Source organism: Novosphingobium sp. fls2-241-R2A-195 (genome assembly GCF_030209485.1).
Classification (GTDB): domain Bacteria; phylum Pseudomonadota; class Alphaproteobacteria; order Sphingomonadales; family Sphingomonadaceae; genus Novosphingobium; species Novosphingobium resinovorum.
This window is the reverse complement of the sequence record NZ_JARVRY010000024.1, coordinates 57,672-113,697: the sequence shown is the minus strand read 5'-3', so window position 1 is coordinate 113,697 and position 56,026 is coordinate 57,672. Positions and strand designations below refer to the sequence as shown.

At 65.5% G+C, this 56,026-nt stretch carries 56 protein-coding genes and 1 pseudogene (1 of these 57 running past the window's edge); 36 read left to right on the top strand and 21 right to left on the bottom strand.

All coding sequences use genetic code 11. From position 1 onward, the window contains the following. Positions 1–521, bottom strand: partial view of a 2Fe-2S iron-sulfur cluster-binding protein gene (locus QRN25_RS18370; RefSeq protein ID WP_285020660.1) — the start only. It extends 535 nt beyond the left edge of the window; only the first 521 of its 1,056 coding nucleotides appear in the window; the start codon lies at positions 519–521; the stop codon falls past the left edge of the window. Positions 522–691: 170 nt separating this feature from the next. On the opposite strand from QRN25_RS18370, the gene QRN25_RS18365 reads away from it, so the two are divergent. From QRN25_RS18365 to QRN25_RS18335, 8 genes and pseudogenes are all read left to right on the top strand, one after another. Beyond that, positions 692–3,292, top strand: a complete 2,601-nt coding sequence (locus tag QRN25_RS18365) for a TonB-dependent receptor (RefSeq protein ID WP_285020659.1) — start codon at positions 692–694, stop codon at positions 3,290–3,292. Positions 3,293–3,367: 75 nt separating this feature from the next. Next, a complete protein-coding gene (locus QRN25_RS18360) occupies positions 3,368–4,075 on the top strand; it encodes a hypothetical protein (protein ID WP_285020658.1) in 708 nt (235 codons plus the stop codon). A gap of 2 nt (positions 4,076–4,077) precedes the next feature. After that, positions 4,078–4,677: a cytochrome c oxidase subunit 3 gene (locus tag QRN25_RS18355; RefSeq protein WP_285020656.1), complete on the top strand. Its 600-nt coding sequence runs from the start codon at positions 4,078–4,080 to the stop codon at positions 4,675–4,677. Then, positions 4,674–5,000, top strand: a complete 327-nt coding sequence (locus QRN25_RS18350; protein WP_285020655.1) for a cytochrome C oxidase subunit IV family protein — start codon at positions 4,674–4,676, stop codon at positions 4,998–5,000. The genes QRN25_RS18355 and QRN25_RS18350 overlap by 4 nt, the downstream gene beginning before the upstream one ends. Positions 5,001–5,147: 147 nt before the next feature. Beyond that, complete coding sequence (locus QRN25_RS18345; protein ID WP_285020653.1) at positions 5,148–5,936, top strand: enoyl-CoA hydratase/isomerase family protein; 789 nt, start codon at positions 5,148–5,150, stop codon at positions 5,934–5,936. Positions 5,937–5,940: 4 nt separating this feature from the next. Then, positions 5,941–7,053, top strand: a pseudogene (locus tag QRN25_RS18340) (AMP-binding protein); the annotation flags it as partial. A 123-nt stretch (positions 7,054–7,176) separates the two neighbouring features. After that, on the top strand, positions 7,177–7,500 hold the full coding sequence (locus tag QRN25_RS26455; protein WP_502910478.1) for a class I adenylate-forming enzyme family protein: 324 nt from the start codon (positions 7,177–7,179) through the stop codon (positions 7,498–7,500). Then, complete coding sequence (locus tag QRN25_RS18335; RefSeq protein ID WP_285020651.1) at positions 7,497–8,612, top strand: alkene reductase; 1,116 nt, start codon at positions 7,497–7,499, stop codon at positions 8,610–8,612. Before QRN25_RS26455 ends, QRN25_RS18335 begins: the two co-directional genes overlap by 4 nt. A 20-nt stretch (positions 8,613–8,632) precedes the next feature. Here QRN25_RS18335 and QRN25_RS18330 read toward each other — a convergent pair whose 3' ends face one another. Then, positions 8,633–9,904, bottom strand: a complete 1,272-nt coding sequence (locus QRN25_RS18330) for a TetR family transcriptional regulator (protein ID WP_285020650.1) — start codon at positions 9,902–9,904, stop codon at positions 8,633–8,635. 108 nt (positions 9,905–10,012) lie between these two features. Next, positions 10,013–10,219: a hypothetical protein gene (locus tag QRN25_RS18325; RefSeq protein ID WP_156799935.1), complete on the bottom strand. Its 207-nt coding sequence runs from the start codon at positions 10,217–10,219 to the stop codon at positions 10,013–10,015. Positions 10,220–10,278: 59 nt separating this feature from the next. Between QRN25_RS18325 and QRN25_RS18320 the strand changes: the two genes are divergently transcribed. From QRN25_RS18320 to QRN25_RS18305, 4 genes are all read left to right on the top strand, one after another. Continuing rightward, on the top strand, positions 10,279–11,202 hold the full coding sequence (locus QRN25_RS18320) for a DUF7064 domain-containing protein (protein WP_285020649.1): 924 nt from the start codon (positions 10,279–10,281) through the stop codon (positions 11,200–11,202). A gap of 44 nt (positions 11,203–11,246) precedes the next feature. After that, positions 11,247–12,428, top strand: a complete 1,182-nt coding sequence (locus QRN25_RS18315; protein ID WP_285020648.1) for a phosphotransferase family protein — start codon at positions 11,247–11,249, stop codon at positions 12,426–12,428. Then, entirely contained in the window at positions 12,425–12,934 is a 510-nt protein-coding gene (locus tag QRN25_RS18310; RefSeq protein ID WP_285020646.1) for a hypothetical protein, read from the top strand. The genes QRN25_RS18315 and QRN25_RS18310 overlap by 4 nt, the downstream gene beginning before the upstream one ends. Positions 12,935–13,093: 159 nt before the next feature. Continuing rightward, a complete protein-coding gene (locus tag QRN25_RS18305) occupies positions 13,094–13,411 on the top strand; it encodes a putative quinol monooxygenase (RefSeq protein WP_285020644.1) in 318 nt (105 codons plus the stop codon). Positions 13,412–13,454: 43 nt separating this feature from the next. Here the strand turns inward: QRN25_RS18305 and QRN25_RS18300 are convergent, their stop codons facing one another. From QRN25_RS18300 to QRN25_RS18260, 9 genes are read right to left on the bottom strand one after another with little or no spacing between them, the layout of a single operon-like run. Then, on the bottom strand, positions 13,455–14,396 hold the full coding sequence (locus QRN25_RS18300) for an NAD(P)H-dependent flavin oxidoreductase (protein ID WP_285020642.1): 942 nt from the start codon (positions 14,394–14,396) through the stop codon (positions 13,455–13,457). Between the two features lie 4 nt (positions 14,397–14,400). Beyond that, the gene (locus tag QRN25_RS18295; protein WP_285020628.1) at positions 14,401–15,249 is read right to left on the bottom strand and encodes a MaoC/PaaZ C-terminal domain-containing protein; all 849 of its coding nucleotides are present in this window, start codon (positions 15,247–15,249) and stop codon (positions 14,401–14,403) included. Between the two features lie 2 nt (positions 15,250–15,251). Then, on the bottom strand, positions 15,252–16,166 hold the full coding sequence (locus QRN25_RS18290; RefSeq protein WP_285020626.1) for an SDR family NAD(P)-dependent oxidoreductase: 915 nt from the start codon (positions 16,164–16,166) through the stop codon (positions 15,252–15,254). Between the two features lie 10 nt (positions 16,167–16,176). Next, a complete protein-coding gene (locus tag QRN25_RS18285; RefSeq protein WP_271181489.1) occupies positions 16,177–17,355 on the bottom strand; it encodes an acyl-CoA dehydrogenase family protein in 1,179 nt (392 codons plus the stop codon). Continuing rightward, on the bottom strand, positions 17,352–17,681 hold the full coding sequence (locus QRN25_RS18280) for a hypothetical protein (RefSeq protein WP_036525272.1): 330 nt from the start codon (positions 17,679–17,681) through the stop codon (positions 17,352–17,354). Before QRN25_RS18280 ends, QRN25_RS18285 begins: the two co-directional genes overlap by 4 nt. Next, positions 17,678–18,553: an HpcH/HpaI aldolase/citrate lyase family protein gene (locus tag QRN25_RS18275; protein WP_285020625.1), complete on the bottom strand. Its 876-nt coding sequence runs from the start codon at positions 18,551–18,553 to the stop codon at positions 17,678–17,680. Before QRN25_RS18275 ends, QRN25_RS18280 begins: the two co-directional genes overlap by 4 nt. After that, positions 18,550–19,002, bottom strand: a complete 453-nt coding sequence (locus QRN25_RS18270; protein ID WP_036525275.1) for a MaoC family dehydratase — start codon at positions 19,000–19,002, stop codon at positions 18,550–18,552. Before QRN25_RS18270 ends, QRN25_RS18275 begins: the two co-directional genes overlap by 4 nt. Positions 19,003–19,025: 23 nt before the next feature. Next, complete coding sequence (locus QRN25_RS18265; RefSeq protein WP_285020624.1) at positions 19,026–20,225, bottom strand: acetyl-CoA acetyltransferase; 1,200 nt, start codon at positions 20,223–20,225, stop codon at positions 19,026–19,028. Further along, the gene (locus tag QRN25_RS18260) at positions 20,225–21,649 is read right to left on the bottom strand and encodes an OB-fold domain-containing protein (RefSeq protein WP_285020622.1); all 1,425 of its coding nucleotides are present in this window, start codon (positions 21,647–21,649) and stop codon (positions 20,225–20,227) included. Before QRN25_RS18260 ends, QRN25_RS18265 begins: the two co-directional genes overlap by 1 nt. A gap of 163 nt (positions 21,650–21,812) precedes the next feature. Between QRN25_RS18260 and QRN25_RS18255 the strand changes: the two genes are divergently transcribed. The 9 genes from QRN25_RS18255 to QRN25_RS18215 all read left to right on the top strand — a co-directional run bounded on the left by QRN25_RS18255 (position 21,813) and on the right by QRN25_RS18215 (position 29,981). Further along, positions 21,813–22,703 (top strand): SDR family oxidoreductase, encoded by an 891-nt coding sequence (locus tag QRN25_RS18255; protein WP_285020621.1) that lies wholly within the window; start codon positions 21,813–21,815, stop codon positions 22,701–22,703. Positions 22,704–22,706: 3 nt separating this feature from the next. After that, the gene (locus tag QRN25_RS18250) at positions 22,707–23,870 is read left to right on the top strand and encodes an acyl-CoA dehydrogenase family protein (RefSeq protein ID WP_285020620.1); all 1,164 of its coding nucleotides are present in this window, start codon (positions 22,707–22,709) and stop codon (positions 23,868–23,870) included. A 74-nt stretch (positions 23,871–23,944) separates the two neighbouring features. Next, positions 23,945–24,421 (top strand): MarR family winged helix-turn-helix transcriptional regulator, encoded by a 477-nt coding sequence (locus QRN25_RS18245; RefSeq protein ID WP_271181495.1) that lies wholly within the window; start codon positions 23,945–23,947, stop codon positions 24,419–24,421. A gap of 26 nt (positions 24,422–24,447) precedes the next feature. After that, complete coding sequence (locus QRN25_RS18240; protein WP_285020619.1) at positions 24,448–25,206, top strand: SDR family NAD(P)-dependent oxidoreductase; 759 nt, start codon at positions 24,448–24,450, stop codon at positions 25,204–25,206. Positions 25,207–25,213: 7 nt separating this feature from the next. Next, the gene (locus QRN25_RS18235) at positions 25,214–25,645 is read left to right on the top strand and encodes a PaaI family thioesterase (RefSeq protein WP_271181497.1); all 432 of its coding nucleotides are present in this window, start codon (positions 25,214–25,216) and stop codon (positions 25,643–25,645) included. Continuing rightward, positions 25,642–26,436 (top strand): enoyl-CoA hydratase-related protein, encoded by a 795-nt coding sequence (locus QRN25_RS18230; RefSeq protein ID WP_271181498.1) that lies wholly within the window; start codon positions 25,642–25,644, stop codon positions 26,434–26,436. The genes QRN25_RS18235 and QRN25_RS18230 overlap by 4 nt, the downstream gene beginning before the upstream one ends. 35 nt (positions 26,437–26,471) lie before the next feature. Next, positions 26,472–27,716, top strand: a complete 1,245-nt coding sequence (locus QRN25_RS18225; RefSeq protein WP_285020618.1) for an acetyl-CoA hydrolase/transferase family protein — start codon at positions 26,472–26,474, stop codon at positions 27,714–27,716. A 19-nt stretch (positions 27,717–27,735) separates the two neighbouring features. Then, a complete protein-coding gene (kce, locus tag QRN25_RS18220; RefSeq protein ID WP_285020617.1) occupies positions 27,736–28,659 on the top strand; it encodes a 3,5-dioxohexanoate:acetyl-CoA acetone transferase in 924 nt (307 codons plus the stop codon). Positions 28,660–28,700: 41 nt separating this feature from the next. Beyond that, positions 28,701–29,981: an enoyl-CoA hydratase-related protein gene (locus tag QRN25_RS18215; RefSeq protein WP_285020616.1), complete on the top strand. Its 1,281-nt coding sequence runs from the start codon at positions 28,701–28,703 to the stop codon at positions 29,979–29,981. Between the two features lie 46 nt (positions 29,982–30,027). Here the strand turns inward: QRN25_RS18215 and QRN25_RS18210 are convergent, their stop codons facing one another. Then, positions 30,028–31,212, bottom strand: coding sequence for a dihydrolipoamide acetyltransferase family protein (locus QRN25_RS18210; RefSeq protein ID WP_285020615.1), 1,185 nt, complete (start codon positions 31,210–31,212; stop codon positions 30,028–30,030). A gap of 160 nt (positions 31,213–31,372) precedes the next feature. Continuing rightward, positions 31,373–32,302: a 3,5-dioxohexanoate:acetyl-CoA acetone transferase gene (kce, locus tag QRN25_RS18205; protein ID WP_285020614.1), complete on the bottom strand. Its 930-nt coding sequence runs from the start codon at positions 32,300–32,302 to the stop codon at positions 31,373–31,375. A 478-nt stretch (positions 32,303–32,780) separates the two neighbouring features. On the opposite strand from kce (QRN25_RS18205), the gene QRN25_RS18200 reads away from it, so the two are divergent. Then, positions 32,781–35,309: a TonB-dependent receptor gene (locus QRN25_RS18200; protein ID WP_285020613.1), complete on the top strand. Its 2,529-nt coding sequence runs from the start codon at positions 32,781–32,783 to the stop codon at positions 35,307–35,309. An 80-nt stretch (positions 35,310–35,389) separates the two neighbouring features. Here the strand turns inward: QRN25_RS18200 and QRN25_RS18195 are convergent, their stop codons facing one another. Then, positions 35,390–36,145 carry an SDR family NAD(P)-dependent oxidoreductase gene (locus tag QRN25_RS18195; protein ID WP_285020612.1) on the bottom strand — a complete coding sequence of 252 codons (756 nt, stop codon included), beginning with the start codon at positions 36,143–36,145 and terminating at the stop codon, positions 35,390–35,392. Between the two features lie 117 nt (positions 36,146–36,262). Here QRN25_RS18195 and QRN25_RS18190 point away from each other — a divergent pair, with 117 nt between their 5' ends. From QRN25_RS18190 to QRN25_RS18155, 8 genes are all read left to right on the top strand, one after another. Beyond that, entirely contained in the window at positions 36,263–38,623 is a 2,361-nt protein-coding gene (locus QRN25_RS18190; protein ID WP_285020611.1) for a membrane-bound PQQ-dependent dehydrogenase, glucose/quinate/shikimate family, read from the top strand. Then, the gene (locus QRN25_RS18185; RefSeq protein WP_285020610.1) at positions 38,620–39,384 is read left to right on the top strand and encodes an SDR family NAD(P)-dependent oxidoreductase; all 765 of its coding nucleotides are present in this window, start codon (positions 38,620–38,622) and stop codon (positions 39,382–39,384) included. The genes QRN25_RS18190 and QRN25_RS18185 overlap by 4 nt, the downstream gene beginning before the upstream one ends. Before the next feature lie 5 nt (positions 39,385–39,389). Then, positions 39,390–39,797 carry a nuclear transport factor 2 family protein gene (locus QRN25_RS18180; protein ID WP_271181508.1) on the top strand — a complete coding sequence of 136 codons (408 nt, stop codon included), beginning with the start codon at positions 39,390–39,392 and terminating at the stop codon, positions 39,795–39,797. 14 nt (positions 39,798–39,811) lie between these two features. Beyond that, positions 39,812–40,222, top strand: coding sequence for a nuclear transport factor 2 family protein (locus QRN25_RS18175; RefSeq protein ID WP_036529623.1), 411 nt, complete (start codon positions 39,812–39,814; stop codon positions 40,220–40,222). A 96-nt stretch (positions 40,223–40,318) separates the two neighbouring features. Further along, entirely contained in the window at positions 40,319–42,112 is a 1,794-nt protein-coding gene (locus QRN25_RS18170; protein ID WP_285020608.1) for an FAD-dependent monooxygenase, read from the top strand. Continuing rightward, complete coding sequence (locus QRN25_RS18165) at positions 42,109–42,456, top strand: hypothetical protein (RefSeq protein ID WP_271181511.1); 348 nt, start codon at positions 42,109–42,111, stop codon at positions 42,454–42,456. The genes QRN25_RS18170 and QRN25_RS18165 overlap by 4 nt, the downstream gene beginning before the upstream one ends. 40 nt (positions 42,457–42,496) lie before the next feature. Continuing rightward, a complete protein-coding gene (locus QRN25_RS18160; RefSeq protein ID WP_285020607.1) occupies positions 42,497–43,759 on the top strand; it encodes an aromatic ring-hydroxylating oxygenase subunit alpha in 1,263 nt (420 codons plus the stop codon). A 16-nt stretch (positions 43,760–43,775) separates the two neighbouring features. Then, positions 43,776–44,198, top strand: a complete 423-nt coding sequence (locus QRN25_RS18155; protein WP_285020606.1) for a nuclear transport factor 2 family protein — start codon at positions 43,776–43,778, stop codon at positions 44,196–44,198. Between the two features lie 97 nt (positions 44,199–44,295). Here the strand turns inward: QRN25_RS18155 and QRN25_RS18150 are convergent, their stop codons facing one another. From QRN25_RS18150 to QRN25_RS18140, 3 genes are all read right to left on the bottom strand, one after another. After that, complete coding sequence (locus QRN25_RS18150; RefSeq protein ID WP_285020604.1) at positions 44,296–45,243, bottom strand: DUF7064 domain-containing protein; 948 nt, start codon at positions 45,241–45,243, stop codon at positions 44,296–44,298. Continuing rightward, entirely contained in the window at positions 45,243–46,169 is a 927-nt protein-coding gene (locus QRN25_RS18145) for a DUF7064 domain-containing protein (RefSeq protein ID WP_285020603.1), read from the bottom strand. Before QRN25_RS18145 ends, QRN25_RS18150 begins: the two co-directional genes overlap by 1 nt. 131 nt (positions 46,170–46,300) lie before the next feature. Further along, positions 46,301–47,920, bottom strand: a complete 1,620-nt coding sequence (locus QRN25_RS18140; RefSeq protein ID WP_285020602.1) for an FAD-dependent monooxygenase — start codon at positions 47,918–47,920, stop codon at positions 46,301–46,303. 239 nt (positions 47,921–48,159) lie between these two features. Between QRN25_RS18140 and QRN25_RS18135 the strand changes: the two genes are divergently transcribed. Genes QRN25_RS18135 through QRN25_RS18110 form a run of 6 tightly spaced genes read left to right on the top strand, consistent with a single transcriptional unit; the run spans position 48,160 to position 52,904 of the window. After that, positions 48,160–48,912 (top strand): SDR family NAD(P)-dependent oxidoreductase, encoded by a 753-nt coding sequence (locus tag QRN25_RS18135; RefSeq protein ID WP_285020601.1) that lies wholly within the window; start codon positions 48,160–48,162, stop codon positions 48,910–48,912. Positions 48,913–48,964: 52 nt separating this feature from the next. Further along, complete coding sequence (locus QRN25_RS18130; protein ID WP_036529635.1) at positions 48,965–49,723, top strand: SDR family NAD(P)-dependent oxidoreductase; 759 nt, start codon at positions 48,965–48,967, stop codon at positions 49,721–49,723. 11 nt (positions 49,724–49,734) lie between these two features. Then, complete coding sequence (locus QRN25_RS18125) at positions 49,735–50,115, top strand: EthD domain-containing protein (RefSeq protein ID WP_051587159.1); 381 nt, start codon at positions 49,735–49,737, stop codon at positions 50,113–50,115. 14 nt (positions 50,116–50,129) lie between these two features. Beyond that, the gene (locus QRN25_RS18120; protein ID WP_285020600.1) at positions 50,130–51,146 is read left to right on the top strand and encodes a zinc-dependent alcohol dehydrogenase family protein; all 1,017 of its coding nucleotides are present in this window, start codon (positions 50,130–50,132) and stop codon (positions 51,144–51,146) included. Between the two features lie 46 nt (positions 51,147–51,192). Then, complete coding sequence (locus QRN25_RS18115) at positions 51,193–52,404, top strand: phosphotransferase family protein (protein WP_285020599.1); 1,212 nt, start codon at positions 51,193–51,195, stop codon at positions 52,402–52,404. After that, on the top strand, positions 52,404–52,904 hold the full coding sequence (locus tag QRN25_RS18110) for a hypothetical protein (protein ID WP_271181522.1): 501 nt from the start codon (positions 52,404–52,406) through the stop codon (positions 52,902–52,904). Before QRN25_RS18115 ends, QRN25_RS18110 begins: the two co-directional genes overlap by 1 nt. A gap of 128 nt (positions 52,905–53,032) precedes the next feature. Here QRN25_RS18110 and QRN25_RS18105 read toward each other — a convergent pair whose 3' ends face one another. From QRN25_RS18105 to QRN25_RS18095, 3 genes are read right to left on the bottom strand one after another with little or no spacing between them, the layout of a single operon-like run. Continuing rightward, positions 53,033–53,788: an SDR family NAD(P)-dependent oxidoreductase gene (locus tag QRN25_RS18105; RefSeq protein WP_285020598.1), complete on the bottom strand. Its 756-nt coding sequence runs from the start codon at positions 53,786–53,788 to the stop codon at positions 53,033–53,035. Next, complete coding sequence (locus QRN25_RS18100; protein ID WP_285020597.1) at positions 53,781–55,481, bottom strand: FAD-dependent oxidoreductase; 1,701 nt, start codon at positions 55,479–55,481, stop codon at positions 53,781–53,783. The genes QRN25_RS18105 and QRN25_RS18100 overlap by 8 nt, the downstream gene beginning before the upstream one ends. Before the next feature lie 11 nt (positions 55,482–55,492). Then, positions 55,493–55,900, bottom strand: a complete 408-nt coding sequence (locus QRN25_RS18095) for a nuclear transport factor 2 family protein (protein WP_271181525.1) — start codon at positions 55,898–55,900, stop codon at positions 55,493–55,495. Positions 55,901–56,026 lie beyond the last annotated feature (126 nt).

Here is a 56,026-nt window from a genome sequence, read left to right as displayed (position 1 = left end):
ACGAATGCGGACACCGTCCGGCTACCTTCCGGCGCAGGGGCATGGCAGAACGAATAGGACCTGTGCCCCGGCCCCGAAGGCCACCGCACGTTCATGTACTGCCCGGCCTTGAAGCGCAGCGGCGCATCGACCTGCCAGGTCACCTTGCGGATGTCATGCGTCAGATCCTGCACCGAAACGATGCGGCCGCCGACCGTCACCGGCGCCTCCTCCGCATCCGGCAGATCGACCTCGATGCGCAGATCCGATTCGGGGATCGCCTGACAGGCCAGGATATAGCCGGCTTGCAGTTCCTCGCGGCTCAGCGTGTAGCCGAACGGCGTTATCGCATCGACCTTCCCCGACAGCAGCCGCGACCGGCAACTGCCGCAAGTGCCAACCGTGCAGTCGTGCGGATAGGCCAGCCCGTTTTCGAGCGCCTGCTCCAGCACCGTCTTGTTCCGACCGACCGAGAAGGTCGCCCCCGAAGGGACAAGCTCCACCTGCGGCTCGGGCTTCTTGCCGAATAGCTTCTTGAACATGGTCCTATCCCAAATCGGCCGATTCTCGGTGGTCCGGCTTACGATCCAACTATCAGCGGATGCTGCAAAGCACAAACTCGTAAATCTGTTGACATTCGATTCGAGCTACATAATTTACGTATCAAGGTCACGCAAAAAACGTAAAAGTGATCTGGGAATGGGAGAACAGCATGAAAGCGATTCGCTGCGTGAGCATCTGCGCGCTCGCCGTCGGACTCACCTCGCCTGCCTTCGCACAGGAAAGCCAGGATACTGCCAGCCAGGGCGGCTTGCACGAGATCATCGTCACCGCCACCAAACGCTCCGAAAACCTGCAGGATGTGCCGGTCGCGGTTTCGGCGATCTCGTCTGAAACGCTGCAGTCCAAGGGCGTGTTCGAGACCTCCGACCTCAATGCCTCGATGCCGAACCTGCAGGTGTCCTCGCCCTATGGTTCGCAGCAGCCGAACTTCTCGCTGCGCGGCGTCGGCGTCGGCACCGAATTCAACGCGAACGCCGCCTCGCCCGTCGGCGTGTATGTCGACGAGGTCTATCAGGCGTTCCGTTCCAGCCACGGCCAGCAGCTCTACGATCTCGAGCAGATCGAGGTGGTGCGCGGCCCGCAGGGCACGCTTTACGGCCGCAACACCACTGGCGGCGCGATCAATTTCATAACCCGCAAGCCCAAGCTCTCCGGCACCAACGGCTATGCCACCATCGGCTACGGCAACTACAACCGGATCAACGGCGAGGCCGCGATCGAAGTCACGCCGGTGGAGGACAAGGTCGGCATCCGCATCGCGGGAACTTACGTCGATTCCGACCCCTACTTGCGCAACCGTCTGGCGCCCGGCCTGAACACTTCGGCAGCGGGCGGTGCATCGGGGCTGAACCAGGTGAATGACCGCTCGCCGGGCGGCACCAAGAGCTACGGCATTCGCGGCACGCTGCGGGTGAAGCCGACCGATACGCTCGATATCACGCTCAAGGGTTACTACGCCAAGGCCGTCGGCGGCACCGAGCCGCCACTGCCGACCGGGCAATCGAAGACCAGCGACGTCATCGATTATACTTCGCCCAATTTCCTGCTCGGCGGCCTGTTCGGATCGCTCGCCCCGGCGGGCCTGCTGCCGGCTTCGTACAGCCAGTCGGGCGAAGGACTCGGCCTCAAGGAGATCCAGGCCGACACCATCGGCAAGGCGCTGACCCGCTCGGAAGGTGTCGTTCTGACGGTCAAGGCTGAATTGGGCGACTCGCTCGATCTGGTTTCGGTCAGCGGCTACGATTCCGGGCGTTATCTGCAGTCGATCACCGACTGCGACGGCACGCCGCTGCGCATGTGTGCGATCGGCTACCAGTCCAACTTCAACGCCTTCAACCAGGACCTGCGCTTCGTGCTCGACCGGCAGGCGTTCAAGCTGATCCTGGGCGGTGGATATGGCCGCGACTCGATCACGGCGGACAACCGGCCGGACTTCTTTAATTTCCTGAGCGACGTGCGCGCGGCGGTCGGCCTGCCAGACACGTATTTCAACCCGGGCGGCGCCTTCAACGGCACCGCGCTTTCGGCCAGTTCCCTACCCACCGGCATCCGCGCGACGAACCATTCCAAGCAGAAGCGCACCAGTTGGGCCCTCTACGGCGAGGGCAGCTACGAGATCACGCCGACCCTGAAGCTGACGGCGGGCCTGCGTTACACGATCGACAAGACGCGCTTCCTGGACGGTATCACGACCTATTACGACGATGCCGGCAATGCGCGGATGATCACCGTGTCGGACTTCAACGATCCGACGCTGGGCAACACCTACTTCATCGAGCCGGTGCGCGACGAAGCCGGCAACATCGTCATCCCGTCCTACCGCGACCTCGGCGTGCCGATGCCCGGCGGGCTTGAGCGCAGCGGCAAATCCAAGAAGTTCACCGGCCGCGCGATCCTCGACTGGAAGCCGATCGACGATGTGATGCTCTATGCCAGCTTCAGCCGCGGCTACCGGGCCGGCACCTTCAACGGCCTCGCCTACGGCAGCGCCAATCAGGTCTACTTCGTACGGCCAGAGCAGGTGAATGCCTACGAGATCGGCTTCAAGTCTCGCTTCCTCAACAACCGGGTGCAGGTCAACGGCGCGTTCTTCTATTACGACTACAAGGGGCAGCAGGGTCAGGTGGTGGACAATACCGCCACTGCCAACCTTATCGCGCTCGACGGCACGCTCAAGGGCTTCGAGGCGGACATCCAGTTCGCCGCCACCGACCGCCTGACGCTGACCGCGTCCGTCGGCATCCTCGACAGCAAGTACAAGGGGTACGATCAAGCCGCCTGCGCTGCCAAGGACTTGTCCGGACAGTTCCCCGCGCAGGACGGCTCCTGCGTCCAGACCTCGGGCGGCAACGTCAGCGTCGGGGGCAATCCCTTCCCTTATGCCGCCAAGTCCTCGCTCAACTTCGGGTTCGACTGGGACGCGGTGGAACTGGGCGGCGGCACCATCAAGCTGCACGGCGATGCCTCGTACACCGGCCGGTATTACTTTGACTCGTTCAAGGACTATAGCCGCGGCCCGCTCCCCAGCGTCGCCAGCGGCAAGTTCGGCGAGGGCAACGGCGACTACTGGCTGATGAACGGGCGCATCTCCTACGATACGCCGCGCTACACAATCTCGGTCTGGGGCAAGAACCTGACCAACAAGGTCTATTACCCTTACGGCATCTCGCTCGAAAACCTGTTCGGCAACGGCTACCGCGTGCGCGGCCTGCCACGCACGTACGGCATCGAGGCGACGATGCGCTTCTGACGGTGACTGGGGCGGGGCCGATGGTCCTGCCCCTTTTTCATGACCTTACGACAACGAGAAAAATGGGAGAGTGCCGTGGAGAACCCCTACAAGTACGTCCGGATATGCGCATGGGGAGGCCCGATCCTCCTGATCGTCACCATCATCTTCTGGGGCATTCTGGGGCGCAACATCCCGCCCTACTCCGCCGGGCTTTCCGCCGCCGAGTTCAAGGCGCAGTTCGCCCCGGTGGCGGACCAGATCCGCGTCGGCATGACCGTGACGATCGCCTGCTCCGTCCTCTACTTCGTGTGGGGACTGGCGATCACCAAGGTCATGGAGAAAGTCGAGCGGCACAACAACGTGCTCTCCACCCTGCAGTTGTGGGGCGCCGGGTTCACGACCCTGATCTTCGTCATTCCCTGCGGCATCTGGCTGACCGCCACCTTCCGCGCCGACACGCTGGAGCCCGGCACGCTGCAGATCCTGTTCGATCTGGGCTGGATGATCTTCGACCTCGCCTACTCGCTCACCACCCTGCAGATGGTGGCGCTGGGCGTGTGCTTCCTTTCGGACCGGCGCCAGGTGCCGCTGTTCCCGGCCTGGGTCAGCTGGTTCAGCATCTGGGTGGGCGTGATGTTCGTGATCGAGGCGCTCAACCCGTTCTTCAAGACCGGCCCGTTCTCGCGCAGCGGCACCGTCAATTACTGGCTCGAGTTCTCGATCTTCTTCCTCTTCATGGCGATCATATCGGTCTATCTGTTCAAGGCGATCGACCGGCTGGTCCGGGAAAAGGCGCCCTGATCGTGCATGGCCAGCCAGGCGCGGGCAACCTGCGCGAACGCGACCGGACGCTGCCCGGCGATCCGGGCGTGTTCTTCTTCATCACGGCGGACATGGCGATGTTCGCGGTGTTCTTCCTGCTGTTCATGGTCGGGCAGTTCCAGGACCCGGAAGGCTATCGCGCCTCACGCGCGGCGCTCGACCCGGTGCTGGGGCTGACGAACACGCTGATCCTCGTCTTCAGCGGATGGTGGATGGTCCGCGCCGTCGAAGCCGGGCGCGAGGGCGACTGGCGGCGCGCCCGCACGCGGGTGCTGGCGGCGATGCTGTTCGGCTCCGCTTTCGCCCTGACCAAGGGCTACGAATACTACGCCAAGGTCTCTGCCGGCATCACACTCACCTCCAGCGAGTTCTTCGGCTACTACTTCGCCTTCACCGGCATCCACTTCCTGCACTTCGTGCTCGGGATCGGCGTGCTGGCAGTCACCGCAGGCAAGCTTGCCAAGCCTGAAGGCGCGAAAACGCTGGTCTGGCTGGAGAGCGCGGCAGCCTACTGGCACATGGTCGATCTGCTGTGGATGGTGCTGTTCCCCATGCTCTATCTTGCGGGAGGCACGGCATGAGCGCCCGCTTCGGCAGTACCGCCACCCTGCTCGCTCTCGCCGCACTGTCGGTAGGCAGCTTTCTGCTCGTCGAAACGGAAGCGGCGTCCCTTGTCGTAGGCCTTGCCGCCGTCGCGATCGCGCTGGTCAAGGCGTCGCTGATCCTGAACCGCTTCATGCATCTGGAATGGCACCACCGGCCTTTCGCGCCGCTGCTGCTCGCCTGGCTCGGTATCGTCGGCGTCATCCTCGGCGGAGGACTATGCGCTTTGCCTTGGAAGGCTCCGACGCACATTCCTGTCGCCGTGAATGACAGGACACTTCCCTTCAAGATAATAAAGTGATTAACTGGTTTCGAGGCGGTTCCTGGAATCGCTCGACCGTATCGCCATCCGCGCCGTCCTCCGGCGCAGCACAGCGGTAGCGGACGCAGACAATGGCGCCGGCAACAAGGCGGCGCCGATATGAGAATGACGGAGAGTTTGTCCTCGATGACCGATCATACCATGCGCATAGAGCGCGACGGCGCCCTCGCCCGTCTCGTCTTTTCCCAGGCAGAGCGTGGAAACCCCATCAACGCCGAATTCTGCGGGGCATTCCTCGACGCCGCGAACACGATCTCGGAAGACCCGTCGATCCGGGCCGTGCTGATCGTTGCCGAGGGCAAGAACTTCAGCTTCGGCGGCGATATCGCCACGTTCACCGGTGAGCTCGACCGCCTGCCGATGATGATAAAGCGGTGGACCGCCGCCCTGCATGTCGGCATCGCCCGCTTCGCACGCATGGACGCGCCGGTCGTCGTCGCCGTGCAGGGCATGTCGGCGGGGGGCATGAACGGGCTTGTCGCGGGGGCGGATTACGTCGTCGGCTCGGCCACTTCCCGCTATCTCGCCGCTTATGCGGGGATCGCCTTCTGCGCGGATGCCGGAACCTCGATCATGCTGTCGCGTCGCATGGGCATCGCCCGCGCCAAGCGCTTCCTGCTGATGAACGAACTGCTCGATGCCGATGCAGCATTCAGCGCCGGGCTGGTGGACGAAGTCGCGGCGCCTGAGGATTACCTCGCCCGCGCAGAGGCCGTCGCGCGCCAATTGGCCGAGGGTCCGACCCGCGCCTTCGGGGAAATCCGCCGCCTGTTCCTGAGCGTGGAGGACCAGCCCCTCGAAACCCAGCTCGAACTGGAGGCGCTGGCCCTCGCCCGCTGCGCCGGGACCGCCGACGCCCACGAAGGCATCACCGCCTTCGCCGAAAAACGCAAACCCGTCTTCAAGGGGGAGTGACGCCATGTGGCTATATCCCGAAGTCCGCACGATGGGCGAATTCATCGAGTATCACGCCCGCCACACGCCCGATCGCCGCGCGCTGGTCTATGGGCAGCGCAACATCTCCTTCGCCGAATACGATCGGGCCGCGAACCGTATCGCCAATGCCCTCGTCGCCCACGGGATCGGTCCGGGTGACCGAGTCGGTTTCCTCGGCCTCAATTCGCCCGACTTCTATTTCTCGCTGATCGCGAGCGCCAAGACGCGCGGCGCTTTCACCGTGTTCAACTGGCGCCTTGCCGCAGGCGAACTGGCGCAGTTGATTGCGGACAGCCGCGCCAGCGTGGTGCTGGTCGAGCGCTCGATGGAAACCCTGTGGAACGAGGCCATAGCCATCGCCGGGCATGCTCCGGCGGCGATATGGTTCAACGAGGCGGACAGCATCGAGGCCCAGTTCGCCCACTACCCCGACACCCGCCCCGACCTGTTCATCAGCGAGGAGGACATCGCCGTCCAGCTCTACACCTCCGGAACGACGGGAGTACCCAAGGGCGTGATGCTCAGCCACGGCGGCTTCAACCGCATGCGCCTGTGCGAGCATCTCGAACCCGCCTATGAGTGGGTGGACGGCGACATCTTCATCAATCCTCTGCCGAATTTCCACCTGCTTTCGATCGGCATCGCTTTCCAGTGCCTCTACAACGGCGTCGCCATTTCGGTGGTGCGGCAGTTCGATCCCGGGCTCGTCTGCGAAGCCATCCAGCGCGATCGGCCCACGTTGGTCACACTGACGCCGACGATGCTGCAGATGCTGCTCGATCATCCGCGCGCCGCCGACACCGATTTCACCTCGATCCGGCTGACACTCTACGCCGGATCGCCGATCTCGCTCGGCCTCATCAAGCGCGCGATCGTGCGGATGCCGGGCAAGTTCATGCAATTCTACGGCGCCACCGAGGCGGGCGGTGCCTTCTCCATCCTCCGCCCGGACGAGCATGACCTTGACAACGAGGCCAAGCTGCAGAGCTGCGGACGGCCGTTGCCACTGATCGAATTCCGCATCGTCGACGCGCAAGGGAACGAACTCGGCATCGACGAGCCCGGCGAGCTACTGATCCGTACACCGTCGATCACAACCGGCTACTGGAACCAGCCCGAGGCGACCGCCAAGGCGCTCAGGCACGGCTGGTATCACACCGGCGACGTCGCGCGCCGGGATGCGGAAGGCCTCTACTACATCGTCGATCGCCTCAAGGACATGATCGTGTCGGGTGGCGAGAACATCTACTGCGCCGAAGTCGAGAACGTGCTCTCCACCCATCCGGAAATCGCGACCGTCGCGGTGATCGGCGTGCCCGATGCGCGCTGGGGGGAAGCGGTCATGGCCTGCATCATTCGCCATCCCGGCAGCACCGTCACCGAACCCGAAGTCATCGCCCATGCCCGCACGGCGCTTGCCGGGTACAAGGTGCCCAAGCGCGTCGTCTTCATGGAAAGCTTCCCGCTGATCCCCAGCGGCAAGATCTCGAAGAAGGACCTGCGCGCGCCCTATTGGGAAGCGCACGGAAGGAGCGTGGCATGACCGGCATGCACCCGCACCTATTCGCGCCGGTTCGGATCGGGACGCTCGACCTGCCCAACCGTGTCATCATGGCCCCGCTAACCCGCGCCCGCTCGGGCCCGGACCAGGTGCCCACCGCGCTGATGGCGCAGTACTACGCCCAGCGCGCCGACTGCGGGCTGATCGTGTCGGAGGCTACAGCCGTCGATCCGCTCGGAATGGGCTGGTATGGCGCGCCGGGCCTCTACAACCCGGAGATGGTCGCGGGATGGCGTGTGGTCACCGACGCCGTCCATGCCGCCGGTGGGCGGATGTTCGCCCAACTGTGGCATATGGGCCGTCTCGTCCTGCCTGACTATCTCGGCGGAGACTTGCCGATCGGTCCTTCGGCAATCGCCGGAGAAGGCGAAACGATGGCTCCGCCGCCGCCCGGCTACACCGGCGGCTTCCTGCCGATGAAGCCCTACGTCGTCCCGCGCGAAATGGACCAGGCCGATATCGACCGCGTCGTCGCGAGTTACGGAGCGGCGGCGCGCAATGCGGTTACCGCAGGGTTCGACGGCGTCGAGATTCACGGCGCCAACGGCTACATCATCGACCAGTTCCTCCAGTCGAAGACCAACTTGCGCAGCGACGGCTATGGCGGCGAAGTCTCCAACCGGGCGCGCCTGCTGCGGGAGATCATCGAGGTCGTGGCGGCACAGGTCGATCCGGGCCGTATCGGCCTGCGGATCAGCCCCACCAGCGAACGCAAGGGCATGGGTGATGAAGACCCAGGCGCCCTCGCCGAAACGATCGGGCGGATCGCCGGTGAGTTCGGCATCGCCTATGTCCATCTGATCGAGCCGATCGCGTCGGGATTCATGGAAAAGCCCCGGCATCCGGTCATGGACCGGCTGCGCGCGTCCTATGCCGGAGCGGTGATCCAGAACGGCAGCTTCGACGCGGCGACCGCCGATGCGTTCATCGCCGCAGGGCAGGCCGATGCGGTATCGTTCGGACGCCCCTACATCGCCAACCCCGATCTGGTGGAGCGCATGCGCGAAGACCGGCCATTGGCCGCAGCGAACTTCGACTACGCCTATGTCGGCGGAGAATGCGGCTATACAGACTATCCCCGGTATGCCGGGTAATGATCGCGACCCTGCCGGAATTATCCGGCGGGTCGGATCAGCCGCGTAACCGCCTCGATCAGCGCCTTGCGTGTCGAGGCGCGGTCATACCCGAAGGCCGTGTTGAGCACCGCGCGGCCTTTCATCCACATCGCGAAGGCCGACGCCTGCTGGCGCCGCAGCGAGACGAGTCCGGCCCAGATTCCGCGCCCGGCCTGATAGCTGGCGGTGCCGTCCAGTATCCGCAAGTGCTCGACGAGGGGAAGCAGTTCCGGCTCCCGCCCTGACAGCAGCGCGACTTCGCCAATCGTTCTCGCGAAGGACACGTAGAACCCGTTGTCGCCGCTCCCGTCGGCCGGCGAGATCGCGTTCGCCATGCCTTCGGCCCAGTCCTCCAGCGTAAGCGGCTTGTCCTTCGCACTGTACGGATTCAGCGGATCGGCCACCTTGTGGATCATGGCGCGCCACGTCGCCTGATTGCGAAAATTCGACATGCCTCCAAAATGATAGGCGATGATCGAGGGAGACACGCCGAGGTTACCGGCGATCCGCCGCTGGTTCACCTTTTCGATCCCGTGTTCGAACAGGTCACGCGCCGCCTCTGTCAGCAGCCGTTCGCGCAGGTCGTCCGGATTGGGCGGCGTGCGCAGGGCGAAACTTTCGAGCCTGGGCTCCAGCAAAGCGCTTATGCTGTGCTCTTCATCCCACGATAGATCGAACATTGCCGCCAGGAGTGCACGCAAGGTCTCGCGCTGCAGGATGGGATATTCGGCGAAGGAATCCAGGCCTTGCGCCCAGACTTCCTCCATGCACAGGTAAGTGACCAGCGCTTCGGCAAAGCTGCGGTCCCGCCCCTGCCCCTCCAGAATATCGCCCCACGCCCGGACTCGCATATCGTGCCAGGCTTCGACGTGACGCAGGTTGCCGGCCACCGCTTGCGGATGGAACAGCACTTCCGACCAGAAGCGGGCATTGTCGCTCCCATGCCGTAGCCGGACATAATTCGCGGTCCACTCGACGAAGTTCAGGTAGCCGAGCGGCCGGCCGGCGATCTCTGCGCTCAGGCTTTGGTGAAACGCGGTATCTTCGACAAGTGCCTGCTGCAGCGCCGCGCGAAGGAGGCCTGACTTGTCGCCGAAATGATGGACGATCGCGGCGGTCGTGACTCCGGCGTTCGCGGCTATGGCGCGCATCGGCATGTTGCGGATGCCTTGCCGCGCGATCCCCTCGACAGCTTTCCCGACAAGCAGAGATTTCAACGGATAGCCGTCCTGTCCGGACGGTGCCGCTTCCTGGAGAGCCTGTACCGACATGACGGCACCTTACAGGCCCACAGGTTGAGCGCAATGACCTTGCGTGACACCGAACATAACGAATGAACAGCCATTACCCATCACATGATTTATATATATTATTATATATCAATATTTTAATTCGACGTCGAAGTTAGTTTTGGCGCGATGACAAAACAGGATGGCAAATACCTCTTGTTCGCTTTGATTAATCAGGTTACCAATTTTCAAACAGCCGAATGAGTCGGCGAACGAATGGAGAGGAAGGACGCGGGCGCCGGGGCACAACCGCCGATCGAGCGCGCTGATGCGAACTTTCCAAGCATCTTCAGGCATGGCCGTCCCGCAGATTGCGACCGGCAAGACATCCTCACGACTGCAGGAGACAGCGTCCGATGAACGTCATCACCTCGATCCCGAAATTTGCCGACAGGCACGCCTACAAGCACGATCTTGCCCCGGACGGCCGCGAGGCTCTCGCGCACATGCTTATCATTCCCGAGCACGGGATAGCCGGCTTCATCTATCCCAGCCTGCGCGGCGGCGGCACGGCGAAAGTGCGCACCACGCTTTTCGGCCCGGGCCTTGGCGAGGAAATCCACGAGGAGATCGAAGGCGAGGCCCCCGACCTCGATTTCGACGACTGGCGCTTCGGACCGCTGGAAATGGCCATCGTCGAACCTCACCACAAAGTCGAACTGCGCTGGAAGGGAGAGCGCATCCAGTTCGAGGGCAGGTACGAGGCGGCCTATCCCGTCTACGCCTTCAGCTCGCACCCGGACGGCCTGCCGCCTTACTACGGCGATGATCGCACCGAGCAGCACGGCAGGGTCACCGGCCAGTTGACCGTCGACGGCAAGACCTTCGAGGTCAACGGCTGGCTCGTGCGCGATCATTCGTGGGGGCCGCGCGTCTGGGGGCTCAACCAGCATTACAAGTGGTTCCACGCAGTCACTGCCGAAGCGTCGATCCATTACTTCGAAATGCAATCGTTCGGCCGGCGCCACCTGCAGGGCTATCTCGTCAAGGACGGCAGGATGACCCACCTCGTTGATGCCGAATACGACTACACGTTCGACGAGAAGATGATGCAGCAGACTTTCGATTCCACCGTATTCGACGACGAAGGCCGCACGGCGCGCGTGGAATGCAAGGCGTTCGCCAACATCCGGCTCGACTTCGATCCGATAACCTATCTTTGCGAGGCGCCCGTCACCGTGACCATCGACGGAGTCCCCGGCGCCGGGTGGTGCGAGTTCTGCTGGAACAAGGACTACTACAACTTCGCCCAGCAACATGTGGGGAAGTACGGCCAGTAGACAGCCGAGCCGACCATGACTGCCCTGACGATGAGGTTATCCCGATGGCTACGGTCCATTCGACCAGTACATCCGCCTTCGCATCCACGCCGGACCGGTCCGATCTGGAGCCTGGCATCCGGGCCGTGCTCGATCGGCGGGCACTGCGCAAGACGGCCAGCGACGTCTATCGCGTCGCGTCTATAGCAGAAGTGGAGGAACGCCTGTCCCGGTTCCTGGCAAGCGTCGCTCCGGGCCTGATCGCCAGCGGCGTGCGCCGGCTCGGCGGCGGCGCGTCCAAGGAACAGTTCTACTTTGAAATCGGCGGCGGCGCTGCTCCAGCGCAGGCCTACGTGCTGCGCATGGAGCCGATCCAGTCGATCTCGGAATCGGACCGGGGCCGCGAGGCCGACCTGCTCAACGCGGTGCGGGGCATAATTCCCGCGCCAGAACCGGCATGGCTCGACGCGGAAGGGACATTCTTCGGCCAGCCTGCAGCCATCATGCATTTCGTCGCAGGCGTGACCAAACCGAGCGACAACGGCAATACGGTGACCGGTCTGGGCACTTATCTGGGGCCGGATCTTCGCGGCAGGATAGCACCGCAATTCATCCGCAATCTCGCCGCCATTCACGCGCTGGACCTTGCCGACCCAAACCTTGCCAGCTTCCAGCGACCGGACGCCGATCCCTGGCAGGCGGCGCGCTGGCAGGTGAACTGGTGGGCTCGCCTGCACCGCGAAGACGTGGTCCAGGCCCATCCGGTGCTTACACTCGCGGAAGAGTGGATGTATGCCAACCTGCCCGCCGCGACCGATCTGGTGATGGTCCACGGCGACTATCGCACCGGAAACTACCTGTTCGACGAGGACAGCGGCGAGATCACCGCCATGCTCGATTGGGAACTGGCCCATATCGGCGACCCGCACGAGGATCTCGCGTGGACGCTGCAGCGGATATTCGGTTCGTCCGAGAACGGTGTGCACCTTGCCAGCGCGATGCTGACGCGCGAGGACTTCATTGCCGCATATATCGCGCAGACGGGACGATCGGTGAATCCGCGTTCGCTGCATTTCTACGAGATACTCTCCGCCTACAAATGCGTGGTTATGACGCTGGCGACCGGCATGAAGACCGCGCGCGACCGCCACAATCATCAGGACGTCCTGCTCACCTGGCTGGCACCCGCGGGATACATCTTCGTATCCGAACTCTGCCGCCTTCTGGATGAGGCAACCGCACCATGAATCCATCGATCGAAGATCGCCTCGGCAGCATGATCCGGGCCATGGAAGAAGTCGTTCTCCCCGAACTGCGGGGACGCAAGGGGCTTGCGGAGGAGCAGGCATCGCTGGTGCTGGGGCATCTCCACCAGTTGCGCGCGCAGGCAGGCCTGAACACGCATTACGAAGATGCCGAGTTCCGCGCACTCGCAACGTTGGCCGCAGAACTGGTCGCAGCAGCGAGCGGCGGCCCGGTGACGACATCCGCAGCGCATGAATTGCGGTCGGCGGCCATGCCCACAACCGACGATGCAACCCTGCAGGCAGCGACCGTACGGACGAGCGCCGCCATAGCCGCGCTGATCGCCGCAGCGCACGTCGATGGAGATGCCCGATTCCGCACTGCGGTCTATCGGCAGGTGCTAGGCCACGGGGCCGCTACCGCCCTGCGCGACCGGAGCTGGTTCGCGATTACCGGGTTCGAAGGCCCGGACACGGAACTGCCGTCGATGACGGCTGCGCTCGCGTAATTTCGGTTGTCCGGGCCGCAAACACCGGGCTCACAAGATACGACGGAGGGGGTGTCGAGGATGAATTCCCGCCCCGTTCGCCCTCGATCTCGAAGGCGTCTGGAACCGCGCACTTACGGGATAGACGCGAAGATGCAATTCCAGGCACGGAGAGATCGCATGCACCCTGTATTCGTCACCCTCGAACTCCATTTCGCACCGGGCATGATAGAGACGTTCCTGACGCAACTGCCCGGCATTCTCGAAGAGACGCGCAGGACCGACGGCTTTGTCGCCATCAGTGCCCATCGCCATCATGAGGACGCCGACAGACTCATCCTTTCCGAGCAATGGCACAGTGCGCTGGCCTATCAGACCTACCTGCAGGCACGCATAGACTCGGGGCTGTTCACGGACCTGGCCAAGCTGCTCGTTGCGGAACCCCGCATCGGCATCTGGCAGCCCGCTCATCTCACGGTAACGCCGCCAGTCGACTGACAAAGAAGGCGCGGGAGGCAAACTCTCCCGCGCCTTCTTCATGTCAGCCTGCGTCTGCCAGAAAGCGGCGCGCCTCGGCGTATTCGTCCACCAGCGTACCGATCCATTCGCCTGCAGGCCCCGCGACCTTGACCGCGCCGATGCCCTGCCCGGCGCTCCAGATTTCCTTCCACGCCTTGGCGTTGTCGCCGCCGCCGTCGATGTTGATCGCCTTGCCCGCCGCGCGCACGAGGTTGTCCGGGTCCAGCCCGTTCTCGACGATCGAAGGCCGCAGGAACGTCGCCTTCACGCCGGTGAACGAGTCGCTGACGAGGATGTCGTCGGCCGCGCAGTCGACGATCATCTGCTTGAAACCGGCCTGCGTGTTGGCCTCCTCCGACGCAAGGAAGGCCGAGCCGACATAGGCGAGGTCAGCCCCCATCGCCTCGGCTGCCAGCACCGAGCGGCCGTTGGCGATGCAGCCCGAGAGGATCAGCAGCCCGTCCCACCACTCGCGGATTTCCTGCACCAGCGCGAAAGGCGAGATATTGCCGGTATGCCCGCCTGCCCCGGCACCGACAGCGATGATCCCGTCCACGCCCATCTGTGCGGCCTTCTGCGCATGGCGGTTGCGCACGACGTCCTGGAACACCAGCGCGCCGTTGTCCTGAAGCCTCCGCACGAGATCGGGGTTGGCCGCCAGCGCCAGCACCACGATCGGCACCTTGTGGCGCAGCACCACCTCCAGATCCGGCTCCAGCCGCGAATTCGAGGCATGGGCGACGAGGTTGATCGCATAAGGTGCGTCGCCCACTTCGGCCTTGATGCGGGCGATGTCGGCATCGAGCGCCTCAGTCGTGCGCGGGTTCAGTGCGGGCATCGAGCCGATGATCCCGGCCTTGCACTGCGCGATCACGAGATCTGCGGTGGAGGCGATGAACATCGGCCCCGCCATCACCGGAATGCGCAGTCTGCCCTTGAGGGCGGCGATCTCTTCCCTGTTCATCGTTCTATCGCTTCCATGTTATCGCGCCGTCATCCAGCACCTTGCGATCCCCCACCAACGCGCGGAACCGCGCCGAGGCATCGCCGTCCTTCCATACCTCGAATGTGACTTCGTCCCCGGGCATGACCACGCCCGAGAACTTGCAGGCCAGCGCCCCCACCGCCCCCGGATCGCGCCCCAACGCGCGCGAGACCGCCACGCCGGCGACGGCATAGCTCGCCAGCCCGTGCAGGATCGGGCGCGGGAAACCGGCCTTCGCCGCGAAGCCCGGATCGAGATGCAGCGGGTTCCAGTCTCCCGACAGGCGATAGATCAGCGCCGCGCGCGGCGAGATCGCGTAGTGCCCGACCGCATCGGGAGCGCCGACCGGCTCGAACTTCGCCTCGCGCGGGGCTTCGGGGCCCCCGAAACCGCCGTCGCCGCGCAGCAGCAGGGTCTGGCGCAGGCGGCAATGGACGGCGTCGGTATCGGCATTGCTGATCTCGCGCTCCAGCACCAGCACCGCGCCGCGCCCCTCACCCCTGTCGGTCAGCGAGACGACGCTCGCCGTCCCTGTCACCGTGGCGCCGGGGAGCAGCGGCTCGAAGAACTCGGCTGCCTGCGCGGAATGCACCAGCTTACCGAAATCGACCCCGAGCGCCGGCTCGCGTATCCACATGCCGGGCGAACACAGCGTCACACCATAAGTCGGCAGAACCCGCAGCGATCGTTCATCGAGAAACGCGAGGTCGCCCTCATCGCACGGATCGTGCCCCAGCCCGACGCCCAGCGCATAAAGGATCGCGTCACGCTCGGCATAGGACTGCGTGCGCACGCCGAAGCCGTAGTCCCGGATCGCGTCGGGCCGGATCATGGTCACACCGGATCCCAGGTGAACACATCGCCCGAGCGGTGGAGCGGGTAGAAGTCGTTGGCGAACTGCGGGAACACGCGCTCGGTGATCGTCTCGGGCGTCCAGCCCTCGGCGGTATGGGCGGTGCGGATCGGGCGCGACTGCGAGAACAGGTAGATCTCGTTGTTGCGCACGCCGAAGACCTGTCCCGTCACGTCCTTGCCGCCATCGCTGCACAGCGCCGCACAGAACGGCCCGATCTTGTCGGCGTCCAGCTTCTTGAGGCCCTCGACGCGCTTCTGCTGCTCGGGCGTGTCGGTCGGGATCGAACTGACCATGCGCGTCCAGGCCCAGGGCGCAACGGCGTTGGAGCGCACGCCGAAGCGCTGCATGTCGATCGCGATGCACTTGGACATGCCGACGATGCCCAGCTTGGCCGCCGCATAGTTCGCCTGCCCGAAGTTGCCGACGAGCCCGGTCGAGGAGGTCATGTGCACGAAAGCGCCCGAGCCCTGATCCTTGAAGAACGGCGCGGCGGCGCGGCTGGTGTGGAAGCTGCCCATGAGGTGCACCTCGATCACCGCGCGGAAGTCCTCCGGCTCCATCTTGTGGAAGATCACGTCGCGCAAGTTGCCCGCGTTGTTCACCACCGCGTCGATCCGGCCGAAGCTGTCGATCGCGGCCTGGACCATCGCCTGCGCCCCGTCCCATTCGGCGACGCTGTCGTGGTTGGCGACCGCCTGCCCGCCCAGCGCACGGATTTCCTCGACCACCTGCTCGGCGGGCGAAGCGCCCTCCTCACCCGCGCCGCTAAGCGCCACGCCAAGGTCGTTGACGACCACCGCAGCACCCGCCTTCGCCATGGCCAGCGCGATGCCGCGACCGACGCCGCGACCGGCGCCGGTGACGAGCACGGCCTTGCCTTCCATCATTCCCATTGTCGTATCCTCAGTAGCTCTTGGGAAGGTCGAGGACCTTCTCGGCGATGAAGCTCATGATGAGCTGCTCGGTGATCGGCGCGAGGCGCGTCAGCGCGGCCTCGCGGTAGAGTCGCTCGACATGGTATTCCTTGGCATAGCCAAAGCCGCCATGCGTCGCGACCGATTGCCACGCCGCGTCATGACAGGCGCGCGCGGCAAGGAACTTGGCGGAATTGGCCTCCGCGCCGCAGGGCAGGCCGCTGTCGTAGAGGCGCGCGGCTTTCTCGACCATCAACCAGGCGCTCTGCAGGTACATCCACTTTTCCGCGAGCGGGTGCTGGATGCCCTGGTTCTGGCCGATCGGCCGGTCGAAAACCACGCGCTCCTTGGCATAGTTCACGCCCCGGCGCAGTGCGTCGGAACCGATGCCGGTGGCGGCGGCGGCGATCAGGATGCGCTCGGGGTTGAGCGAGTGGAGGATATAGCCGAAGCCCTTGCCTTCCTCGCCGATGCGGTCCTCGTCGGGGATGAACAGGTCCTCGATGAAGATCGCGTTCGAATCCACCGCCTTGCGGCCCATCTTGGGGATCAGGTGGACGTCGATCTTGCTGCGGTCGAGATCGGTGTAGAAGATGGTGATGCCGTCCGTCGGCTTGCTCACATCCTCGAACTTGGTCGTGCGCGTCAGCAGCATGATCTTGTTCGCGACCTGCGCGGTCGAGGTCCAGACCTTCTGGCCGTTGACGCGGTAGCCGCCGGGCACCTTCTCGGCGAAAGTCTTGATCCGCGTGGTGTTGAGACCGGCGTCTGGCTCGGTGAAGCCGAAGCACACCTGGTCCTCGCCCGAGACAAGGCGCGGCACCCAGCGGGCCTTCTGCTCCTCGGTGCCCTTGACCACAATCGGGTGCGGGCCGAACAGGTTGATGTGGATCGTCGAGGACGCGGCGAACCCGCCGCCGCAAGAGGCGACCTCGCGGATCATCGTCATCGCCTCGGTCACGCCGAGGCCGGAGCCGCCGTATTCCTCGGGCATGGTGATGCCCAGCCAGCCGCTTTCGGCCATGGCGCGGTGGAATTCACGCGGGAACTTGCCGTCGTCGTCGCGGGCGAGCCAGTATTCGTCGTCGAACGGCTTGCAGACCGCGCGCACGCCTTCGCGGATGGCTTCGAGATCTTCCTCGGTCGGAAGCGGACGGGGTGCACTCATGACGAAATCCTCGTTGAATGGGACTGGATGCGGCGCAGCAGGTCGGGCCCGCGCCACAGAAGCCAGGCGGCGTTGACCATGTTGCCGGTGCAGCAGGTGACGATGAACAGCACGACCACGAGCGTCAGGTTGCGCTCGTAGGCGTAGATGATGAGCGAGAAGAGCAGGAAGCCGGAATAGGCATCGGCCCAGACGTAGAGGCCCCAGACCACCGACCACACGTGGAGCTGGTCCGGGATGACCTCGCCGGTCGCGAAGGCATAGAGAAGAAACGCGGTCAGGCCGACCACGATCGCAAGGCTGGCGCCGCGCGCGAAACCGCTCATCCATCTTCTCCTGCTGCGGCCAGCGTCTTGTGCGCGGCCTTGAGGTGGGGAATGTCGAACATCTTTCCGTCGATGCCGATCGTACCGAGTTCGGGATTGGCGGCGAAGGCATCGACGATGCGGCGGGCATGGGCCACTTCCTCCTCAGACGGGCTGAAGCAGCGGTTGATCGTGTCGACCTGATCGGGATGGATGGCGATGCGGCCGAGAAACCCGTCGCGCCGGGCCTTGCGGCAATCGGTTTCCAGCCCCTCGGGATCGCGGAAGTTGGCGTAGAGCGTGTCGATCGGCACGACCCCGGCCGAGGCCGAGGCGAACAGGCACTGCGCGCGGGCAACCTGATAGGGGAAGGTCCAGGAGCCGTCGGCCTCCTTGTTGTCCGTCGCGCCGATCGCGGCGCCAAGGTCTTCCGCCCCCCAGGTCAGACCGACGAGGCGCGGGTGCGGCGGCGTGTAGGACTGCAGGTTGAACATCGCCAGCGGCGTCTCGGTGGAGACGACGGCGATCTTCACCGTGCCCGCCGCCATGCCCGCCTCGGCCTCGAGCCGGTCGAGCTTGCGGGCGATTTCGGCGATGTCCTCGGCGCCATTGGCCTTGGGGATCAACAGTCCCGCAAGGCCGGGGCGCACCACGGCGGCAAGGTCGTCGTCGATCAGCCCGCTGTCGAGCGGATTGGGCCGCACGAACAGCGCAGCGCCGACCTCGCCCGCGCGGTCGAGCCAGCCCGCGACGATGCCGCGCGCCTCGGGCTTCACCGCCGGAGCAACCGAGTCCTCGAGATCGAGGATCAGCACGTCCGCCGCGGTCTGCGAGGCTTTTGCGAACTTTTTCTCGCTGTCGCCCGGCACGAAGAGAAGCGAGCGCAGCCTCACGCCGGCTTCCTCAACATAAGCGCATTGCGCTTAGTGCGGCAGACGATCTGGTCGTTCTGGTTGAGGCCGATATGCTCGAACAGGACGATGCCCTGCGTTGGGCGAGACTTGCTGGCGCGCACCTCCAGCACATGCGTTTCCGAGCGGATGGTATCGCCGGAGAAGACCGGGTTCGGAAACACCGTATCGGTCATGCCGAGGTTGGCGACCGTGGTGCCCAGCGTCGTATCCTGCACCGACAGGCCGATCACCAGTCCCAGCGTGAAGATCGAGTTCATCAGCGGCCTGCCGAACTCGGTCTGCGCCGCATAGTCGTGATCGACGTGAAGCTGGGCCGGATTGAAGGTCAGCGACGAGAACAGCATGTTCTCGTATTCCAGCACGGTCTTGCGGATCTCGTGCCGGATCACCTGCCCGACCTCGAACTCCTCGAACCAGAGGCCTGCCATCGTATCGTCTCCCTATTATCTTGTCAGTTCAGGCGGCCGAGGATCGCCACGGCGGCGACGCTGTTGAACGGCGCACCGCCCAGATTGTGCGTCAGGCCGAAGTCGACCTTGCCGCGCTGGCGCTCGCCCGCCCGGCCCTGAAGCTGGTTGTAGACCTCGTAGGCCATGCGCAGGCCCGAGGCGCCGACCGGGTGTCCGAAACACTTGAGCCCGCCGTCGAGCTGGCACGGGATCGCCCCGTCGCGGTCGTACCGGCCATCGAGGATGTCGGCAGGCGCGCGGCCCTCGTCCGAGAGGCCGAGGTCTTCCATGATGACCAGTTCGGTGATCGAGAAGCAGTCGTGCACCTCGGTGATGTCGATGCTCTGCTTCGGATCGTGGATGCCCGCCTCGGCATAGGCCTTGCCAGCCGCGACGCGGGTATTGGGCACATGCGCGCCGTCCCATTCGCCGTACTGCATCTCCCAGCCGTTGCTGGCGCTCAGCTGGATCGCCTTGATCGTGACGGGGTTGACCTTGCCCAGCCCGCGCGCGATGTCGGGCGTGGTGACGATGGCGCAGGCCGCGCCGTCCGACACGCCGCAGCAGTCGAACAGGCCGAGCGGATCGGCGATCATCGGCGCGTTCAGGATCTTGTCCATCTCCACCGCCTTGCGCATGTGCGCCTTGGGGCTGTGGACGCCGTTCTGGTGGCTCTTCCACGAGACATGCGCCATCGCCCGCTTGAGGTCGCCGGCATCGATCCCGTGGCGCGCGGCATAAGCCCCTGCCAGTTGCGCGAACGTGCCCGGCGCCGAGCCGTAAGGCATCCACAAGTCGTTCTGCACGCCCTTGGTCTTGAGCGGCAAGCCGCCGTATCCGGTGTCCTTGAGCTTCTCGACGCCGATGGCCAGCGCGATGTCCACCGCGCCCGAAGCCACGGCATAAGCCGCGCCGCGCAGCGCCTCGGTGCCGGTGGCGCACATGTTCTCCACCCGCGTCACCGGCACCCGCTGCAGGCGCAGCGCATGGGCGGCGGGCAGCGCGGAATTGCCGACGTTGATGTCGTCGAGCGCATTGCCGACCCACGCCGCCTCGATCTGCTCGCGCGCGATACCGGCGTCGGCCAGCGCCTCGCCGAACGCCTCGACCATCAGCCCGTCAGCGCCGAGCTCCCAACGTTCGCCGAAACGGCTGCAACCCATGCCGACTATGGCGACCTTGTCCCTGAATCCGCTCGCCATCAGGCGTCTCCCAACGTCGGGCGCGCGAGCGGCGCCGCTTTCCAGAAATAGGTACGGGTGCCCAGCTCGCGGTTCTGCGACTTGATGCGCAACCGCATGCGGACGCGGTCCCCCACCGCAAAGCCCTGCTCGGGCCGGTCGACCATCTCCATCAGCACCCGCGCGCCGTTGTCGAACTGGACGAGACCAAAGTCGAACGGCGGGTCGGGGGTGAAGTTCAGCCGGTCCGCCGTGATCGAGACGATCTTCGCCTCCAGATCGGCAAGGCGCACGTCCTCCAGCACTTCGGGCTCGGACAGAGCCGGGTTGACCGGATAGGCGCTCTTGGGGAACTGGACGTTGCCTCCACTGTCGCGCCCGCCGATGAAGCCGATGGTGTCGCGGCCGACGCGCTCCAGCACGGTGGCCTGCGATTTCTGCTGGAATTCCGCGCGCATCCCCCAGTCGAGCGACAGCGCACTCGAAAGATTGAGGAAGCGCGTGGGCGAAGTCAGGCGGAAGCCCTGCGCGAGAACCTCGGCGAACCCGGCCACGCCCTCGACTTCGCCGGTCACCTCGAACACCAGAGCATCGACGCCACTGCCGAATCCGACGACCAGCACGTAATCGCCCACTGCCGCCGCCGCGAGCGCCAGGCCGAGGCCGTAGAGTGGCATCGCCGTGCCCAGATCGCCCGCCGCATCGGAAACCGATTGACAATGATTAGGCGCAGCGACCTTCAACTGGCGCGCCGCAGCGGCCCATGTCCCGCCGACCGGCTCGGCCACCGCGACATGCGTCAGATGGCCCGGCTCGATCCCCGCTTCCTCGCAGGCGTCGCGGATGGCGGGGACGATCAGTTCGGCCACCGCCACGTCGCGCACGAAGCGCTCCTCGTAGGCGTAAGGCGTGGGGTGATCCTGCGAGGCATAGCGATCGACCAGATCGTGCGTCACGCTGGCGAAACCCGCCAGCCGCGCGCCGCCGCCTTCGCCGATGCGCACCGCTGCGGCGCCGTCGCCATAGGCCAGTTGCGCCGCACTGCCCGCCTGCGTCAGCCGCTTTTCCGATGCGACGACGATCTGGTCGCCCGTACCCAGCAGCGCATCGAGCATGGCAGTGGTGGCGGCGCGGCGCGAATTGCCGAAGTCCACGGTGCGCACCGTGCGTGGCAGGGCCAGCGCATCGAGCGCGATCGCGCTTTGCGAGCGCTCCGTGTAATAGGCCGAGGTCGAGGCGATCCGCAGACTTTCGGGCGCGGTCTGCACCAGCCCCCGCGCCGCTTCTACAGCCATCGTCAGGCTGTCCTCGTCCCAGCCCGCCAGCGCGCGGAAACCGCCACGCGGCATGCCGAGGCCGCTCCAGGAATATTCGCGGGCGATCGCCTTGCGGTCGACGCGCAGCGCGGGCAAGTATGCACCCATCGCGGTTATACCGATCTGCACCCTATCCTCCGCAAGATCATTTTTCAGGTCCGCCGCTGCTTGGCGGCGGCATATCGTCGCAGCCTTCTTGACAGCGCCGAATCATTTTGTAAACAGGTTCACAATTAGTGGCAAGGGTGATTTGGCACCCCCTCGGGGCAGCCTCCGGCCAAGGGAGCAGGATTTGGACATCTTTAGACAGGACGCACTGGCCGGGAAGGCCATTCTAGTGACGGGTGGCGGCAGCGGCCTTGGCCGGGAGATCGCCCGCAGCCTCAGCGCGCGCGGCGCAGTGGTGCATATCTGCGGCCGCCGCCAGGCGCTGCTGGACGGAACGGCCGCCGAAATTTCGGCGGCGACCGGCGGCGCGGTCCATGCTCACGCCTGCGACATCCGAGATGCCGATGCGGTGGACGCGATGGTCGAGGCGATCTGGCAGACGGGCCCGCTTTCCGGCCTGTTCAACAACGCCGCCGCCAACTTCATCGCACCGACCAAGGACCTGAGCGCCCGCGGCTTCCGTGCGGTGACCTCGACGGTGATCGACGGCACGTTCTACACCACGCTGTCGTGCGGCAAGCGCTGGATTCGCGACGGGATCGCAGGCGCGGTCGTCTCCAACCTGACGACCTGGGTATGGACCGGATCGGCCTTCGTGGTGCCGTCCGCCATGGGCAAGACCGCGATCGACGCGATGACCAAGTCGCTGGCGGTGGAATGGGGCCCTTACGGCATCCGCCTCAACGCCGTGGCCCCCGGCCCCTTCCCCACCGAAGGCGCCTGGGAAAAGCTGAACCCGATCCCGGACACGCAAAGCTCGGCCACCAATTGCGAGACGGTGCCGCTGCGCCGCTTCGGTGACATGCCCGAACTGTGCAACCTGATTACCTTCCTGTTGTCGGATGGGTGCAATTACCTAACCGGGCAGACCATCGCGATCGACGGCGCGCAGCATCTGGCCGGTCCCGGCACCTTCGCCGATCTCACCAACCTGACAGGCGAGCAGTGGGACGCAGCGCGCGCCGCTATCGCGGGTTCGGTCGCCAAGGAAAAAGCCCAACGGGGGAGCAACTGAGCCATGATCGAAAGATCCCTCTTCCAGCCCGAACACGAAATGTGGCGCGACACTGTCCGCAAGTTCATCGAGAAGGAAATCGTCCCCTTCCACGACCAGTGGGAAAAGGACGGCATCGTCCCGCGCGACGTATGGCTCAAGGCCGGTGAAGCCGGGATGCTGTGCTGCACGGTTCCCGAGGAATACGGCGGCATCGGCGCGGATTATCTCTACGACGTCATCGTCTTCGAGGAATTGTGGCGCGCGGGCACGAGCGGCCCGGGCTTCCTGATCCACACCGACCTCGTCGCCTCCTACATCCTCGCCTTCGGGACCGAGGAGCAGAAGCGCCAGTGGCTGCCGAAGATGGTCAGCGGCGAGGCGATCGGCTCGCTCGGCATGACCGAGCCGCACGCGGGCAGCGATCTCAAGGCGATCCGCACCCGCGCCGAGCGCCAAGGCGACGACTTCGTGATCAACGGGCAGAAGGTGTTCATCTCGAACGGCCAGCTGTGCGACGTGATCGTGCTCGCCACCAAGACCGACAGCGCCGCCGGGGCCAAGGGCACCTCGCTGTTCCTCGTCGATGCCAGCCTCCCCGGTTTCAACCGGGGCCAGAACCTCGACAAGCTCGGCATGAAGGCGCAGGACACCTCGGAACTGTTCTTCGACAACCTGCGCGTGCCCGCCAGCGCAATGCTGGGCGAGGAAGGTCAGGGCTTCGCGCTGATGATGACGAAGCTGTCGCAGGAACGGCTCGCCCAGGCGATCCGCTCGGCGACCGTGACCGAAACCGTCATCGAATGGACGGTGGACTACACTGCCGAGCGCAAGGCCTTCGGCCAGACCATCGGGGATTTTCAGAACACCCAGTTCGTGCTGGCCGACCTCAAGGCACGTGCGGTGATGGCGCGGGTCTTCACCGACAAGTGCATCGACCTGTTCATGAAGGGCGAGCTTGATCCGGTCGATGCCGCGATGGCCAAGATGACCACCTCGGAACTGCACTGCGAAACGGTCGACAAGTGCCTGCAATTGTTCGGCGGCTGGGGCTATATGTGGGAGTATCCGATCTGCCGCGCCTATGCCGACGCGCGCATCGTCAAGATCGCCGGTGGCTCCATCGAGATCATGAAGACCATCATCGCGCGTGAGATGTTCAAGGGCAAGCTGACGCGCAAAGGGTAATGGAAACACGCTTACCTCTTGATGCACGCGCGATTGCCGATAGTGCGGAGGTTTCAACCTCCGAAGGAAAGAGCGTGCCCAAGAATCTGGATTCCAATTTGCGCTTCGGCTTTTTGATCCACGACGTGTCGCGCATGCGCCGCATCGTCGTGGACCGGGCCCTCAAGCCCCTCGGCATCACGCGTTCGCAGTGGTGGGTGCTGGCCTTCCTGTCGCGCCGCGACGGAATGACCCAGACCGCCCTCGCCGCCGACCTCGATCTCACCAAGGTGGCGATCGGTGGACTGGTCGATCGCATGGAAGCCGGTGGCTTCGTGGAACGCCGGGCGGATGAACGCGATGCCCGCGCCCGTCGCATCTACCTGACCAAGGCTGGCCAGAAGCTGGTCGCCGCGATCAGGGAAGCGGTTGATGCGGTGGAAGCCGACATCATGAGCGTGGTGGAAGACGAAGAACTCGAGGGCGCCAGCGGCGTACTCCTCAAGGTCAAGACAAGACTGATCGAACTCATCGGCAGCGATGCCGAAGGGGCCGGCGACATAGAAATGTAGCCGGTCATGAACAAACGGAGGTTGTTGTGAAAGGTTTGGAAGGCAAGGTCGCCATCGTCACCGGCGGCGGACAGGGCATCGGGCGCGCGCTCGTTCTCAGGCTCGCGGCGGAGGGGTGCAAGGTCGCCATCTTCGATCTCAGCCCCGAGGCGGGCGACGAGACCGCAAAGCTCGCCGGAGACGCCGTGGTGCAGACCTGGCAGGTCGATGTGAGCGACTTCGAGGCCGTTCAGGCTGCGGTAGGTGCCGTTGAGGACACCCTTGGTCCCGTCTGGGCGTTGGTCAACAACGCCGGATGGGACAAGCCCATGCCCTTCCTGACCACCACCCCGGAGTTCTGGGACAAGGTCATCTCGATCAACCTCAAGGGCAATCTCAACACCCATTTCGCGGTCGCGGGCCGGATGGCGCAGCGCGGCGGCGGGCGGATCATCAACATCGCCTCGGACGCGGCGCGCGTCGGCACCAGCAACGAGGCGGTCTATTCGGCCTGCAAGGGCGGCCTCATCAGCTTCACCAAGTCGATCGCCCGCGAACTGGCGCGCAAGAACGTGCTCGCCAACTGCGTCTGCCCTGGTCCAACCAACACGCCGATGATGGCCTCGGTGCTGGGCGAAGGCGCCGACGCGGAGAAGTGGAAGGACGCGATGGTGCGCGGTATCCCCTTGAAGCGCATGGGAGAACCCGAGGACTACGCCGGCATCGTGGCGATGCTCGCGTCGGACGACGGGGCCTATATCACCGGGCAGGCCATTTCCGTCTCCGGCGGCATGAACATGGTCTGATCCGGCCATGTCGGATCAGGACAATACCCCACCGCCGATCCCGGGAAACTGGGAAACCGGCATCGTTACCCGCACGGGAGCGTGGACGGTCGGCCAGATCTGGGTCGATTGGGAAGCGAAGCGCTACTGCCTGAAGGTCTCGGAAGATCACTGCAACGGCGTCGGCGGCATGCACGGAGGCGCCATGGCGACTTTCCTCGACGGGCAGGCCTTCGTCTACCAGGACCGCGAAGCCGCCGATCCCCATACGCCGACAATATCCTTGCAGGTCAATTACCTGGCTCCGCCCGTCGCGGGCGACTGGCTGGTGGCGGAGGTCGTGCTGGTGAAAACCACGCGCACGATGATCTTCACCCAGGCGATCGCCACCGTCGGAGAGCGGGTGATGGCCAGCTCCCACGCGATCTACAAGAACAACGCAGGAAAGGACTCGCTATGAGCGAAGCACCCCAGTTCGAGCACGTGATCTACGAAGTAAAGGGCCGCGCGGCCTGGATCACGATCAACCGCCCCAAGCTCTACAACGCCTTCAACGCCCAGACGATCGAGGAGCTGATCGCCTCGTTCAAGCTGGCCGCCGACGATCGCGGCGTCAGCTCGGTCGTGCTCACCGGCGCGGGCGACAAGGCCTTCTGCACCGGCGGCGACCAGTCGGCCCACGAAGGCCAGTACGACGGGCGCGGCATCGTCGGCCTGCCGATCGACGAACTGCAGTCGATCATCCGCGACATTCCCAAGCCCGTGATTGCCCGCATCAACGGCTTCGCGATCGGCGGCGGCAACGTCTTCGCAACGCTGTGCGACCTTTCGATCATGTCGGAATCGGCGAAGCTCGGACAGGTCGGCCCCAAGGTCGGCTCGGTCGATGCAGGCTGGGGCACCGCCCTGCTCGCCCGCCACGTCGGCGACAAGAAGGCGCGCGAAATCTGGTTCCTCAACCTCCAGTATACGGCGGCAGAGGCGCTCGAGATGGGCCTCGTCAACAAGATCGTCCCGCACGACCAGCTCGATGCGGCGGTGACCGAGTGGACCGACATCCTCGCCCAGCGCTCGCCCACCGCGCTGGCGCTCGCCAAGCGCAGCTTCAATGCCGACAGCGACAACATCCGCGGCATCTCGATGCTGGCGCTCAATGCGGTGAAGCTGTTCTACGACACCGACGAGTCCAAGGAAGGCGTCCGCGCCTTCACCGAGAAGCGCGCGCCCGACTTCCACAAGTACGTGAAGTGACGGAATAGCAGATAGCAAATCAGCAGGTCCGGCCCGTGGCACCACGACGCATCACCGACGACGATCTGGCCGCAGTCCTGCCGCCCGGTGGGCTGACGCTGGTTTCGTCGTGCAGCGCGGAATCGGATCTGCTGGCCGATATGGTCGCCGGGGGGGGAGATACCCTGGCGGCCATGCGGTTCTCCGGCATCTTCGTGCCCGGCCTCAACCGCCGGACATGGTCGGGAAGCAGCCTAAGCCGCGTGCTGACGTTCTTCCAGACGCCGCAGCTCAGGGCAGAACCCGAGCGGGTCGATTTCAGGCCGCTGTGCTACGGGCAGATATCCGAGCTCTATGCGGCCGAGCCGCCAAGCGCCGTGCTGTTCATGTGCAGCCCGCCCGATGAAAACGGAATGTGCTCGTTCGGGCCGGAAACAGCGTTCATTCCCGATTTCTGGCGATCCGCCGGAACGCGGATCGCGCATATCAACCCCGCCATGCCGCGCACGGCAGGCGATCCGGGTATTCCCTTCGGCGAACTGACCGCGTTCATCGAGCAGGATCAGGTATTGAAAGGCACGCCCGCCGATCTTCCGGACCCTGTTTCGCGCGCGATCGCGGAACATGCGGCCCGCTTCATAGAAGACGGCGCCACGCTGCAGACCGGCCTCGGCAAAGTGCCCGACGCCGTCCTCGATGCATTGCATGACCGCCGCAACCTGCGCCTTCATACCGGCCTCGTCGGCGACGGCGGGCTGCGGCTGGTGCGATCGGGGGCCATGGCCCCGGGTTCGAGCGCCCTTGTCGGCGTCGCGATCGGATCGCCCGAACTCTACGCCGGGCTCGAGGATCCCCATTTCCAGTTTCGGCCGGTCTCAGTGACGCATGATCTGCGCATCGCGGGAGCCGCCGAACACTTCGTCACGGTGAATTCCGCGCTGGAAGTCGACCTGTTCGGACAAGTCTATTCCGAGGTCGGCCCCAAGGGCGCCATGTCGGGACCGGGAGGCGCCAGCGACTTTGCCGCCGCCGCCCGCCTGTCGCCGCGCGGGCTGCGCCTGATCTGCCTTCCCGCCGACGCGGCGAAAGGCACGCTGTCGCGCATCATCGACCCTGCCTCTGCACGCGGCCCGGCATCGCTGAGCCGGCTCGATACCGATGTAGTCGTCACCGAACATGGTGCCGCCGACCTGCGGGGCAAGAGCCATGATGACCGCGCCGAAGCCCTGATACGTATAGCCGCCCCCCAATTCCGCGATGTCCTGGCAGAAAGCTGGCGTGCGGTTTCGGATCGGCTCTGAGAACACAAGAGAGGATTATATGGCCAAGACCATCATCAGTTGCGCCGTGACCGGCTCGATCCACACGCCATCGATGTCGCCGCATCTGCCGGTGACGGCTGAGGAGATCGCCCGGAGCGCGCTTGAGGCGGCAGAGGCTGGCGCGGCGATCGTCCACCTGCATGCGCGCGATCCCGAAACCGGCAAGCCGGTGCATGAGCCGGAAGACTTCGCGCCGTTCCTCAAGGTGATCAAGCAGGCGAGCGACGTGGTGGTCAACATCACCACCGGCGCCTCGCCCTACATGCCCGTCGAGTACCGCGTGAAACCCGCCGAGACGTGGCAACCCGAAGTGGCCAGCCTCAACATGGGGAGCATGAACTTCGGGCTGTTCCCGATGCTCAAAAAGGACCGGGAGTGGAAGCACGCCTGGGAGCCCGAAATGCTGGAGGCCAGCCATGATCTGGTGTTCCGCAACAGCTTCAAGGACATCCGCTATGCGCTGGAAACGCTGAACAAGACCGGCACCCGCTATGAGTTCGAGTGCTACGACACGGCGCACCTCTACAACCTGCACTACTTCTGGAAGGAGGGCTTGGTCGAAGGCCCGTTGTTCATCCAGACCTGCTTCGGCCTCCTCGGCGGCATCGGCGCGCATCCGGAAGACGTGATGCACATGAAGCGCACCGCCGACCGCCTGTTCGGCGACAACTACCGCTGGTCGGTGCTGGCGGCAGGCGCGAACCAGATGCCGGTGGCGGCGATGGCGGCCAGCATGGGCGGCCACGTGCGCGTGGGGCTGGAGGACTCGCTGTGGATCGGCAAGGGCCAGCTTGCGACCAGCAACGCGCAGCAGGTCACCAAGGTGCGCCAGATCATCGAGGGCCTCGGCGGCGAGATCGCCACGCCTGCCGAAGCCCGCGAAATCCTCGGCCTCAAGGGCGGCGACAAGGTCGCCTTCTGACCCTGCCTCTCGCAATGCCGCAAGCCGGCGCAGGAGAATTCATGACATTGCCCCTCCCCGATCTCACCCAATTCCGTGTCGAACGACAGGACAACGGCCTGATCCATCTCGTTTTCGACTGCCCCGACAGATCGATGAACGTCTTTTCCAACAAGGCGATCCATGAACTGGGCGCATTCGCCGAATGGCTGCACCGCGCCGACGACGTTCGCGGCGTGGTCGTCCGTTCCGGCAAGACCAGCGGCTTCTGCGCGGGCGCGGACCTGACGGAACTGGGCGTCGCCTACGAGATGATCGTCGCCGCGCCCAGGGCCGACCGTTTCGATATCGCCTTCGACCACTTCTTCCCCCTCAGCCATGCAATCCGCCGTCTGGAGACCGCAGGAAAGCCGATTGCCGCCGCCGTGGCGGGTGTCGCACTCGGCGGCGGATGCGAGTTGGCGCTCGGAGCCCACTACCGTGTCCTGACCCGTTCTCGCCGTGCGATGCTGGGCCTGCCTGAATATGCCGTGGGGCTGCTTCCCGGCGCCGGCGGAACCCAGCGCATGCCGCGCCTCGTCGGCGTCGAGGCCGGGCTGGAAGTCCTGCTTCTCGGCCGTACATACCAGGGCGAAGATGCCGTGGCTGCCGGCCTTGCCGGCGAGGTCGTGGATGAAGGCGACGAGATCGCCGCCGCCGAACGCTGGCTGCTGTCCGAGGCGGCCCACTGCGTGCAGCCCTGGGACCACCCTGACAGTGCTCCTTTGCCGCATGCCGAGATTTCCGGCGCCATCGAGCGCCATCGCGAACGCGAACTGACAAGGATGCTCGGCCACGAACCGGCCCCTCTCGCCATTCTCGACTGCGTGGAATTCGGCATCATCCAGCCGATCGATGGTGCCATCCGCGCGGAAATGTCCGTGTTCTCGGCTCTGATCCAGCGCCCCGAACCCCGCAACATGATCCGCACGATGTTCCTCGGCAAGCAGGCCTATGACAAGGCGGCAAAGGACGGCTCCCTGCCGGACAGCATCGAAGCCGCGCGGGAGGCGATCTCCACGAAGGTATCGCAGGCGTCTTCGCAATGCCCCGAATTGGCCAGCGCCCTGTTCGGAGCCCCTACCGCCGGATCTGCACCGGTCCAGCGGAGGGTCGGCATGGACTTCTGGCTTCGCGGTCGCCCGGCGGCGATGGCAGCCCTTAAGGGACTGTCGCAGGACTGCAGCGGCATAGTCGCCGACATGGACGACAGCACCCGACTGCAACTCGATCACGCACTTGCTCGCACGCTTGTTGTGCCTGCCTATATCGGCGGCCTCGCTGGCATGGCCGAACTGGTCTAGGACGTCCTCTTGCGGGAGAGTTTAGAACTCTCCCGCAAGAATTGTATCAGGAAATCAGCAGCATAGGCGCCTCGATCGCCTCACGAAACGCGGCCATGAATTGCGCGGCCAAGGCGCCGTCGATCGCGCGATGGTCGAAGCTGCCGGTCGCGGCCATGATCGTGGCCAGCGCAATATCGCCGTCGACTTTCCACGGCTGTTCCACCCCTGCCCCGATACCCAGGATCATGGCTTGCGGTGAATTGATGACCGGCACCATCTCATCGATGCCGAACATCCCCAGATTCGAGATGGTCGCGGTCCCGCCCTCGTAGTCGCCGGGCGTCAGGCGGCCTTCCCTCGCCTTCGCCGCAAGCGACCGGCCCGCTTCGGAAACAGCGCCAAGGGAAAGGGCCGCCACATCCCGGATGACCGGTGTGACGAGGCCGCCGTCGATGGCCACCGCCATGGCGATGTCGACGCGTTCGAAGCGATGAATCCGGTCCCCGGCGAACTGCACATTGGCTTCTGGAACCTGCTCCAATGCCCACGCCATCGCCTTGATAACACAGTCATTTACTGAAACGCTGGCACCGCGATGCGAGACGGCACCGTTCAATTCCCGGCGCAGTTCGAGCAATCCGTCAAGACGGCAGCGGGCGGTGAGATAGAAGTGCGGGACGGTCTGCTTGCTCTCGGTCAGGCGCCGGGCGATGGTCCTGCGCATAGTGGACAGGCTCTCGCTGCGCATCGGTATTCCCTGAGGCGCGGGCAGCGGCCGATCTTCCGCCGGGATCAGGGCAACCGATGCCGCCGTCGCAAGTCCCAGATCTGCCGCCATTATCCTGCCGCGCGGCCCCGAGCCCGCGATCGAGTCCAACCCGATGCCGCGTGCCGTGGCAAGGCGCCGGGCGAGCGATGTCGAACTGACATCCGGGGCTGAAACGGGCAATGTCTGAATCGGCTCGGCGTAGGTTTCGGCAGCAGCGAGAGGGACAGGATCGGTGTCCTCACCGGCACTCAACAGTGCCACAACGGCACCTACGGGTACATCAACGCTACCTGCAGGCACCACCAGACGCGCTATGCGGCCATCTTCGGCGGCTTCCATTTCCATGGTCGCCTTGTCGGTTTCGATCTCGGCGATCAGGTCGCCCGCCTTGACGGTATCACCCGTGCCGACCAGCCAGCGGGCAAGCGTCCCCTTCTCCATCGTCGGGGACAGCGCCGGCATTTTGAGTTCAATGGCCATTTCAGTTTCTCCGGAAACAGTTGCGTCGCTGCATTGGCGGTGGCGTCGGCATCGAAGCGCAACTGGCCCGATGCCCGCCAATCTTCAGCCCAGGGCCGCGCGCATCTCGGTGATCGTAGCGGTCATCATCGTCATCCCGATTGCTGCGAAAAGGAGCGCTTCAGAACCCCACTTTGTCCCCGCCCTTGAGGCCGAGGATTTCGCGTGCTTCGGCAGGCGTGGCGATCTCGCCGCCGAGGCCCTCGATGATCTGGCGCACTTTCGTCACCTGCTGCGCGTTGCTGGTGGCGAGCTGGCCCTTGCCGATCCAGAGGCTGTCTTCCAGTCCCACGCGCACGTGGCCGCCCATGCTGGCCGCCATCGCCGCCACCGGCATCTGGTTCGCGCCCGCGGCCAGCACCGACCAGCGGTAGTTATCGCCGAACAGGCGGTCGGCGGTGCGCTTCATGTGCATCACGTCCTCCGGGTGGGCGCCGATGCCGCCGAGCAGGCCGAAGCACGTCTGGATGAACAACGGGCCTTCGACGAGGCCTTCCTTCCAGAAATAGTGCAGGTTGTAGAGGTGCGCGGTGTCGTAGCACTCGAACTCATAGCGGGTGCCGGTCTTGTTCAGCGTTTCCAGCGCGTAGCGGATGTCCTTGAAGCTGTTGCGGAAGACCAGATCGTGACTGGCCTCCAGCATTTCGGGCTCCCAGGCGTGCTTCCACTCCCGGTCCTTCTTCAGCATCGGGAACAGGCCGAAGTTCATGCTGCCCATGTTGAGGCTGGCGACTTCGGGTTGCCACGTCTCGGCAGGCTTCACCCGGTACTCGACGGGCATGTAGGGCGAGGCGCCGGTGGTGATGTTGACCACCACGTCGCTTGCCTGCTTGATGACCTTGAGGAACGGCGCGAAGTCTGCCGGCTCATGCACCGGCTTGCCGGTCTCGGGATCGCGCGCGTGCAGGTGGACGATCGCCGCGCCTGCCTCTGCCGCCTCAAGCGCACTCTGCGCGATCTCATCGGCCGTCACCGGCAGATGCGGCGACATCGACGGCGTGTGGATCGAACCGGTCACGGCGCAGCTGATGATGGTCTTGGACTTCGGCATCTCGCCCTCCGTTTTTCGCTGCCGGTCTCTGCCAAGGCATGCGTTGTGAATGTCGATGTGATTTAAACTGTCCAAACGGTCAATATGATTCTCGCCGCGGAGCACGGCGGGACACAGAGATCGCAGGCAAAGTCGTCAAAATCGGCGAATCCAGCTCACACCTTTGCTCCCCGTCACGAATTATCTGACCATATGACTAATAGCCCGCCCAGCAAAAACAGCACAGGAATGCCGGAAGGCAAGCACCAACCGCATCGGTCATGTTCCCCATAAATCCGATATTTATCTATAAATTACAGTATATTAATCGATATTTACGCCGAATTTCAAAGCCTTTGGCAACCTGTAGATCTGCAGCAGATCACGAGTTCGAATAATGGCTTGACGCGCCAAATGCGCTCATTAGAATTCCAATTGGTCAGGTTAAGCAAATGCAACCGGCGAGCGCAAAGCGCCGCACCCATGGGGAGGATAATCGATGAAAATGCATGCACGCGCTGTGCTTTTTGCAGGCGGATCGCTGCTGTCGCTGGGTCTTTCGGCGACATATGCGGACGCGCAGACCGCAGAAACAGCGCCCCAAACCACATCGCCGCCCTCGTCCGCCAGCACGAACGAGATCGTCGTCACCGCCAACAAGCGCGAACAGAACCTTAGCGAAGTCGGCTCGTCCGTCAGCGCGGTCAGCGGCGAGGCGCTGAAGGTCCAGAACATCTCCAACATCGCGGACCTGGCGAAAGTGACGCCGGGCCTCACTTTCGCGCCGACGCCGAACGCCACGCCGGTCTACACGATCCGCGGCGTCGGCTTCTACGACAGTTCGCTGGCGTCCTACCCCGACGTCGCCGTCTACATGGACCAGTTCCCGCTGGCGCTGCCGGTGATGTCCGCGCAGACCGGCTTCGACCTCCAGCGCGTCGAAGTGCTGAAGGGTCCGCAGGGCACGCTGTTCGGGAACAACGCCACCGGCGGCGCGATCAACTTCGTCGCCAACACGCCCACACCGACGCTGGAGGGCGGCGCCACCTTCAGCTACGGCCGCTTCAACACGATCGAGGCCAACGGCTTCATCAGCGGCCCGATCACCGATACCCTGGGCGGGCGCATCGCGGTGAAGGCGGTCAACGGCGACGCCTGGCAGAAGAGCTATACCCGCGACGATCGCAACGGCCGCGCCGATACGATCGCCGGGCGCATGATCCTCGAATTCGAGCCGAGCAGCGACTTCAAGGCCTCGCTCAACCTCAACGGCTGGCGCGACCAGAGTGAACCGCAGGCCCCGCAGCGCATCGCCTTCGTGCCGCAGAACGACGTGTCCGGCGCCCCCGCCATCGCGCCGTTCACGTATGCCGACGGCCCCGTACCCTATCCGCAGGCGACCTACCCCAACGCACCGCGCAATGCCCGCGCCGCCGACTGGTCCACCGACTATCGCCCGCGGCAGGACAACCGCATGCTGCAGGGCCTGTTCCGCATGGACTACGACTTCAGCGGCATCACCGTCACGTCGCTGACCGGCTACACCGACCTCAAGTTCGACAACACCACCGAAGGCGGCGGCACCGCGCTGCGCGACCTCGACTTGCGCAGCGACAGCGGCCACATCAAGAGCTTCACGCAGGAAGTGCGCATCGCCAACGATTCCCACAACGCGCTGCGCTGGGTGGTGGGCGCGAACTACGAGCGCACCAAGGTCAACGAAGTCACCTGGCTGACCTACACCGACACCAGCTCCACTTACGTCAACGGCATCGTCGGCAGCACGTATGAAACCCGCCAGAAGATGACGAACTACGCCGCCTTCGGGAACCTGGAATTCGACGTCAACGACCAGATCACGCTCAAGGCCGGCATCCGCCAGACCCGTGCCAAGCGCGATGCCTATGCCTTCAACGGCGATCTGCCGCAGTTCCCGATCCTGCCGACCGACACCACTTTCGGCGGCACTCCGGGCGTCACGCTGACCGACTTCTTCAACGCGGTGTACGGCTCTCTCGGCCCGCTCTACGGCGGCCCGGGCTACCAGATCCCGACGATCGCGCCGGGCGGCTCGATCATCCTCGACACGCGCGGGCTGGTGCTGGGCGATCCTTCGGCGAACGATCCGGTCGATCCCGATACTTTCCTGACCGCCACCACCGTCAACATCCGCATCCGCGAGAACAGCACTTCGTGGATGGTCGGCGCGGACTTCAAGCCGGTGGACGGCCTGCTGCTCTACGCCAACGTGTCGAAGGGCTACAAGGCGGGCAGCTTCCCGCACTTGTCGGGCGCGATCTTCGATGCCTATGCGCCGGTGAAGCAGGAATCGATCATGGCCTACGAAGCGGGCTTCAAGGCCCAGCTGATGGACCGCCTGCTCACCATCAACGGCGCCGCGTTCTACTACGACTACAAGAACAAGCAGACCCGCGCGAAATTCGTCGATCCGATCTTCGGCGCGCTCGACAAGCTGCTGAACGTGCCCAAGTCCACCATCAAGGGCGCCGAACTCGAAGTCAACGCGCGCCCGATGCAGGGCCTGTCGCTCAGCGCCTCGGTGACGTACCTCGACGCCAAGGTGGACAAGTACCTCGGCGCCGTGGGCCAGACGGCGGTAAGCGGCGTGCTGGTGCCGGTGAACGCCTCGTTCAAGGGCGTCGACCTGCCGTTCTCGCCCAAGTGGCAGTACTCGCTGCGCGCGGACTACACGTTCCCGGTCAGCTCGGCGCTGGACGGCTTCGTGGGCGCGGGCCTCAACGGGCAGAGCAGTTCGGTATCGGCGCTGGTCGTGCCGGGTTCGGCCACCTTCGGGGCGACTTCCGACCTCTACGACATCAAGGCCTATACGCTGGTCAACGCCAACCTCGGCATCCGTTCCTCGGACGGCAAGTGGACGGCGTCGGTCTGGGGCAAGAACATCTTCAACACCTATTACTGGAGCAACGCCACGCAGGCTTACGACACCTTCGTGCGCTACACCGGGCGCCCGGCGGAATACGGCATCACGGTCGGCATGAACTTCTGAAGAAGAGACCTACCCTCCTGAAAAGGCCCGGAAACCGCGAGGTTTCCGGGCCACTTTTTTGCCGTTATGACAGATGAAGATCAGATGCTGGTGTGCCCGCCATCGATCGCGAACGAGGCGCCGGTGGCGAACGAGGCTTCGTCCGACAGCAGCCAGCGCACCGCGCCCGCGATCTCGGAAGGCTGGCCGAAGCGGTTCATCGGATGGACAGCGGCCAGCGCCTTTTCCAGCCCGGCATCGACCTCCATCGCGCCCTTCAGCATCGGCGTGAGCGTACCGCCCGGCAGCACCGCGTTGATGCGGATGCCCTTGGTCGCATAATCGATCGCGCCGCCGCGCGTCAGGCCCATCGCTCCGGCCTTGCTGGCGCAGTACTCGCTGCCGTTCGGGAAACCGACCATCGCGGAAGTGGAGACGATGTTGACGATCGCCCCGCCCTTGTCGAGCATCGCGCGGATCTCGTGCTTGTTGCACAGGAACAGCCCGCGCAGGTTCACCGCATGGCAGCGGTCCCACTCGTCCAGTTCGACTTCGTGCAGCAGCTTGCCGCGCTGGGGGACACCGGCGGCGTTGCAGGCGCCATCGATGCGGCCGTAGGCGCGCACCGCCGCATCGATCATCGCGGTGACCGAGCTTTCATCCGCCACGTCCGCCGCGATGCCCTGCGCGGTGCCGCCAGCCTGCCCGATCGCTGCCGCGACGGCCTGCGCCTTGCCGCCGTCGAGGTCCGCCACGGTGACCCGGCAGCCCGCCTCGCCCAGCGCAAGCGCCACCGCTTCGCCGATCCCGCTAGCACCGCCGGTGACGACGATCGACTTGTCCTGAAGACCTTTCATTCCTTCGTTCTCCCATCTTCGCATCCTTCCCCACTCGATACGGGTGGGCGTGCAATGTTTTTATTGACCATAAGGTAAGTTTAGTCCAGCCTCCTCAAAACGAACGGGGAAACGAGGATGGCGCCGAAAACGGCGAGCCGGGGCACGATTGCCCTGGGCATGGCAGTGGCTATCGCAGGTCTGGCATTCCCGGCAGGCGGGCTATGGCTCGCCGCACTGGGCGGCTCGGTCTATTACCTTCTCGCCGGAGCCGTGCTGCTGGGATCTGGCACGCTGATCGCCCTGGGGCGCGGCATCGGCGCCAAGGGCTATGCGCTATTCCTCGTGGTCACGATCGTATGGGCGGTGGCGGAAAGCGGGTTCGCGCCATGGCCGCTGACGGCGCGGCTGCTGGCCCCGGCGCTGCTCGGACTGCTTTTCCTCATTCCCGGTGCGCGCGCCTCGCTCGGCCGGGGCGCCAGCCTTGCGGCGGGTGTCGGGGCGCTGGCGCTGCTGCTGGTCGTCGGCGCGCACCTCGGGCGCGACAGCCACGACATTCGCGCGGCCGAAGCGATCGCCGCCTCGGCGCCGATCCCCGCAGACGCAGCGGGGGACGAATGGACATCGTGGGGCGGGGACAAGGGCGGCAGCCGCTTTTCCCGGCTGGCGCAGATCACGCCCGCCAATGTCGGCAAGCTCGAAGCCGCGTGGACCTTCCATACCCGCATTCCGTCCGACCCCGCCACCGGCTACCTCTCCGCCACGCCGCTGATGGTCGGCGGGCGGATGTTCCTGTGCGGGCAGGACAATTCGGTCTTCGCGCTCGATCCCGACAGCGGCCGGGAACTCTGGCGCTTCGATCCCCGGGTATCCGCCAAGGGCTCCTCCGCCGTACGCACCTGTCGCGGCGTGGCCTTCGCCCGGACCGAAGACACCGGCCGCTGCGCCGCGCGGATCGTCACCGCCACCTTCGACGGCCGCCTGATCGCGCTCGACGCCGCCGACGGCAAGCCCTGCGAGGGCTTCGGCACTAACGGCGCGGTCAACCTGTTCGACGGCATGGGACTGGTGCAGCCCGGCTTCTACTATTCCAGCGCCCCGCCCGCCATCGCCCGCGACCGCATCGTCGTCGCCGGATGGGTAGCGGACAACCAGAGCAACGATGAGCCCTCCGGCGTCATCCGCGCTTACGACGTTCGCACCGGCGCGCTCGTGTGGGCCTGGGACGCGGGCAATCCGCTGAACGTCCACGGCCCGCGCCCCGGCGAGCACTACTCGCGCTCTACGCCCAACACCTGGGCGCCGATGAGCGTCGACGATACCCTCGGCCTGATCTACGCCCCGACCGGCAATCCCACCCCCGACCACTACGGCGCGCTGCGCAGTGCGGCGAGCGAGAAGTTCGGCTCCTCGGTCGTCGCGCTGGACATCGCCACCGGGGCCGTGCGCTGGTCGTTCCAGACCGCGCATCACGACTTGTGGGACTACGACGTTCCCGCGCAGCCCAGCCTCTTCGCAGCTGGCAACACCCCCGCCATCGCGATCCCCACCAAGCGCGGCGAGACGTTCGTGCTCGACCGGCGCACAGGCAAACCGCTGCTGCCGGTCACGGAACGCACCGTCCCCAGCCGGGGGGCGGTGGAGAAAGTCGCCGCGACGCAGCCCTTCTCCGCCTTTCACTCCATGGCCGGCCCGGACCTTGCCGAGCGCGACATGTGGGGCCTCACCCCGTTCGACCAGCTCTGGTGCCGCGTGCGCTACCGGCAACTGCGCTATGACGGCAAGGCCACCCCGCCCGGCACCGACGAGGCGCTGATCTACCCCAGCATCGGCGGCGGCATGAACTTCGGCGGCGTGGCGATCGATCCCGTCCGGCGCATCGCCGTGGCCAACGCGCTCTATTACGGCACGATCATCCAGTTGGTGCCGCGCGCCGAGACCGACCGCCTGATCGCGGGCGCGGCCGCAGGCAGCCACGCGGTCACCAACTTCGGCCTGCCATTGCCGCAGGCGGGCACCCCGTTCGGTGTTCGCCTCAAGCCCCTCGCGTCGCCGCTGGGCGTGCCGTGCAATGCCCCGCCGTTCGGCCGGATCGCTGCGATCCATCTCGACACCGGCAAGGTCGCATGGGAGCGCCCGTTCGGCACCGCGCGCGATGCCGGGCCGCTGGGCCTGGCGCTCGGCCTGCCGATCCCGATGGGCGCGCCCAACTTCGGCGGATCGCTGACCACCGCGAGCGGCCTCACCTTCATCGGCGCCGCGCGCGAAAAGACCCTGCGTGCCTTCGCCACCGCGACGGGCGAGGAACTGTGGTCCGCCCGCCTGCCCGCCAGCGCGCAGACGATGCCGATGACCTACCGCAGCCCGCGCACCGGCTGCCAGTACGTCGCCACCGCCGCAGGCGGCCACAACATGCTGCAATCACCGCTTTCCGACAGCGTCGTGGCCTTCCGGCTGCCGGGCTGCTCCGCAAGCAAATCCAAGGGAGATGGGAAATGAATCGACTTCAGGACAAGGTCGCCGTGGTATCGGGCGGCGCATCGGGCATAGGCGCGGCGGTCGTGCGGCTGTTCGTCGAGGAAGGCGCGCGAGTGCTCGCCTGTGACATCCAGCCCCCGCTCGACGCCGCCTTGCGCACCCTGCTGGACGAGGCGCCCGAGAAGGTCCGCTTCACCACTTGCGACGCCTCGAAGGAGAGCGACGTCGCCGCCGCCGTCGCGCTGGCGACCGAGACCTGGGGCCGCCTCGACGCTGCCGTCGCCTGCGCGGGGGTTCCCGGACAAGGCAGCGACATCGACCTTGCGGTGGACGAATGGGACCGCATCATGGCTATCAACGCGCGCGGCGTATTCCTGCTGACCAAGCATGCGCTGCCGCCGATGATCGCGGGCGGCGGCGGTTCGATCACCAACATTTCCTCGGCCTACGGCGTCGTCGGCGCCCCCGGTTTCGCGGCCTATTGCGCATCCAAGGGGGCTGTGCGCACCTTCACCAAGTCCACCGCCGTCGAGCATGCCCACCAGCGCATCCGCGCCAACTCGATCCACCCCGGCGTGATCGAGACGCCGATGCTGCAGGGCATCTTCGACCGCAGCGACGATCCCGAAGCGACCCGCGCCGCCTTCTCCGCGCAGCAGCCCAATGGCTTCAACGGCGCACCCGGGGACATCGCCTGGGGCTGCGTCTACCTTGCCTCGGACGAGGCGCGCTTCGTCAACGGGGTCGAACTGCCGATCGATGGCGGCCTCTTGGCGGGATAGGACGAATGGCTGAAAACGCACGCATAGCCGCCGATCTCATGGCGACGTTCGGCGCCGACATGGAACCATGGTGGGCCATCGCCGACGAGGATCTCGTCCTCGAATTCCCCTTCGCCCGCTCGATCGGCATGCCGCAGCGGGTCACCGGCAAGCACGCCTCGCGGGCCTATCTGGAGAAGGTCGTCTCGGGGCTGGAGGGCCTGCGCTTCACCGGCATCACCGCAAGGGAGACCGGAAATCCGGGCGAAGTGGTGGTCGAATACGTCGGCACCTGCCCGGCACCCAATGGCACCTACGACCAGCAATACATCACCATAATGCGCTTCAAGGAGGGCAGACTGATCCTCTTCCGCGAATACTGGGACACCACGGAGGTCACCCGCGCCTTCGGCGACCTCGCCGCCGCATTCTGACAGGAGTTCTACCCATGACGACCAACAAGGACCGCGCCCTCGAAGCCTGCCGCCTCCTCTCCGAACGCGACCTCGACACCATGTTCGCCGCCTTCGCCGAGGACGGCACATGGACGATGCCCTACCTGCCCGATCGCTTCGCCTTCGCCGGCGAGCGCGACAAGACGGCGATGCGCGAACTGCTCGACGGGTTCCTCGGCGGGTTCGAGCATTTCGAATTCCATGTCGAGCAGGCGGTGGCGGACGGCGATACCGTGGCGATCCTCGGCAAGTCCTATGGCATCGGCCCGCGCTCGGCGATCTACCGCAACACCTACCACTTGTTCTTCACCTACCGCGACGGGGTGCTGCTGAAGGTGCGCGAACTGTTCGATCCTTATCAGGTGGAGGCTTACGTGGCGCAAGTCGAGGCGCAGGCCGCCTGAACTTAATATTGACTATTTGGTCAGTTGTAGCATTCTACGAAAAATGCGGCGGAGCGCCCCCGGCGCTTGAGCCAGGCAATGGAGAGGTCACGCGAAATGAAGCGAATCGAAGTCCCGGTCCTGATCGTCGGCGGCGCGGGCTGCGGGCTGGCCAGCGCGAACTTCCTCGGGCGGCTGGGCATCGAGTGCCTGGTGATAGAGCGCTATCCGGCCACCTCGCCCGCGCCCAAGGCGCATTACCTGAACCAGCGCACGATGGAGATCATGCGTGAAGAGGGGCTGGCCGATCACATCTACCGCAGCAGCACCCCGGCCGAGAACATGGCGCGCGTGGGCTGGTACACCAGCCTCGGCGGTGACGGCCCGCTCGACCGCAAGCGCATCGGCATCATCGACGCTTTCGGCGGCCACTCGCTGAAGGACGCCTACGGCGCCGACAGCCCGGTGCGCGCCGCCAACTTCGCGCAGATGTACATCGAACCGCTGCTGCTGGAGCACCTCGCCACTTACCCCACCTCGCGCATCACCTTCCATCAGGAACTCAAGAGCTTCACGCAGGACGATGACGGCGTCACCGCGCAAGTAGAGGATCGCAATTCCGGCGAAGTCTACGAAGTGCGCGCGCAGTACATGATCGCGGCGGACGGCGGGCGTCTGGTAGGACCATCGCTCGGCATCGCGATGGACGGCATCGACCGGCTGATCGACATGGTGACGGTGTGGTTCGCCGCCGACCTCTCCGAGTACATCGAGGACGAGTCGGTGATGATCCGCTGGTTCACCAACCCCGAAAAGGGCGGATCATGGGGCAGCGGCGTGATGGTCGCGCTCGGCCCCGATACGTTCGGCGCGAAAAGCAAGGAATGGCTGATGCACTTCGCCTTCCAGCCGGGCGAGGCGGGCAAGCTCGACGCGGAAACCGCGATCCCGCAGATCCGCGAACTGCTGCGCCTGCCCGATCTCGACCCGAAGATCATCCGCATGAACGACTGGCAGGTGCAGGGCGTACTGGCGCGCGAATACCGCAAGGGCCGCGTGTTCCTGGCCGGAGACGCCGCGCATCGCCATCCGCCGACCACCGGCCTTGGCCTGAACAGTGCGATCCAGGACGCGCACAATCTGGCGTGGAAGCTGGCCGCCGTGATCCGCGGCGACGCGGGCGATGCCCTGCTGGATAGCTACGAGGCGGAGCGCCGCCCGGTGGCCGCCAACAACGTGGCCTGGGCGATGATGACCTTCCAGAACCACCTGACCATCGATTCCGCGATCGGGCTGATGCCGGGCGTGCCGGTGGAGTTCAACATCGGCGCCTATCACAAGCTGTTCTCCGACACGCCCGAAGGCGCGGCGCGGCGGCAGATGGTGGCCGAAGTGATCGGCACCCAGCGCGCCGAATTCCAGGCCCACGACATCGAGATCGGCTTCCGCTACGACACCGGCGCCATCGTCCCCGACGGCACCGAGCCACCGCCGCGCGGACTGCTGGGCGATACGCATGTGCCCACCATGCGCCCCGGGCACCGCATGGCCCATGTCTGGCTTGACCACGACGACAGCCGCGTCTCCACCCTCGACCTGACCCGGCTCGACCGCTTCACCGTGTTCGTGGACGGACCTGCGGGGGACTGGACCGCCGCCGTCGATGCCGCCCGCGCGGCCAGCGGGCTGACCATCGATCTCGTCCCTGTCGGCAAGGACGAGGACTTCACGCCGGTCGACGATCGCTGGGCCAATATCTCCGGCCTGCAGCGCGGCGGGGCGATCATCGTGCGGCCCGACCAGCACGTCGCCTGGCGCGGGGCCGTGCCGGTGGCCGATGCCGGGGCCACGCTGCAGGGCGTGATCTCCACCGTGCTTGGCCGGCGCGTCGATCAGCCGGTGGCGGCGTGACCGCAGACCGCTCGCTGCCGGCGGGGTTCGAGGCGCTCGAACCCCACGTCGCCTACTGGGCGGCGGCCAGCGCGCAGCAACGGCGCGCCGCGCGCGAGGCCGCCTCGATGGAGGAGATCGAGGCGTTCTACACCGCCATGCTGGCGCTCGCGCCCGAGGCGATCCGTTCGCTGGAAGGGCGCGACATGCGCGATCTCGAAGGTGCGCCGCTGCGGCTGATGCAGCTTCTGCTCGCGCTCGCGCACGTCTCGATGGCGACCGAACTGCACCGCCAGCCGCGCGCGCCCTTTACCCCCTATCCGCACGAGGTCCGTCTGGTGGAGGGGCCGCGCATTCTCGGGTGAGACAACAGGAAAAAGCCGAAAACGGCGAAGGAGAGGAACCATGAACGATCAGGTCGCCGATTTCCGCGCGGACCGCACCAACCTGACCGCGCTGGCCGGGCTGGACACCGCGCCGGTCAGCCTCGAACCCTACCGCTCGCAGGACTGGTTCGATGCCGAAGTGCGGCAGGTGTTCAAGCGCGCATGGCTGTGCCTCGGCCGCGAGGAGCGGATCGCCGCGCCCGGCGACTACCTCGTCCAGACGCTCGAATTCGCGCGCGCCGAAGTGCTCGTCACCCGCACGAAGGAGGGGCGCATCCGCGCCTTCCACAATGTCTGCTCGCACCGCTCCAACAAGGTCGTGCTGGAGCGCAAGGGCAATGCCTCGCGCTTCATGTGCCGCTATCACAACTGGACCTACCGCAACGACGGCGAGCTTGTCGGCGTGCCGGACCAGAAGAACTTCTTCGATTTCGACCGCAAGTCCTGCGGCCTCACCCCCGTGGCCTGCGACATCTGGGAAGGGTGGATCTTCATCAACCTCCAGCGCGAGCCGGAAGTGCCGCTGGCCGAGTTCCTCGGCGCATTCGGGGAAATCTACCGGGGCATCCCCTACCCCAATGCCGACCGCTCGATCCTGTTCGAGTCCCGCCTGAAGGCGAACTGGAAGGTGATCGCCGACGCCTTCGCCGAGACCTACCACATCCCGGCGATCCATCCCGAGACGATCGGCGCCACGTTCGCCAGCAACGAGAACCCCTTCGCCCGGCCGATCAGCGCGCAGACATGGGGGCCGCACCGCTCGGTATCGACTTACGGCAACCCCGAATATGCGCCGCCGCCCGGATCGCAGGTGGAGCGCCTGTTCTACAGCAACATCGCCACCGGCAATGTGCTCTCGGCCGCCAGCCTCGACGATACCGAAGTGTTCCGGCGGCATCCGGCGATCAACCCGACCAAGTCGGCGAGCTGGGCGGTGGACGTGACCTGGCTGTTTCCGAATTTCCAGATCGACGTCTCGCCCGGCGGGTTCTGGACGCATCACTTCTGGCCGGTCAGCCAGGACGAGACGCGCTGGGAGGCCCGCTTCTACATCCCCGATGCGCCCGACGTGTGGAGCCGCCTGCAGCAGGAGCACTACATCGCGCGGCTGGGCGAGATCCTGCTCGAAGACGTCGGCAATACCGAGCGCACGCAGGAAGGCATCGCCTCGGGCGCGAAGGATACGATGCCGCTGCAGGACGGCGAAGTGATGATCCGCCACTCGCTGCACAACCTGCACAAATGGATCGAGGCCGGGACCGTGGCCGAAGCACTTGCCTGAACGGGAGACGATACCGATGAGCGAATTCGACAAGGCCCTGAGCGACCGCAACGTCGCCAATGCGCAGAAGCTGATGGCGCTGTTCGGGCACGACATGGATGCCTTCTGGGCGATGATCTCGCCCGACCTGCACATGGAGTTGCCGTTCGCGGGGACGGTGCGCCTGCCCACCGAGCTGCATGGCGAGGATGCGCTGGGCATGTTCCGCACGGCCGCCGAAGTCTTCGACGTGAAGTTCAATTCGGTGGAGGTGACCCCGCTCGCCGATCCGAACCGCGTGCTGGTGGAGTATCGCGGCTACGGCGAGCCGGGCGGCGCGGTCTACGACCAGCGCTATGTCGGCGTGCACGAATATCGGGGCGATACGCTGGTGTTCTACCGCGAATACTTCGACACCGGCGTGGTGATGAACGCGCTGGGCGCGTACCTTCCGGCCTGATCGCTCCCCTTCGTCATTGCGAGCGTAGCGAAGCAACCCAGGGCAGTCTTGAGCTGCCCTGGGTTGCTTCGCTTCGCTCGCAATGACGGGAGGAGGCTCAGTAAACTCCTGCTTCACGCACATGTTCGAGGTAGGAGATCGGCCAGCCCATCTCCATCCAGCCGCCGCCGGGATTGCCGTCGATGGTCAGGCGCGCCGCGCCTTCGTTCAGCACGAAGTTCGGCGCGGCTGGAAGCGGGAAGACCCCAAAGACATCGCCCTCCACCCGCGTGGCGCGGCCCAGTTCGTCGATGATGTCGCACTGGAACGCGGTCTGGTCGAGGCGGCTGTCGCCCTGCCAGTCTACATCGAGCGTCGCGATCTCGGCCATGACCGCGTCCTTGTAGACGTAGCCGCGCACCTGACGGCGGCCGAGGGCGTAGAACTCCCAGAAGTGCACCGAAAAGGCATCGCCCGACTGGCCCTGGAACCAGCGGTAATAATGCAGCGCATCCCAGTCACGCCGCCCCCAGCTGTGGTCGCGGTGACCGCTGCCGGTGAAGTCGATCGTCCGATCACCGATGCGCAACGTGCCGGAGACGCGGCCGCTCTGCTCGATGCGGTCGTCGGCGGCGTAGGAGGGGCAGCCGTCCTTGTGCGTCGAGTAGGCATAAGGCGGATGGAACGCCTCGTACGTAAAGGCGATCTCCGCCTCCTCGCTGCGCCACGATACGTCCGCACGGTTGAAGCTGAGGTCCTGGCGCATGGTGAAGTCGTCGATCCGCCAGTCGTCGAAGCCCATGGTATCGGGCACCTTGCGATCGGGCAGGCGCACCGCGATGGGCGCACGGCCGAGGCCCCTGCCCCAGATACCCATCGCCGCGCCCGCCATGCCGTCCTTGTCCACCCAGGTATAAGTAAACAAGGCGATCTCGTGCTCGGGCAGAACGACGCAATAGGGGATGGATTCGCGCATCAACGGCAGGTCAGGCAGGGTGTGCCGACCATCATGCACGGGGTCGATGGCCATTGCCGGCCGGGCGAGTGCTGCGGGATCGAATGCCATCAGTCTTCTCCGTTACCCGCCCAGGGGAAGCGGAAGCCGCATTCGCCGAGGCCGTACCCCTTGGTGCCGTCGGCAAGGGTATATTCCATCATGTGCTCGGTCAGCGCGAACGTATCGAGCGGGAAGGTCCAGCAGTAGAGCCGCCGCGCGGTGAAGGCGTGAACATCTCCGTCCGCATCGGTGACGCGCCAGTCCATGCCCTTCAGCGTCATGCCGTCGGCTTCGTAGATGTTGCGGTCCTCGATCGCGGTCACGCCGATCCACTTGCCGCCCTTGCCCACCATCTTGATGTAGGCGTCGTCGCCGTTGGTGGAGATGCCGTGTGTCGAGACGATCGACAGACCGTTATCGAAGATCGGCCAGGCAAGGCGGTAATGGCGCAGGAAGTCCCAGTTGCGCGGGCCCACGGCGATATCGCGGAAGCCCTTGCCGTCGATCGCGATCGTCTCGCCGTCTGCCAGCGTGATCGTGCCGGTGACGCGGCAAGTGCCCTCCATGTGGATATGGGCGATCTCCTTGGCGAAGGCGTCCTCCGCCCCGGCATCGCTGAGGTGGATCGCATCCTGCATCGGCAGGATCGCGTCCCAGGTCAGATCGACCTTGAAGTCCCGTTCATCGAAAGTGATGTGCGCCTTCGACAGCGGCTCGACCGAGCGCAGCCGCATCCCGGCGACTTCCAGCCCGTCTCCCTGCCCCAGCCGGGTGGCGGTGTAGGGCAAGTTCATGTTGGTGCGGTTGAACAGCGGCTTGCCGTCCCGGAAGAACACGAACCAGCTGTTCGTCTCGCCCAGATTCTCGAGGATGCCGACGCGGATGAAGCAGCCGATGCGCTGCGCCGGATCGTAAAAGTTGAAGTAGACGCTCTGGTTCCAGCGCGGGTGATCGTTGGCCTGCCAGTAGTCCTCGGGACTCTTTTCGACGGTCAATTGTCCTCTCCTCTTGTCGTTGTACCCGGCTTTGGGGCGGTTGATCCGGCTGCACCGGATCAACCGCCCCTGGTTTTTGGTTTGCCGCATTTTCCGAGTCATCAGGTGATCCCACCTGATTAGAAAATGCTCTAGCGACCGCAGACGCGCCGCAGCAATCCCGCGCAGTCGTCCGGCAAGGCATCGCCGCGCCAGGCGACGTGCTGGTCGGGCCGCACCAGGATCAGGCCGCGTTCGTAGATCGCGCGAAGGTCCGGGCGATCGAGCCGCAGCACGTCGAGCGGAACGCCCTGCGTCTTCGCCGCAGCCTCCAGCGGCGCGGTGTCCGCATCGCCGAGCACGACGAGCGTGAAGAATAGCCCGAGCCGGTCGAACAGCGCCGTCCCGTCCTCAAGGAACACATGCGGCAGGCGTGCGCCGGGCCAGGTGCTCGGCACATAAGTCAGCGGGTCGATCGCCGGAGCCTCCCCCTCGCCCGCCACGACCGGCGACTGGTCGTAGCGATAGCCGTATTCCACGCCCCAGCTCTCGTTCTCGGCATTGCCGAGCGCGGCGATCTTCGCGGCGACATCGGCGCGGCGGGCGTCGGCTTCGGGGCCTTCACCCTCGAGGTCGCCCGCCTCCATGTAGATCATCGTGATCTGCTGGCGCACGCCCATGTGCCGGCGCGAGGCTTCGAGATGCCACCACGCGGTCGGCCGCCGCTCCGCATCGTAGGCATCGAGCAGCCCGTCGCCGCCCCAGCCCTGCAGGTTCGCGGCCAGCACCCACGACAGCGCGGCGGCGTCGGCGATCCCCGAATTCATGCCGTAGCCGCCGGTCGGGATGAACTGGTGCGCGCTGTCGCCCGCCAGCAGCGTGCTGGCGTCCCGGTACTTCTCGGCGACCACGAAATGCGCATGCCACGGATTGGCCTGCAGTATCTCGTAATCGAACGCCTTGCCGACCCAGGCTTCGAGCACGCCCTCGGCGGTCATCTCGTCCGGGTTCATGCCGGGCAGCAGCCATGCCTGCAGCGTGTAGATGTCGTGGTCGTTCTGGGCGATGATCGTGCCGAGCCCGGACTGCAGGTGATAGATCGGCCCCCAGCGCTGCAGCAGTTCGCGGTCGTCGGTGCGGAAGTGGACCATGTAGGCCCCGGCGACGTTCTCCTCGCCCTCCAGCGCAATGCCGAGACCCCGGCGCACGCGGCTGCCCCCGCCGTCGCAGCCCGCAAGGAAGCGGCACTTCACGGTGCTAGTTTCGCCGCTCTGCGAATCGACGATCTCGGCGGTGACGCCATCGGCGCCATTCTCGACGATCCGCTCGAAGCGGGTGCCGAAGCGCACGTCGATCAGCGGATTGGCGTCGATCGCCCGTTTCAGCACCGGCTCGATCTGGATCTGGCTGACGCGCAAGGGCGCCTGCGCGCCGTGGCTGCCGTCGTTCTCCTCGCGGATGATGCGGGTCTTCTCATCGGCGGAGGGGTAGGGAAACCGGTACAGGTCATGCCCGACCATCGAGGTGATCCACAGGATGTCGAAGCCGTTCGCACGCGGCACGCCCGCGTCGCGCAGCGCCTCGTCCAGACCGAGCCGGTGGAACAGCTCCATGCTGCGGCCATTGGTCAGGTCCATCTTGGGATGGCGCGTGGTCGCCGGGTTCCGCTCCAGCAGCAGGGAGCGAATGCCGTAGCGGGCAAGGTTCAGGGCCAGCGTCATGCCGACCGGCCCGCCTCCGGCGATCAGCACCGGCACTTCGATCTGCGTCATTCCATCTCCCCTCTTATGCCTTGCCCAACCGCGAGTAACGAAATTGAACCATATGGTCAACTTGTGCGCAATGCGCAAATGGACGTCAAGCCGGGTCAGGCTATGATTTTAGCAATAATCGCGCTGAAACCGAGCGCATGATCCCGAAGTCGCGATTGAATGCTTGACATTGGCTGACCGTCTGGTCTGTTTATGGAAAGCGCAGCGACTGACTGCACCAAGGGATGAAGGACAAGACGATGCCCACCGGCCGACTTTCCGGAAAAATCGCGCTCATAACCGGCGCAGGCAGCGGAATCGGCGCGGCGCACGCCCGCCTGTTCGCCAGCGAAGGTGCGCAAGTCGTCGCTACCGACATCCGCCTCGACGCCGCCCGCTCCGTGGTGGCGCAGATCGTCGAATCCGGCGGCGCGGCCATCGCCATCGAGCATGACGTCGCCAGCGAAAGCTCCTGGCAGACCGCCGTCGACGCGGCGCTTGCCGCTTATGGGGGACTGACCACGCTGGTCAACAACGCGGGCCTCAACCACATGTTCGGAGTGGAGGACGAGACGCTGGAGGGCTGGAACCACATCGTCTCGATCGACCAGACCGGCACATTCCTGGGCATGCGCGCGGCGATGCCGCACTTGCGGGCGAGCGGCAACGGCGCGGTCGTCAACATCTCCTCGGTACTGGCGATGATGTCGACCGTGACGTGCTTCTCGTTCCACGGCGCCAAGGCGGCGATCCGGGGCATGAGCAAGGCCGCCGCGCAGGAATATGCAGGCCGCGGCGTGCGGGTGAATTCGATCTACCCCGGCATGATCGACACGCCGCAACTCGCGACGATGCTGCCCGAGGAGCGCGAGATGATCCGCACCTCGATCCCGATGAAGCGCATCGGCAACCCGGACGAGATCGCCCGTAGTTCGCTGTTCCTGTGCTCGGACGACGCATCCTACGTCACCGGCGCGGAACTGATCGTCGACGGCGGGCTGTTCCCGGGATGAGGGCGCGACCCATGACTTTGCAGAGCGGCACGGCCGCCAAGGGAGAATACGGATGCTGAACGGCAAGGCCATCCTCATCACCGGCGCGGCATCGGGCATAGGCCGCCGCTGCGCCGAAGTCTTCGCGGCGAACGGCGCGCGCGTGCTTGTCACCGACCTCAGCGCCGAAGCGGGCGCCGAGGTCGTCGAAGGCATCCGCAACGCGGGCGGCGAGGCCGCGTTCCAGCCCTGCAACGTGACCGACGAAGCCAGCGTCGCCGCCGCCGTGGACAAGGCGGTTTCGCTTTACGGCCGGCTCGACGGGGCGATGAACAACGCCGGGATCGAAATGCGCAACAAGCCGGTCCACGAACTGACCGCAGAGGATATCGCGGCGGTGCTGGGCGTCGATCTGGTCGGCGTGTTCTACTGCCTCAAGCACCAGTTCCGGGTGATGAAGGACAGCGGCGGCGGGGCCATCGTCAACACCGCATCCTCCTCGGGCATTCGCGGGCAGATCAACGCCTCGGACTATGTCGCGGCCAAGCACGGCGTCGTCGGTCTGACCAAGGCGGTCGCCTGCGACGGCGGGCCGCTCGGCATCCGGGTGAACGCGCTGTGCCCCGGCCTCATCATGACGCCGATGGCCAAGGACCGGCTGATGCAGGACCCGGTGTTCTCCGAGGCGCTCGAAGGGCTGCGCCAGCGCCACGTCATCGGCCGCTTCGGCGAGATGGACGAGATAGCCAACGCCGCGATGTTCCTGCTGTCCGACATGTCCTCGTTCATGACCGGATCGCCGATGATCGTCGACGGCGGCTACGCCATCTGAGGGAGGCTGACATGATAAAGATGGTCGTCGAAGTCTGGAAGAAGCCGGAAATGACGGACGAGCAGTTCGCCCGCCGCTGGCTGGTGGAACACGGTGCGCTGGTGCGTGCCAATGCGAAGGCTATGGGCTTCGTGCGCTATGTCCAGAGCCACAAGCGCGTCTCGCCCGAGATCGACGCCTTTGCGCAAGGGCGCGGCTGGAAGCGCCCGCCCGACGGCCTCACCGAAGTATGGTGGGAAAGCGAGGAAGCCATGCAGGCCGCGCTCTCCTCGCCCGAGGGGATCGAGGCCAGCGGCGTGCTGCAGGCGGACGAGGAACAGTTCATCGACGCCCCGCGCATCAGCGCTTTCCTCGCGGACGAGGAAACCATCTTCGACTACACTGTCGCATAGGGAGAGATTCGGCGATGACCGAAAACCGACGCTACGTCATCACGCCGGGACAGGGCATCGCCGGACTGCGGCAGGAGCGCGTGGCCATGCCGCGCCCCGGTCGCGGGCAGGTGCTGCTGCGCATGCGTGCCTTCTCGCTCAATTTCCGCGATCTGCTGATGATCGACGGACACTATCCGGGCGGCGCGCCCGACGCGATCGTGCCGCTTTCCGATGGTGCGGGCGAGGTCGTCGAACTGGGTGAAGGCTGCTCGCGCTTCGCGGTGGGGGACCGGGTCTGCCCGATCTTCATGCAGAGTTGGATCGGCGGCGACATGACCGACGCCGACGGTGCTTCCGCGCTGGGCGGTGCGATCGACGGCGTGCTCGCCGAATATGTCGTGGTCGATGAGGCCGGCCTGGTGGCGATCCCCGCCCACATGGACTTCGCGCAGGCGGCCACGCTGCCTTGCGCCGCCGTCACCACCTGGAACGCGCTCTACGGCCGCGAGCCGATCACGCCCGGCTCTACGGTGATGGCGCTTGGCACCGGCGGTGTCGCGATCTGGACGCTGCAACTGGCCAAGGCCGCCGGGGCGCGCGTCGTCATCACCTCGTCCAGCGACGCCAAGCTGGAACGGGCCACGGCGATGGGCGCGGACCATGTCGTCAACTACGCCGCGACGCCCGAATGGGGCGCCGCCGCCCGCGCCTTCACGGGCGGACGCGGGATCGACAAGATCGTCGACAGCGCCGGGCCGGGCACGATGCCGCAGTCGCTGTCGGCACTGCGGCGCGGAGGGGAGATCGCCATGGTCGGCGTCATCGCCCCCGGTACGATCGACCCGCTGGCGATCCTCGTCGGCGGGGCGCTGGTGCGCGGCGTCATGGTCGGTTCGCGCCGCCATTTCGAAGACCTCGGCCGCGCACTGGAAGCGCACCGGATCGAACCGCTGATCGACCGCAGCTTCACGTTTGACGAGACGGCAGAGGCTTATGAACACCTGCGCGCGGCGCAGGACATGGGCAAGGTCGTCATCGAGATGACCTGACCCCGCCAGGATACAAGAAACGACTGGGAAGGAAGTGGCTGAACCAATGCACGGCACTCTCGACATACGCCAGCGCCCCGAGGACCATTTCCTCGACGCCATCCGGGACCGGTTTCCGGTCGAGGCCGAGATCGACCGCACCCTGTCGCGCAAGATGCGCCTGCGGGCGAGCGGCGAGGTCTACGCCGCCCACTCGCTGGACAGCCTGATCGAAGGCACCGCCAGCCTCATCCGCGCCAACGTGGGCGACGATTTCACGATCTCCGACGCACGCTGGCTGACCGGCGGCGCCTCGAAGATCCAGGTCGCCTTCGAACTCGAATGGCAGGACGGTTCGGCGCGTCGCAAGGCGCCGATGGTCCTGCGCATGGAACCCAACGAGTCCGTGGTCGAGACCAGCCGCAAGCGCGAGTTCGAGCTGCTGCAGGCGCTCGACGGGGTGGTGCCGGTGCCGCCCTGCTTCTGGGTCGATCCGGATGGCGAACACCTGCCGCACCCCGCGCTGATCTACGGCTTCGCGCAAGGCGTGACCAAGCCTTCCGATCTGCCCTCGCAGCAGGTGACCGGGATCGGCCTCAACTATGGCCCTAAGCTGCGCGCGCCGATCACCGCGCAGTTCATCGAGCACATGGCGCGCTTTCACCGCATGGGCGCGGAACTCTCGCCCCGCCTGCCCAGCTTCGACGGCGTGGAGGTCGGCTCCAACGCCAGCGTCATCCGCCTCGTCAACTGGTGGCGGCGGGTGTGGGAGGAAGACCGCGCCCACGACGAACCGCTGATGACGGTCGCCTACGACTGGCTCATCGCCAATGCGCCGCCGATCGACCACGTCTCGCTGGTCCATGGCGACTGCCGCGCCGGCAACTTCCTGTTCACCGAGCACGACGCGCGGATCACCGCCTGGCTCGACTGGGAACTGGCGCTGCTGGGCGACCGCCATCAGGACCTCGCATGGTCGATGATGGACCCCTACAGCCATTCGAACGAGGAAGGCACCGCCCAGCTCATCAACGGCATGCTGCCTTACGACGACTACATCGCCGCCTACGAGAAGGCGTCGGGCCTGACGGTCGATCCGGCGCGGCTGGCCTATTACCGGGTGCTGTGCAGCTACCTGTCGGTCTCGATCTGCCTCGGCACCGGGTACCGCGTGGCGAAGGGCGCCAAGACGCATCAGGACATCGTTGTCTCGTGGCTGGCGATGATCAGCTACCCGATCATGGAACAATTGCGCGGCACGCTGAAGGAGGTGCTCTGATGGTCCCCGATTCCGATCTCCAGTTGCAGGTCGTCATCAAGGCGCTGCGCGAAGCCGTCGGCCCCGCGATCCGGGCGGACGAGAAGGTGGCACAGGAGCAGTTGCACTTGTCGCTCGCCACGCTCGGCGTGCTACGCAGCCAGTTGCCGATGACGCGCCGTTTCATCCGCGCGCTGTCGAGCGATGCGCTGGACCTCGCCGGAAAGCTGGGCGCGCTTACGTCCAGTCAGGCCCTGTCGGCTCCGCGGGAGGCACTGGAAGCGGCGCTTGCCGATCCGTCACGGGAAAACCACGAGATCGAAGCCGCCCGCAGCGCCCTGATGGACAGCACATGCGCGCTCATCGAGACCCTCGGCCCCGATCTCGCGGATCAGGCCCGCAGGGTGGTGATCGACGCGAGCGCCATGCCGATCGAGCGCCAGCGTGCGTGGTTCATTGGCTCGGGCTTCGAATCCGCGCCCGACAAGGTCCGCCCGATCGAAACGCTGCTGGAGGCGTAGAGCCCGATGACATTGGGGTAAACCACCCTTCGTCATTGCGAGCGTAGCGAAGCAATCTAGAGCGGCTCAGAACGGCCCTGGATTGCTTCGCTGCGCTCGCAATGACGATTCAATAAGAAGTCATGACCTCAAGCCAGTATCCGGCCGAGCGTCTGCACCGTGGTGCCGACGCTCCAGCCGCCATCGACGAACCAGTTCTGCCCGGTGACATAGCCGGCATCGTCGCTGGCGAGAAAATGGACGGCGGCGGCGATGTCCTCTGGCTGCCCTTCGCGGCCCAGCGGCGCCAGCACTTCCAGCGCCCGGCTGAGCGCGTCGCCGTTGATGGCGATCGACAGCGGCGTGGCGACGCCGCCGGGGCTGACCGCGTTGACCCGGATGCCCAGCGGCCCGAACTCCAGCGCGGCGGTCTGCGTGGCGGAGATGATCGCCGCCTTGCTCATCCCGTATTCACCCCAACCCGGCGTCCCCCGCGCGCCGGACAGCGAGGCGACGTTGACGATCGCGCCGCCCCGCTCCATCCGCCGCGCCGCCTCGCGCATGCCGACGAGCACGCTGAGCGCATTGATCCGGTAATAGCGCGCGGCGCGCTCCGCATCGGCTTCAGCCATGTCATGCACACCGGCCGAGGCGGCGTTGTTGACCAGCACGTCGAGCCTGCCGTGGCGCTCCATCGCCTCGTCCAGCAGGGCGGCGAACTGGTCCGCGTCCGATACGTCGGTATGGCGGAACGTGCAGCCCCACTGCGCCGCGCTTTCTGCGCAATCGGTGATGTCCCCGATCAGCACTTGCGCGCCTGCCCGGCGCAAACGCTGCGCCGTGGCGGCGCCGATGCCCGAAGCCGCGCCGGTGATGACGATCGATTTTCCGGTGAGGTCAAACATGGTCGCGTCCTTTGCCTGCGGCACGGGCGGCAATGTCGAGCGCCGCGATATAGCCGAACGTCATCGCCGGCCCCAGGCTGGCCCCGCCGCCGGGGTACTTGCCGCGCATGATCGAGTTGTTGTCCAGACCCGCCGCATAGAGTCCCGCGATCGGCGCTCCATCGGCGCCAAGCACGCGCGCATACTCGTCGGTATCGAGGCCCTGTACCGAGCCCAGATCGCTGGGCCGCACCTCGATCGCGTAGTACGGCGCCTTGGTCAGAGGCCGCAGAGACGGGTTGGGTCCATGTCCCGCATCGCCCATGTACGTGTCATAGGCATTGGTGCCGCGTCCGAAGTCGGGATCCCGGCCGTCCGCCGCATGCCGGTTGAAGCGTTCCACGGTATCCGACAGCGCCAGCGGATCGAGCCCCAGCTCGCGCGCGAGTTCGGAAATGCTCGCCGCCTTGCGGGCGTAGCCGGAGGCGACCCACTTGTCCGGGCGGAACGGCGCGGGCTTGATCGCACCCAGGCCATAGCGCGCCACCGCCTCGGCATCGGCGATCTGCCAGATGCGCGTCACGCCCTTCTCCAGCGAGACTTCGCCGAAGTTCTGGTAGTGAAAACTCTCATCGACGAAACGCTTGCCGTCGCGTGCATCGACCATGATCTGCCCCGGGCAGTGGCGATCGAAGAACAGCGAGGGGAAAAGGCCGACGCTGCCGTCTTCGCGCTGATAGCGTGAGGCCGGCACCCAGATGCCGTTCGCCGCATTGTCCGGGTTCAGCCGCCCGCCCAGCTTCTCGGCCATGCGGATGCCGTCGCCCCGGCTGCCTTCGGGCTGGAGCGACCAGCCGGCCGCCGACTGGTGCAACCACTTCTGCCGCATCGCCTCGTCCTGCCCGAAGCCGCCGGATGCAAGGACGACGCCTTGCCGCGTCTTGACCGTATGCCGCGCGCCGCCATGCTCGAACACCACGCCGGTCACCCGGCCGCCGTCGAACACGAGATCGCAGGCGCGGGCTTTCTCGATCAGGTGCACCCCCGCATCGCGCGCGGACTTGAACAGGCGCCCCGCCAGCGCATTGCCGTTGGCCATGTGCCTTCCGCGCCGTCCCCGCAGCCGGTCGAAAGCGTAGCCCGCCATGCGCGAGGCAGTCAGGCGAAAGGCCGAAAGCGACCGGTTCCACCCCTGCATCGCCACCGCCTGCGCGGGGCTGACCTGCATCGATTTGAACAACCCCATCTCGCGGATCGGCGGACGCACGCGCTCGAAATCCGTGCCCAGCGCATTGCCGTCGAAATCAGCCGTGAGCAGGCAGCGCCCCTGATTCCAGCCTGCCGCAGAAGGGGCGTAATCGGGAATGTCGCTGGGCGTCAGCCGTACCGTGGTCCGGCGTTCCATGAAGGCCAGCATCTCGCCCGACTTGTCGAGATACGTATCGATCTTGGCGGCGTTGAAGAAGTTGCCCAGCACCGCCTCGAGATACGTGCGTGCCGAGGCCCGATCGTCCGCGATACCGAGCGCCGGCTGGTGGTGGTTCGCAGGAATCCACACGCCTCCGCCGGAAAAGGCGGTGGTCCCGCCGAAGACATCGGCCGCTTCAAGGAGCACCACGTCCAGCCCGTTCAGCGCGCCGACGGTAGCTGCCGTCATGCCCGCTGCGCCCGAGCCGATCACCACCATGTCCGCCGTTTCGGGAAGTGCAATCACGCTCGCCCCGCTCATCGCGCATCCACCAGCTTGCGACCGACGAGGGCCGTCTCCACGGCAACCGTATCGAGATACTCGACGATTTCGCTGATGCGGCCGTCGCGGGTGCGCAGGATGAAGCAATAGGGGTCCTGCCGGTATGGACCGTAAGGTCCGACACCCTCGACGCTGGCGATCACGACGGCGCGGTCTCCCTCGGCGATGATCTCGCTCACCGCCATGCGTGCGGGTTCGCGGAAGGTGGAGAGCATCGGGATCATCTCCGTCAGCAGGCGATCCCTGGTGAAATGCTTGGACAGGGGCGTGTCGCCGATGATCGTCCAGGTCGCATCTTCGGCCAGCGATTCGAAACCGCCCATGAAATCGCCACTGCACAACTTGTCGAAGAACGCGCGCGCGATCTGCCTGCTGTCGGTCATGTCCTCTCCTATCGGCGTGGTCCTCCGTCGCTGGGGGGACGCCCGGAGCAAAACTCCCACATTTGACCGTTATGTCAATTAAAACGTCCGAAAAACGAGATTTATCGCGAAGGAATGGAATTTCCG

Coding starts and splice junctions, on each gene's coding strand:
- QRN25_RS18365 (WP_285020659.1), top strand. CDS start 692: ATGAAAGCGATTCGCTGCGTGAGCATCTGCGCGCTCGCCGTCGGACTC.
- QRN25_RS18350 (WP_285020655.1), top strand. CDS start 4,674: ATGAGCGCCCGCTTCGGCAGTACCGCCACCCTGCTCGCTCTCGCCGCA.
- QRN25_RS18345 (WP_285020653.1), top strand. CDS start 5,148: ATGACCGATCATACCATGCGCATAGAGCGCGACGGCGCCCTCGCCCGT.
- QRN25_RS26455 (WP_502910478.1), top strand. CDS start 7,177: ATGATCGTGTCGGGTGGCGAGAACATCTACTGCGCCGAAGTCGAGAAC.
- QRN25_RS18335 (WP_285020651.1), top strand. CDS start 7,497: ATGACCGGCATGCACCCGCACCTATTCGCGCCGGTTCGGATCGGGACG.
- QRN25_RS18330 (WP_285020650.1), bottom strand. CDS start 9,904: ATGTCGGTACAGGCTCTCCAGGAAGCGGCACCGTCCGGACAGGACGGC.
- QRN25_RS18325 (WP_156799935.1), bottom strand. CDS start 10,219: ATGCCTGAAGATGCTTGGAAAGTTCGCATCAGCGCGCTCGATCGGCGG.
- QRN25_RS18320 (WP_285020649.1), top strand. CDS start 10,279: ATGAACGTCATCACCTCGATCCCGAAATTTGCCGACAGGCACGCCTAC.
- QRN25_RS18315 (WP_285020648.1), top strand. CDS start 11,247: ATGGCTACGGTCCATTCGACCAGTACATCCGCCTTCGCATCCACGCCG.
- QRN25_RS18310 (WP_285020646.1), top strand. CDS start 12,425: ATGAATCCATCGATCGAAGATCGCCTCGGCAGCATGATCCGGGCCATG.
- QRN25_RS18305 (WP_285020644.1), top strand. CDS start 13,094: ATGCACCCTGTATTCGTCACCCTCGAACTCCATTTCGCACCGGGCATG.
- QRN25_RS18300 (WP_285020642.1), bottom strand. CDS start 14,396: ATGAACAGGGAAGAGATCGCCGCCCTCAAGGGCAGACTGCGCATTCCG.
- QRN25_RS18295 (WP_285020628.1), bottom strand. CDS start 15,249: ATGATCCGGCCCGACGCGATCCGGGACTACGGCTTCGGCGTGCGCACG.
- QRN25_RS18290 (WP_285020626.1), bottom strand. CDS start 16,166: ATGGGAATGATGGAAGGCAAGGCCGTGCTCGTCACCGGCGCCGGTCGC.
- QRN25_RS18285 (WP_271181489.1), bottom strand. CDS start 17,355: ATGAGTGCACCCCGTCCGCTTCCGACCGAGGAAGATCTCGAAGCCATC.
- QRN25_RS18280 (WP_036525272.1), bottom strand. CDS start 17,681: ATGAGCGGTTTCGCGCGCGGCGCCAGCCTTGCGATCGTGGTCGGCCTG.
- QRN25_RS18270 (WP_036525275.1), bottom strand. CDS start 19,002: ATGGCAGGCCTCTGGTTCGAGGAGTTCGAGGTCGGGCAGGTGATCCGG.
- QRN25_RS18265 (WP_285020624.1), bottom strand. CDS start 20,225: ATGGCGAGCGGATTCAGGGACAAGGTCGCCATAGTCGGCATGGGTTGC.
- QRN25_RS18250 (WP_285020620.1), top strand. CDS start 22,707: ATGATCGAAAGATCCCTCTTCCAGCCCGAACACGAAATGTGGCGCGAC.
- QRN25_RS18235 (WP_271181497.1), top strand. CDS start 25,214: ATGTCGGATCAGGACAATACCCCACCGCCGATCCCGGGAAACTGGGAA.
- QRN25_RS18230 (WP_271181498.1), top strand. CDS start 25,642: ATGAGCGAAGCACCCCAGTTCGAGCACGTGATCTACGAAGTAAAGGGC.
- kce (WP_285020617.1), top strand. CDS start 27,736: ATGGCCAAGACCATCATCAGTTGCGCCGTGACCGGCTCGATCCACACG.
- QRN25_RS18215 (WP_285020616.1), top strand. CDS start 28,701: ATGACATTGCCCCTCCCCGATCTCACCCAATTCCGTGTCGAACGACAG.
- QRN25_RS18210 (WP_285020615.1), bottom strand. CDS start 31,212: ATGGCCATTGAACTCAAAATGCCGGCGCTGTCCCCGACGATGGAGAAG.
- kce (WP_285020614.1), bottom strand. CDS start 32,302: ATGCCGAAGTCCAAGACCATCATCAGCTGCGCCGTGACCGGTTCGATC.
- QRN25_RS18200 (WP_285020613.1), top strand. CDS start 32,781: ATGAAAATGCATGCACGCGCTGTGCTTTTTGCAGGCGGATCGCTGCTG.
- QRN25_RS18195 (WP_285020612.1), bottom strand. CDS start 36,145: ATGAAAGGTCTTCAGGACAAGTCGATCGTCGTCACCGGCGGTGCTAGC.
- QRN25_RS18190 (WP_285020611.1), top strand. CDS start 36,263: ATGGCGCCGAAAACGGCGAGCCGGGGCACGATTGCCCTGGGCATGGCA.
- QRN25_RS18185 (WP_285020610.1), top strand. CDS start 38,620: ATGAATCGACTTCAGGACAAGGTCGCCGTGGTATCGGGCGGCGCATCG.
- QRN25_RS18180 (WP_271181508.1), top strand. CDS start 39,390: ATGGCTGAAAACGCACGCATAGCCGCCGATCTCATGGCGACGTTCGGC.
- QRN25_RS18175 (WP_036529623.1), top strand. CDS start 39,812: ATGACGACCAACAAGGACCGCGCCCTCGAAGCCTGCCGCCTCCTCTCC.
- QRN25_RS18170 (WP_285020608.1), top strand. CDS start 40,319: ATGAAGCGAATCGAAGTCCCGGTCCTGATCGTCGGCGGCGCGGGCTGC.
- QRN25_RS18160 (WP_285020607.1), top strand. CDS start 42,497: ATGAACGATCAGGTCGCCGATTTCCGCGCGGACCGCACCAACCTGACC.
- QRN25_RS18155 (WP_285020606.1), top strand. CDS start 43,776: ATGAGCGAATTCGACAAGGCCCTGAGCGACCGCAACGTCGCCAATGCG.
- QRN25_RS18150 (WP_285020604.1), bottom strand. CDS start 45,243: ATGGCATTCGATCCCGCAGCACTCGCCCGGCCGGCAATGGCCATCGAC.
- QRN25_RS18140 (WP_285020602.1), bottom strand. CDS start 47,920: ATGACGCAGATCGAAGTGCCGGTGCTGATCGCCGGAGGCGGGCCGGTC.
- QRN25_RS18135 (WP_285020601.1), top strand. CDS start 48,160: ATGCCCACCGGCCGACTTTCCGGAAAAATCGCGCTCATAACCGGCGCA.
- QRN25_RS18130 (WP_036529635.1), top strand. CDS start 48,965: ATGCTGAACGGCAAGGCCATCCTCATCACCGGCGCGGCATCGGGCATA.
- QRN25_RS18125 (WP_051587159.1), top strand. CDS start 49,735: ATGATAAAGATGGTCGTCGAAGTCTGGAAGAAGCCGGAAATGACGGAC.
- QRN25_RS18120 (WP_285020600.1), top strand. CDS start 50,130: ATGACCGAAAACCGACGCTACGTCATCACGCCGGGACAGGGCATCGCC.
- QRN25_RS18115 (WP_285020599.1), top strand. CDS start 51,193: ATGCACGGCACTCTCGACATACGCCAGCGCCCCGAGGACCATTTCCTC.
- QRN25_RS18110 (WP_271181522.1), top strand. CDS start 52,404: ATGGTCCCCGATTCCGATCTCCAGTTGCAGGTCGTCATCAAGGCGCTG.
- QRN25_RS18105 (WP_285020598.1), bottom strand. CDS start 53,788: ATGTTTGACCTCACCGGAAAATCGATCGTCATCACCGGCGCGGCTTCG.
- QRN25_RS18095 (WP_271181525.1), bottom strand. CDS start 55,900: ATGACCGACAGCAGGCAGATCGCGCGCGCGTTCTTCGACAAGTTGTGC.